53 protein-coding genes and 1 pseudogene (2 of these 54 only partly in view) are annotated in these 56,446 nt (G+C 58.1%); 16 read left to right on the top strand and 38 right to left on the bottom strand.

The genetic code is table 11. From position 1 onward, the window contains the following. The 3 genes from AC07N8_RS05770 to AC07N8_RS05760 form a co-directional block, all read right to left on the bottom strand. Nucleotides 1-677, bottom strand: partial view of a TonB-dependent siderophore receptor gene (locus AC07N8_RS05770; RefSeq protein WP_493141584.1) — the 5' end (the start) only. It extends 1,558 nt beyond the left edge of the window; the window shows 677 of its 2,235 coding nt (coding positions 1-677); it begins with the start codon at nucleotides 675-677; its stop codon lies off the left edge, out of view. 168 nt (nucleotides 678-845) lie between these two features. Further along, on the bottom strand, nucleotides 846-2,582 hold the full coding sequence (locus tag AC07N8_RS05765) for a phosphoethanolamine transferase CptA (protein ID WP_483842080.1): 1,737 nt from the start codon (nucleotides 2,580-2,582) through the stop codon (nucleotides 846-848). Between the two features lie 194 nt (nucleotides 2,583-2,776). Beyond that, nucleotides 2,777-2,959: a DUF6026 family protein gene (locus AC07N8_RS05760; RefSeq protein ID WP_081743948.1), complete on the bottom strand. Its 183-nt coding sequence runs from the start codon at nucleotides 2,957-2,959 to the stop codon at nucleotides 2,777-2,779. Nucleotides 2,960-3,232: 273 nt separating this feature from the next. On the opposite strand from AC07N8_RS05760, the gene gnd reads away from it, so the two are divergent. Genes gnd through AC07N8_RS05745 form a run of 3 tightly spaced genes read left to right on the top strand, consistent with a single transcriptional unit; the run spans nucleotide 3,233 to nucleotide 6,560 of the window. After that, nucleotides 3,233-4,213 carry a phosphogluconate dehydrogenase (NAD(+)-dependent, decarboxylating) gene (gnd, locus tag AC07N8_RS05755; RefSeq protein WP_483842079.1) on the top strand — a complete coding sequence of 327 codons (981 nt, stop codon included), beginning with the start codon at nucleotides 3,233-3,235 and terminating at the stop codon, nucleotides 4,211-4,213. Beyond that, entirely contained in the window at nucleotides 4,210-5,733 is a 1,524-nt protein-coding gene (zwf, locus tag AC07N8_RS05750) for a glucose-6-phosphate dehydrogenase (RefSeq protein WP_483842078.1), read from the top strand. Before gnd ends, zwf begins: the two co-directional genes overlap by 4 nt. Further along, a complete protein-coding gene (locus AC07N8_RS05745; protein WP_483842077.1) occupies nucleotides 5,730-6,560 on the top strand; it encodes an HAD family hydrolase in 831 nt (276 codons plus the stop codon). Before zwf ends, AC07N8_RS05745 begins: the two co-directional genes overlap by 4 nt. Before the next feature lie 108 nt (nucleotides 6,561-6,668). On the opposite strand, the gene nhaB is transcribed toward AC07N8_RS05745, so the two are convergent. The 3 genes from nhaB to AC07N8_RS05730 form a co-directional block, all read right to left on the bottom strand. Continuing rightward, entirely contained in the window at nucleotides 6,669-8,171 is a 1,503-nt protein-coding gene (gene nhaB, locus AC07N8_RS05740) for a sodium/proton antiporter NhaB (RefSeq protein WP_483842076.1), read from the bottom strand. Nucleotides 8,172-8,245: 74 nt separating this feature from the next. After that, nucleotides 8,246-9,535 carry an NHL repeat-containing protein gene (locus AC07N8_RS05735; RefSeq protein ID WP_493141588.1) on the bottom strand — a complete coding sequence of 430 codons (1,290 nt, stop codon included), beginning with the start codon at nucleotides 9,533-9,535 and terminating at the stop codon, nucleotides 8,246-8,248. A 267-nt stretch (nucleotides 9,536-9,802) separates the two neighbouring features. Continuing rightward, nucleotides 9,803-10,069 (bottom strand): hypothetical protein, encoded by a 267-nt coding sequence (locus tag AC07N8_RS05730; protein WP_483842074.1) that lies wholly within the window; start codon nucleotides 10,067-10,069, stop codon nucleotides 9,803-9,805. Between the two features lie 343 nt (nucleotides 10,070-10,412). On the opposite strand from AC07N8_RS05730, the gene AC07N8_RS05725 reads away from it, so the two are divergent. Next, nucleotides 10,413-11,738: a sigma-54 dependent transcriptional regulator gene (locus tag AC07N8_RS05725; RefSeq protein ID WP_483842073.1), complete on the top strand. Its 1,326-nt coding sequence runs from the start codon at nucleotides 10,413-10,415 to the stop codon at nucleotides 11,736-11,738. A 67-nt stretch (nucleotides 11,739-11,805) separates the two neighbouring features. Here the strand turns inward: AC07N8_RS05725 and fapF are convergent, their stop codons facing one another. From fapF to AC07N8_RS05680, 9 genes are all read right to left on the bottom strand, one after another. After that, a complete protein-coding gene (gene fapF / locus AC07N8_RS05720) occupies nucleotides 11,806-13,119 on the bottom strand; it encodes a fibril amyloid transporter FapF (RefSeq protein ID WP_483842072.1) in 1,314 nt (437 codons plus the stop codon). 45 nt (nucleotides 13,120-13,164) lie between these two features. After that, entirely contained in the window at nucleotides 13,165-13,908 is a 744-nt protein-coding gene (fapE, locus tag AC07N8_RS05715) for a fibril amyloid subunit FapE (protein WP_493141591.1), read from the bottom strand. A gap of 44 nt (nucleotides 13,909-13,952) precedes the next feature. Continuing rightward, entirely contained in the window at nucleotides 13,953-14,633 is a 681-nt protein-coding gene (gene fapD, locus AC07N8_RS05710) for a fibril amyloid maturation endopeptidase FapD (RefSeq protein WP_483842070.1), read from the bottom strand. Between the two features lie 64 nt (nucleotides 14,634-14,697). Continuing rightward, nucleotides 14,698-15,720: an amyloid-like fimbrin subunit FapC gene (gene fapC, locus AC07N8_RS05705; protein ID WP_493141593.1), complete on the bottom strand. Its 1,023-nt coding sequence runs from the start codon at nucleotides 15,718-15,720 to the stop codon at nucleotides 14,698-14,700. 63 nt (nucleotides 15,721-15,783) lie between these two features. Then, nucleotides 15,784-16,362 carry a fibril amyloid subunit FapB gene (gene fapB, locus AC07N8_RS05700; protein ID WP_483842068.1) on the bottom strand — a complete coding sequence of 193 codons (579 nt, stop codon included), beginning with the start codon at nucleotides 16,360-16,362 and terminating at the stop codon, nucleotides 15,784-15,786. A gap of 1 nt (nucleotide 16,363) precedes the next feature. Further along, nucleotides 16,364-16,819 (bottom strand): functional amyloid chaperone FapA, encoded by a 456-nt coding sequence (gene fapA / locus AC07N8_RS05695; RefSeq protein ID WP_493141595.1) that lies wholly within the window; start codon nucleotides 16,817-16,819, stop codon nucleotides 16,364-16,366. A gap of 356 nt (nucleotides 16,820-17,175) precedes the next feature. After that, nucleotides 17,176-17,700, bottom strand: a complete 525-nt coding sequence (locus AC07N8_RS05690; RefSeq protein WP_493141987.1) for an AAA family ATPase — start codon at nucleotides 17,698-17,700, stop codon at nucleotides 17,176-17,178. Further along, nucleotides 17,697-18,260: a nicotinamide riboside transporter PnuC gene (gene pnuC / locus AC07N8_RS05685; RefSeq protein WP_483842066.1), complete on the bottom strand. Its 564-nt coding sequence runs from the start codon at nucleotides 18,258-18,260 to the stop codon at nucleotides 17,697-17,699. Before pnuC ends, AC07N8_RS05690 begins: the two co-directional genes overlap by 4 nt. A gap of 247 nt (nucleotides 18,261-18,507) precedes the next feature. Then, nucleotides 18,508-20,142 carry a methyl-accepting chemotaxis protein gene (locus tag AC07N8_RS05680; RefSeq protein WP_483842065.1) on the bottom strand — a complete coding sequence of 545 codons (1,635 nt, stop codon included), beginning with the start codon at nucleotides 20,140-20,142 and terminating at the stop codon, nucleotides 18,508-18,510. A gap of 292 nt (nucleotides 20,143-20,434) precedes the next feature. Here AC07N8_RS05680 and AC07N8_RS05675 point away from each other — a divergent pair, with 292 nt between their 5' ends. Then, nucleotides 20,435-21,265, top strand: a complete 831-nt coding sequence (locus tag AC07N8_RS05675) for an undecaprenyl-diphosphate phosphatase (protein WP_027923530.1) — start codon at nucleotides 20,435-20,437, stop codon at nucleotides 21,263-21,265. Continuing rightward, nucleotides 21,262-21,693, top strand: a complete 432-nt coding sequence (locus AC07N8_RS05670) for a DUF1294 domain-containing protein (RefSeq protein WP_483842064.1) — start codon at nucleotides 21,262-21,264, stop codon at nucleotides 21,691-21,693. Before AC07N8_RS05675 ends, AC07N8_RS05670 begins: the two co-directional genes overlap by 4 nt. Here the strand turns inward: AC07N8_RS05670 and AC07N8_RS05665 are convergent. Beyond that, nucleotides 21,690-22,049: an MmcQ/YjbR family DNA-binding protein gene (locus tag AC07N8_RS05665; RefSeq protein WP_483842063.1), complete on the bottom strand. Its 360-nt coding sequence runs from the start codon at nucleotides 22,047-22,049 to the stop codon at nucleotides 21,690-21,692. The two genes, AC07N8_RS05670 and AC07N8_RS05665, sit on opposite strands and share 4 nt — an antisense overlap. Continuing rightward, a complete protein-coding gene (locus AC07N8_RS05660; RefSeq protein ID WP_483842062.1) occupies nucleotides 22,046-22,954 on the bottom strand; it encodes a LysR substrate-binding domain-containing protein in 909 nt (302 codons plus the stop codon). Before AC07N8_RS05660 ends, AC07N8_RS05665 begins: the two co-directional genes overlap by 4 nt. 129 nt (nucleotides 22,955-23,083) lie before the next feature. Between AC07N8_RS05660 and AC07N8_RS05655 the strand changes: the two genes are divergently transcribed. After that, nucleotides 23,084-23,695, top strand: a complete 612-nt coding sequence (locus AC07N8_RS05655) for an FMN-dependent NADH-azoreductase (protein WP_007949372.1) — start codon at nucleotides 23,084-23,086, stop codon at nucleotides 23,693-23,695. A 249-nt stretch (nucleotides 23,696-23,944) separates the two neighbouring features. Then, nucleotides 23,945-24,982: an alpha/beta hydrolase family protein gene (locus AC07N8_RS05650; RefSeq protein WP_483842061.1), complete on the top strand. Its 1,038-nt coding sequence runs from the start codon at nucleotides 23,945-23,947 to the stop codon at nucleotides 24,980-24,982. 30 nt (nucleotides 24,983-25,012) lie between these two features. On the opposite strand, the gene AC07N8_RS05645 is transcribed toward AC07N8_RS05650, so the two are convergent. Together AC07N8_RS05645 and AC07N8_RS05640 are read right to left on the bottom strand one after the other, a co-directional pair. Beyond that, nucleotides 25,013-26,200, bottom strand: a complete 1,188-nt coding sequence (locus AC07N8_RS05645) for an MFS transporter (protein ID WP_123431526.1) — start codon at nucleotides 26,198-26,200, stop codon at nucleotides 25,013-25,015. Nucleotides 26,201-26,436: 236 nt separating this feature from the next. After that, entirely contained in the window at nucleotides 26,437-28,026 is a 1,590-nt protein-coding gene (locus AC07N8_RS05640; protein WP_008149954.1) for an ABC-F family ATPase, read from the bottom strand. A gap of 494 nt (nucleotides 28,027-28,520) precedes the next feature. Here AC07N8_RS05640 and lpxO point away from each other — a divergent pair, with 494 nt between their 5' ends. After that, on the top strand, nucleotides 28,521-29,420 hold the full coding sequence (gene lpxO, locus AC07N8_RS05635) for a lipid A hydroxylase LpxO (protein WP_493141600.1): 900 nt from the start codon (nucleotides 28,521-28,523) through the stop codon (nucleotides 29,418-29,420). 120 nt (nucleotides 29,421-29,540) lie between these two features. Here the strand turns inward: lpxO and ku are convergent, their stop codons facing one another. Continuing rightward, nucleotides 29,541-30,389: a non-homologous end joining protein Ku gene (gene ku / locus AC07N8_RS05630; RefSeq protein WP_493141602.1), complete on the bottom strand. Its 849-nt coding sequence runs from the start codon at nucleotides 30,387-30,389 to the stop codon at nucleotides 29,541-29,543. A 189-nt stretch (nucleotides 30,390-30,578) separates the two neighbouring features. On the opposite strand from ku, the gene AC07N8_RS05625 reads away from it, so the two are divergent. Together AC07N8_RS05625 and AC07N8_RS05620 are read left to right on the top strand one after the other, a co-directional pair. Then, the gene (locus AC07N8_RS05625) at nucleotides 30,579-30,929 is read left to right on the top strand and encodes a hypothetical protein (protein ID WP_493141604.1); all 351 of its coding nucleotides are present in this window, start codon (nucleotides 30,579-30,581) and stop codon (nucleotides 30,927-30,929) included. Between the two features lie 25 nt (nucleotides 30,930-30,954). Beyond that, nucleotides 30,955-32,106, top strand: coding sequence for a PQQ-dependent sugar dehydrogenase (locus AC07N8_RS05620; protein ID WP_483842057.1), 1,152 nt, complete (start codon nucleotides 30,955-30,957; stop codon nucleotides 32,104-32,106). Between the two features lie 54 nt (nucleotides 32,107-32,160). On the opposite strand, the gene rimI is transcribed toward AC07N8_RS05620, so the two are convergent. Beyond that, on the bottom strand, nucleotides 32,161-33,261 hold the full coding sequence (gene rimI / locus AC07N8_RS05615; protein WP_483842056.1) for a ribosomal protein S18-alanine N-acetyltransferase: 1,101 nt from the start codon (nucleotides 33,259-33,261) through the stop codon (nucleotides 32,161-32,163). Between the two features lie 92 nt (nucleotides 33,262-33,353). On the opposite strand from rimI, the gene AC07N8_RS05610 reads away from it, so the two are divergent. The 3 genes and pseudogenes from AC07N8_RS05610 to ilvA form a co-directional block, all read left to right on the top strand. Beyond that, entirely contained in the window at nucleotides 33,354-34,928 is a 1,575-nt protein-coding gene (locus AC07N8_RS05610; RefSeq protein ID WP_483842055.1) for a RimK family ATP-grasp domain-containing protein, read from the top strand. 7 nt (nucleotides 34,929-34,935) lie between these two features. Then, on the top strand, nucleotides 34,936-35,859 hold the full coding sequence (locus AC07N8_RS05605; protein WP_123431533.1) for a magnesium transporter CorA family protein: 924 nt from the start codon (nucleotides 34,936-34,938) through the stop codon (nucleotides 35,857-35,859). A gap of 367 nt (nucleotides 35,860-36,226) precedes the next feature. Then, nucleotides 36,227-37,222: pseudogene (gene ilvA, locus AC07N8_RS05600) on the top strand (threonine ammonia-lyase, biosynthetic); the annotation flags it as partial. 30 nt (nucleotides 37,223-37,252) lie between these two features. On the opposite strand, the gene eco reads toward ilvA, so the two are convergent. Continuing rightward, on the bottom strand, nucleotides 37,253-37,735 hold the full coding sequence (gene eco, locus AC07N8_RS05595) for a serine protease inhibitor ecotin (protein ID WP_483842054.1): 483 nt from the start codon (nucleotides 37,733-37,735) through the stop codon (nucleotides 37,253-37,255). A 284-nt stretch (nucleotides 37,736-38,019) separates the two neighbouring features. Between eco and AC07N8_RS05590 the strand changes: the two genes are divergently transcribed. Further along, nucleotides 38,020-38,280: a DUF1652 domain-containing protein gene (locus AC07N8_RS05590; protein WP_483842053.1), complete on the top strand. Its 261-nt coding sequence runs from the start codon at nucleotides 38,020-38,022 to the stop codon at nucleotides 38,278-38,280. Here AC07N8_RS05590 and AC07N8_RS05585 read toward each other — a convergent pair. Beyond that, nucleotides 38,277-38,672, bottom strand: coding sequence for a hypothetical protein (locus AC07N8_RS05585; protein ID WP_483842052.1), 396 nt, complete (start codon nucleotides 38,670-38,672; stop codon nucleotides 38,277-38,279). The two genes, AC07N8_RS05590 and AC07N8_RS05585, sit on opposite strands and share 4 nt — an antisense overlap. Nucleotides 38,673-38,762: 90 nt before the next feature. Further along, nucleotides 38,763-39,023 carry a DUF2790 domain-containing protein gene (locus AC07N8_RS05580; RefSeq protein WP_483842051.1) on the bottom strand — a complete coding sequence of 87 codons (261 nt, stop codon included), beginning with the start codon at nucleotides 39,021-39,023 and terminating at the stop codon, nucleotides 38,763-38,765. Between the two features lie 503 nt (nucleotides 39,024-39,526). Between AC07N8_RS05580 and AC07N8_RS05575 the strand changes: the two genes are divergently transcribed. Then, nucleotides 39,527-39,823 carry a hypothetical protein gene (locus tag AC07N8_RS05575; RefSeq protein WP_027923548.1) on the top strand — a complete coding sequence of 99 codons (297 nt, stop codon included), beginning with the start codon at nucleotides 39,527-39,529 and terminating at the stop codon, nucleotides 39,821-39,823. A gap of 61 nt (nucleotides 39,824-39,884) precedes the next feature. On the opposite strand, the gene AC07N8_RS05570 is transcribed toward AC07N8_RS05575, so the two are convergent. From AC07N8_RS05570 to AC07N8_RS05505, 14 genes are all read right to left on the bottom strand, one after another. After that, a complete protein-coding gene (locus AC07N8_RS05570) occupies nucleotides 39,885-40,535 on the bottom strand; it encodes a DUF2931 family protein (protein WP_493141609.1) in 651 nt (216 codons plus the stop codon). Nucleotides 40,536-40,553: 18 nt separating this feature from the next. Next, nucleotides 40,554-41,207 carry a DUF2931 family protein gene (locus tag AC07N8_RS05565; RefSeq protein WP_493141611.1) on the bottom strand — a complete coding sequence of 218 codons (654 nt, stop codon included), beginning with the start codon at nucleotides 41,205-41,207 and terminating at the stop codon, nucleotides 40,554-40,556. 18 nt (nucleotides 41,208-41,225) lie between these two features. Then, a complete protein-coding gene (locus AC07N8_RS05560; protein ID WP_493141613.1) occupies nucleotides 41,226-41,879 on the bottom strand; it encodes a DUF2931 family protein in 654 nt (217 codons plus the stop codon). A gap of 21 nt (nucleotides 41,880-41,900) precedes the next feature. Continuing rightward, nucleotides 41,901-42,551 carry a DUF2931 family protein gene (locus tag AC07N8_RS05555; RefSeq protein WP_483842046.1) on the bottom strand — a complete coding sequence of 217 codons (651 nt, stop codon included), beginning with the start codon at nucleotides 42,549-42,551 and terminating at the stop codon, nucleotides 41,901-41,903. Beyond that, nucleotides 42,544-46,038 (bottom strand): type VI secretion system tip protein TssI/VgrG, encoded by a 3,495-nt coding sequence (gene tssI, locus AC07N8_RS05550; RefSeq protein WP_493141615.1) that lies wholly within the window; start codon nucleotides 46,036-46,038, stop codon nucleotides 42,544-42,546. The genes AC07N8_RS05555 and tssI overlap by 8 nt, the downstream gene beginning before the upstream one ends. A gap of 293 nt (nucleotides 46,039-46,331) precedes the next feature. Continuing rightward, the gene (locus AC07N8_RS05545; protein ID WP_493141616.1) at nucleotides 46,332-47,282 is read right to left on the bottom strand and encodes a carbohydrate kinase family protein; all 951 of its coding nucleotides are present in this window, start codon (nucleotides 47,280-47,282) and stop codon (nucleotides 46,332-46,334) included. 13 nt (nucleotides 47,283-47,295) lie between these two features. Further along, the gene (xylB, locus tag AC07N8_RS05540; RefSeq protein ID WP_493141618.1) at nucleotides 47,296-48,792 is read right to left on the bottom strand and encodes a xylulokinase; all 1,497 of its coding nucleotides are present in this window, start codon (nucleotides 48,790-48,792) and stop codon (nucleotides 47,296-47,298) included. 159 nt (nucleotides 48,793-48,951) lie between these two features. Continuing rightward, entirely contained in the window at nucleotides 48,952-50,424 is a 1,473-nt protein-coding gene (locus AC07N8_RS05535) for a mannitol dehydrogenase family protein (RefSeq protein WP_493141620.1), read from the bottom strand. A gap of 15 nt (nucleotides 50,425-50,439) precedes the next feature. Next, on the bottom strand, nucleotides 50,440-51,543 hold the full coding sequence (locus AC07N8_RS05530; RefSeq protein ID WP_483842041.1) for an ABC transporter ATP-binding protein: 1,104 nt from the start codon (nucleotides 51,541-51,543) through the stop codon (nucleotides 50,440-50,442). A gap of 33 nt (nucleotides 51,544-51,576) precedes the next feature. After that, entirely contained in the window at nucleotides 51,577-52,407 is an 831-nt protein-coding gene (locus tag AC07N8_RS05525; RefSeq protein ID WP_493141623.1) for a carbohydrate ABC transporter permease, read from the bottom strand. 10 nt (nucleotides 52,408-52,417) lie between these two features. Then, a complete protein-coding gene (locus AC07N8_RS05520; protein ID WP_483842040.1) occupies nucleotides 52,418-53,344 on the bottom strand; it encodes a carbohydrate ABC transporter permease in 927 nt (308 codons plus the stop codon). 179 nt (nucleotides 53,345-53,523) lie between these two features. Continuing rightward, nucleotides 53,524-54,834, bottom strand: a complete 1,311-nt coding sequence (locus AC07N8_RS05515) for an ABC transporter substrate-binding protein (protein ID WP_483842039.1) — start codon at nucleotides 54,832-54,834, stop codon at nucleotides 53,524-53,526. Between the two features lie 341 nt (nucleotides 54,835-55,175). Further along, entirely contained in the window at nucleotides 55,176-56,081 is a 906-nt protein-coding gene (locus tag AC07N8_RS05510) for a helix-turn-helix domain-containing protein (protein WP_493141626.1), read from the bottom strand. A gap of 79 nt (nucleotides 56,082-56,160) precedes the next feature. Further along, a protein-coding gene (locus tag AC07N8_RS05505; protein WP_493141628.1) for a phosphatidylinositol-specific phospholipase C domain-containing protein crosses the window boundary here: on the bottom strand, nucleotides 56,161-56,446 show its final stretch. The gene runs 596 nt beyond the window's last position; 286 of the gene's 882 nt are visible here — the last part of the coding sequence; its start codon lies beyond the right edge, outside the window — the gene reads right to left on this strand; it ends in the stop codon at nucleotides 56,161-56,163.

Here is a 56,446-nt window from a genome sequence, read left to right as displayed (position 1 = left end):
TGGCTGTCGCGATACGCCAGCACGCCGCGCCCGCGCAAGCGGCCATCGAAGGCCAGCGGTCCGCCGACGTCCACGTAACTGTAGTAATCGTCATAGCTGCCAGCGCTGACCCCGCTCTGCGCTTCCCATTGCGCGGTCGGTCGTTTGCGCACCATGTTGATCGTCGCCGACGGATCACCGGCACCCGTGGTCAGGCCGGTCGCGCCGCGAACCACTTCGATGCGATCGTAGATGATGGTGTCCGAATCCGACTTCATGTAGCTGAAGGTATTGAGCATCCCGTCGATCTGGAAATTTGTGATCGGATAACCACGGGACGAATAGCTGACCCGATCCGAATCATTGTGCTGGACCACGATGCCGGTGGTCTGGCTCATGGCTTCGGACAGCGTGTCGAGTTTGAAATCGTTCATTTGCTGGCGGGTGACCACGGACACCGATTGCGGGGTGTCCTTGATCGACAGGTTCAGGCGCGTCGCAGTGCTCATGGCGCCGGTGGTGTAGGACTCGGTGTTTTCGGTGGTGCTGCCCAGGCTGTCGGCGGACACGCTGGTGGCGGCCAGTTCAAGGGTGGCAGGCTGTTTGTCGGGATCAGTCTCGGCTAGCACATCGGGGCTGAGTGCGGCACTGCACAGGCCGAAGGTCAAAGTCATGGAACGGGTGATAGGCGCGAACATCGCAGCCGACTCCTTGTCGTCAATGGAAAATTTCCGTTTGTTCAAAGACGAAGAGAGGAGAGGGGATTTAGCGACAAACGAGAATTGATCTCGTTTTAAGATGTTTCCGAGAGGAGATGTCTTGCGCAGGGCACAACAAAAGGGGCCGGAATCGGCCCCTGAATGGATCTACTGTTGAACGACTTTCGGATCAACTTTCGGCTTCATCAGGCTGAAGTCGATCAGTGGGCGCACCTGGCGCTCATAAGGGTTGCCGATCAGCAATGGGCGCGGCTTGAAGCTTGGGCTGACCAGACTCTTGCTGCGGTCCAGTTCATCAAAGCTCAAACCGGCGAGGTCAGCCCAGGTGTGAATCAGCTGCGAGCTGCTGTAAGGCCGGCTCAGGTCCGCGGCGAAGCTCCAGTCATGGTTTTCACGCCATTTTGGCGAAGCCCAGGCCATGAACGGGATGGTGTACATCGGCGCGGTCGGCTTGTTCTCGTTACGGCCGAGGGTGGTGTGGCCGACGGAGTCGAACACGTCTTCGCCGTGGTCGGAGAGGTACAGCAGGAAGCCGTTCGGATCGGACTTGGCGTAGTCCTTGATCAGGCTCGATACCACGAAGTCGTTGTACAGGACTGCGTTGTCATAGCTGTTGTACGTCGGCACCTGGTCGTCGCGCACGCCGTCCGGCACGCCTTTACGGTCAGTGAACTTGTCGAATGTCGGCGGGTAGCGGTACTGGTAGCTCATGTGTGTGCCGAGCAAATGCACAACGATCAACTTGCGCGGCGCGGCATCGGCCAGTGCCTTGTTGAACGGCTCGATCACGTCGCCATCGTACTGGGCGGCGTTCTGGTTACGGTTGTTGTTCAGGTACACCTGCTCGTCGGCCTGTTCGGAGAAGGTCGTCAGCATGGTGTTGCGCTTGGTCATGGTCTGCTGGTTGGTGATCCAGAACGTCTTGTAGCCCGCCTGTTTCATCATGCTGACCAGCGACGGCGTGGACAGGTAAAGGTCCGGGTTTTCTTCGTCCGCGAAGGTCAGCACCTGTTGCAACGCCTCGATGGTGTAAGGGCGCGGGGTGATGACGTTGTCGAAGACCGTCAGTTGATCCTTGAGCTTGTCCAGTTCCGGCGTGGTTTCACGCGGGTAGCCGTAGAGGCTCATGCGCTGACGGTTGGTGGACTCGCCGATCACCAGCACCAGGGTCGCCGGCTGGTTGGCCATGGTGTCCGTCAGGTTTTTCAGCGGTGGAATCTTGCTCGCGCTGTGCAGCATGTCCTGCATGCCCGCCAGGGTTTCCAGATAGCGGTGATAAGCCACGGCCATCTGCCAAGGCACGGCAGGCTCGATGCGGGTTTCGAATTTCTCGAAACCTTCAGCGAAACTGCCGGTGCGCGCGGTCTGTTTGACCAGCGGGTAACCGACCACGGCGACGACAATGGCGGTCGCGGCGACCAGCGCCTGCCAGCGCGGCAATACGACCGGGCGCAAGCGAGTCCACAGGAAATAGGCGAACAGCGTGTGGGCGAGGAACGCCGCGACCATCCACCAGGCGAAATACTGGGTCATGTACTCGCCAGCTTCAGAGATGTTCGACTCGAACATGATGAAGATGACGCTCTGGGAAAACTCCTGCTGGTAGATAAAGAAGTAACCCAGGCTGGCCATCGAGCAGGCCCACAGCACGACGCCGATCACCGCCGCCATCACGCGCGTCTGTTTAGGGAACAACAGCATCGGCGCAAGCCAGATGGCGCTCATCACAAACGCCTGGCGGAACCCGGTAAAACCCGAGGTTCCCGTCAGTTGAATGAGTAATTGGGTAATGCCGGAGAAATACCAGAAGAACAGGAATAACCAGAGAAATCCTGCCCAATCGAAACCTTTCGCAGACGTAGTGCTGCGTTTAAGCAATGCCATTCAACGCTCCAGCCAAAATCACTTCGACCGTCGTGCCATCCCTTGCCGACGAACGGAAACCACACGAGAACCGGGCGGCCATAATGAACGGAATTATCAGTCAGTATTTGTGAAAAATTTGTGAAACGGCGGAGATCGCGGGGGCAAAACGAGGTCGGAAACAGCGCCAGGCTGTCTCCGATTCACCTGAAAGATCAGGCGTGAGGTGCGCGTTGGGTAACGGGCAAGGAGGGCGATTGAGTGCCTTGAGTCAGTTGGCGCAGTTGCGCGAGTTCCTGCTTCAAGAGGTCGCGCTCTTCTTTCAATTGACGCAATTCATCCCGACGAATCGTAACGTAAAGGGTCTGTGCTGGCCGTGCTGCGTGTACTGTGCCCATTGCTCACCTCGCAAATGGTTGACTCAACTGTAGATCCGCCCCTTGCAAGCGGGTGCTCATCTACTATCGGCGCTGATTTTGATTTCTTTTGCCTCACAAGGGAACTTTTTTATTTTTCATGGTCGCTGTGTCTTCGGCGCGATTACCGACGTTATCAATCAGGATCGGGCACAATGCCCGGAAACTATGTGCCAACGCTCTGGACTAAACCCCATGACTCACGTTGGGCTATAACCTTTGACACACATTATTTGTAGTAGGGAGCATCAGCACATGCAACTCGGGATCATTGGACTGGGCCGCATGGGCGGCAATATTGCGCGGCGCCTGATGCTCAATGGGCATACCACTGTCGTTTACGACCGCAATACCGCCTTCATCGATACCCTGTCTGCCGAGGGCGCCACGGGCGTCGCAGACTTGCCGGCCCTGGTCGCCGGCCTGGCCAAACCGCGAGCGGTCTGGGTCATGCTGCCGGCCGGCGCACCGACCGAAGACACCATCGAGACCCTGAGCACCTTGCTCGAAGCCGGCGATACCATCATCGACGGCGGCAACACCTTCTATAAGGACGACATTCGCCGGGCCAAGACCTTGTCGGAAAAAGGCCTGCACTACATCGACGTCGGCACCTCCGGCGGCGTGTGGGGCCTGGAGCGCGGCTATTGCATGATGATTGGCGGCGATGCCGAAGAAGTTCAACGCCTTGACCCGCTGTTCGCCAGCCTGGCACCAGGCATGGGTGACATCCCGCGCACCAAGGACCGCAAGTCCGATGACGATCGCGCCGAACGTGGCTACATCCACGCCGGCCCTGCAGGTTCGGGTCATTTTGTGAAGATGATTCACAACGGCATCGAATACGGAATGATGCAGGCCTTCGCCGAAGGTTTCGACATCCTCAAGACCAAGGCCAGCACTAACCTGCCGGAAGACCAGCGCTTTGACCTGAACGTCGCCGACATCGCCGAAGTCTGGCGTCGTGGCAGCGTCGTCTCGTCCTGGCTGCTCGACCTGACCGCCGACGCACTGGCCAGTGATCCGAAACTCGACGGCTATTCCGGCTCGGTGGCTGACAGCGGTGAAGGTCGCTGGACCATCGAAGCCGCCATGGAGCAATCGGTGCCGGTACCGGTACTGTCGAACTCGCTGTTCTCGCGCTACCGTTCGCGCGGTCAAGGCACCTTTGGCGACAAGATTCTCTCTGCCCAGCGCTTCGGCTTCGGCGGCCACGTGGAGACTTCGAAAAAATGACCCGTCTGATCCGCAATAAATCCAAGGCAGAACCCGCACCACCGACCACGCTGTTCCTGTTCGGTGCCCACGGTGACCTGGTCAAGCGCCTGCTGATGCCGGCACTGTACAACCTGAGTCGCGACGGTTTGCTGGGGGATGGATTGCGGATCATCGGCGTTGACCACAACGCCATCACTGACGATGCCTTTGCCCGCAAGCTCGAAGACTTCATTCGAACCGAAGTGGCCGCCAAGGTCGGCAAGGGCGATCAAGCCCTTGATCCGCAGGTGTGGGCCAAACTGGCCCAAGGCATCAGCTACGTCCAGGGCGACTTCCTGGACGACAGCACTTATCAAGCGCTGGCGGCAAAAATCGCCGACAGCGGCACGGGCAACGCGGTCTTCTACCTGGCGACCGCGCCACGTTTCTTCAGCGAAGTGGTGCGTCGGCTCGGCGCGGCGGGTTTGCTGCAAGAAACGCCTGAATCGTTCCGAAGGGTGGTCATCGAGAAACCGTTCGGCTCCGACCTGCAAACCGCCGAAGCCTTGAATGCGTGTTTGCTCAAGGTGATGACGGAAAACCAGATCTACCGGATCGATCACTACCTGGGCAAGGAGACCGTGCAAAACATTTTGATCAGCCGGTTTTCCAACAGTCTGTTCGAAGCCTTCTGGAACAACCATTACATCGACCACGTGCAGATTACCGCCGCCGAAACCGTCGGCGTCGAAACCCGTGGCAGTTTTTATGAACACACCGGCGCCCTGCGGGACATGGTGCCCAATCACCTGTTCCAGTTGCTGGCGATGGTGGCAATGGAGCCGCCGGCCGCGTTTGGCGCCGATGCGGTGCGTGGCGAGAAGGCTAAGGTGGTGGGGGCCATTCGCCCCTGGTCCACCGAAGAGGCTCGGGCCAACTCGGTCCGCGGGCAATATGCCGCCGGCGAAGTCGACGGCAACCCGCTGCCCGGTTATCGCCAGGAAAACAACGTGGCACCCGACAGCACGACCGAAACCTACGTGGCGCTCAAAGTCATGATCGACAACTGGCGTTGGGTCGGCGTGCCGTTTTACTTGCGCACCGGCAAACGCATGAGCGTGCGCGATACCGAGATTGTGATCTGCTTCAAACCGGCGCCGTATGCGCAGTTCCGCGACACCGAGGTCGACGAGTTGCAACCGACCTACCTGCGGATCCAGATCCAGCCCAACGAAGGCATGTGGTTCGACCTGTTGGCCAAACGGCCCGGCCCGGCGTTGAAGATGGCCAATATCGAGCTGGGTTTTGCCTACAAGGATTTCTTTGAAATGCAGCCGTCCACCGGCTACGAAACGCTGATCTATGACTGCCTGACCGGCGACCAGACGCTGTTCCAGCGCGCCGACAACATCGAGAACGGCTGGCGCGCCGTCCAGCCGTTCCTCGACGCCTGGCAGCAGGACGCAACGGTTCAGCCTTACGCGGCAGGCGAGGACGGCCCGGTCGATGCTGATGAACTGCTGACCCGTGACGGTCGCGTCTGGCACGGCCTCGGATGACCGGCGCAACGCAACAACCCATCCGTTTTCTGCTCAGTGACATGGACGGCACGTTGCTGCTGCCTGATCACACCCTCAGCCAGCGCACCGTTGCCGCGGTCCGTTCGTTGCGCGAGGCGGGCGTGTTGTTCAGCCTGGCCACGGGGCGCCCGCCCAAAGCGATGTTGCAGCAGATCGAAGCGTTAGGCGTCGATGTGCCGACGGCGGCGTTCAATGGCGGCACGATCGTCAACCCGGACGGCAGTTTGCTGGTGGCTCATTACTTGCCAGCGACTGCTGCGCTCACCACTCTGACGCAGTTCGCCGATCTGCCGGACATTGAAGTCTGGGTGTTCAGCGGGGGCGACTGGCTGTTGAAGGACGCCGAGGGTCCGATGGTTCCCCGGGAGCAGCATGGCCTGGGGTATCCGCCGGTGGTGGTGGAGAGTTTCGAACCGTACCTGGAACGCATCGACAAGATCGTCGCGGCCAGCAATAACACCGGGTTGCTGATCGAGCTGGAAGCGCAATTGCTGCCCAAGGTCGAAGGCCAGGCCCAAGTCTCGCGTTCACAGCCGGTGTACCTGGACGTGACAGCGATGCAGGCGAACAAGGGCGCGGCGTTGGCGACACTGGCCGAGTACCTCGGGGTTGCGCTGGAGCAGACCGCCGCGTTGGGCGATGGCGGCAATGACCCGGCGATGTTTCATCGCGCCGGGCTGTCGATTGCCATGGGGCAGGCGGAAGAGGCCGTAAAGCGTCAGGCCGACCTGGTGACCGGGCCAAACACCGAAGATGGCGCGGCCCAGGCGATCGAGCGCTACATCCTCCCTCGCCAACCCACCTAGATCCCCCTGTGGGAGCGAGCCTGCTCGCGAAGGGGCCGTGTCAGTCAATATTAATTCTGAATGACACACCGCTTTCGCGAGCAGGCTCGCTCCCACCTTTGATCCGGGTTACAGCCAGAAACTCACGGCGTACCACCCAAGCACACCCATCACCACCGTATACGGCAACGCCATCCACACCATCCGCCCATACGACAGCCGAATCAGCGGTGCAATCGCCGAGGTCAGCAGAAACAGAAACGCAGCCTGGCCGTTGGGAGTCGCCACGCTGGGCAGGTTCGTCCCGGTGTTGATCGCAATGGCCAGCGTCTCGAAGTGCTCGCGGGACATATGACCGGCAACGAACGCCCGTTTCACTTCGGTGATGTAAATGGTCGCGACAAACACGTTGTCGCTGATGGCCGACAGCAAGCCGTTGGCGATATACAACATGCCCGGTTGCTGCTCGGCCGGCAGCGCCAGGACCCATTGGATCAGCGGGGTGAACAGTTGCTGATCATGTATCACCGCCACCACCGCAAAAAACACCACCAGCAATGCGGTGAACGGCATGGCGTCCTTGAACGCGTTGCCGATCCGGTGCTCGTCAGTGATGCCGGTGAACGCGGTGATCAAGATGATCACCATCAGCCCGATCAGGCCGACTTCCGCAATGTGAAACGCCAGCCCTGCAATCAGGATCAACGCGGCAGCACCTTGCACCAACAGGGCGGCGCGCTGGCGTGCGGTGCGTTCGGCGTTGTCTTCGTCGGCATAGTTGGCCAGCACGGCGCGCACGTTATCCGGCAAAAGGGTGCCGTACCCGAACCAGCGCAATTTCTCCAGCAGCACGCAGGTCACCAGGCCAGCGACCAGCACTGGCAGCGAAACCGGGGCAACTTTCAAAAAGAATTCGGCGAAGTGCCAGCCCATTTCATGGCCGATCAGCAGGTTCTGCGGCTCACCCACCAGCGTGCACACACCGCCCAATGCCGTGCCCACGGCGCCGTGCATCAACAGGCTGCGCAGGAAGGCGCGGAACTGCTCGAGGTCTTCATGGTGGAGTTGCGGCAAGTGCTGGTCATCGCTGAACTCGCTGTCCTGGCGTGGATCATTGCCCGAGGCGACGCGGTGGTACACCGAATAAAACCCCACGGCCGCACTGATGATCACCGCAGTCACGGTCAAGGCATCGAGGAATGCCGACAGGAACGCCGAGAGGAAGCAGAACATCAACGCCAACAGCGCCTTGGAGCGAACCCCGAGCAGCAAGCGCGAAAACAGGAACAGCAGCAGGTCTTTCATGAAATAGATGCCGGCCACCATGAACATCAGCAGCAGGATCACCGGAAAGTTGTGCACCAGTTCGTCATACAGTGCCTGCGGCGTGGTCATTTTCAGCAGCAGGGCTTCGATCAGCAGCAGCCCGCCGGGCATCAGCGGATAACACTTGAGCGCCATGGCCAGGGTGAAGATGAACTCCAGCACCAGCAACCAACCGGCCACGACCGGACCTACGGTCCACAGCACCAGTGCGTTGAGAATCAGGAAACCGAGAATGCTCGCCTTGTACCAGCGAGGTGAGTGGCCGAGAAAGTTATGCGCGAACGCCTGGGCCATTGAACCGGACATCGGCTACTCCTTGTATTAAGAAGCGCGCAACTTGCCGTAACAGGATGGGAATATCAAGTGCGGGGCATGCAGGCCTAACCGAGGTATCGCACGACAACGGCCTTATAGTTTCCATCCAGTGAATAACCGCCGACGACGATTCTTCCGTCTGCCTGAGCGGCCACCGACGTGGCCGTGTCAAGGCTGCGGCCCAGACGCGTACGAACCCAGCAGCTGCCTTCGGCAAACCCCGGGTCCAGCTGACCGCCGGGTAAATAGCGGGCCAACAGGAAATCGGCTTCGATGCCGCCAATCGTCGCGCCAACCGCCATCACACGACCGTCACCCAGACGCCGGGCGGCTGTCCATTGGCAACCGCTGCGGCCGATTTTCAATAGTTGAGGGTGGCCGCTGTTGCAATGGGCGTCCGGGCGGCCGTTGCTGTGTAGTTTGAAAGCGAGGCAATGCATCGGGTTGCGGCTGCTGCCAAAACACTGCAAGTCGCCATTGTCCTGTTCGATGATCTGGCTGACCTGAGCGCCGCGTTCCTCGGCCCTGAACGTCATGAAACCATCCACGGCGAACGTGTCATCCAGGCGGCCATCGGGGTGGTAACGGGCGAGCAGGGCTTCTTCAGGGAAATTGATCGAACCCCCCACCATGATCCGGCCGTCGTGTTGCACCATCAGGCAGCTGAGCCAGGAGTTCATCAGTAAATGCCGGACGATGACAAAACCTCGGCCGTTGAAGGACGTGTCCAGTTCTCCCTGGCGGGTCAGGCGTATCAGCAGGCCGACGTGATCAGCCAACTCAAAATGGTGGTTGGCCAGCAGCAGGATCCGGCCGTCTGCCTGGACCTGGACGTCGCAGGCTTCGGCCCCCGGAACACCCGGAGGCAGCCAGAGGTCGCGCATGCCCAGGGACAGGTTTCCTGGCAGGCGGACGACACACCGCCCGTTGTCACCGAAATGTTCGACCGGGTGACCTTGCGAATCGAACAACGCCAGCGCTGGCAGCGTTCGGTGAGCGTTTTCATAGTGCAGGCCGGCCACCAGCAGGTGTCCGTTGGCGAGCACGTGGACTTTGCCCGCCATGGCCTCGTGACCGCGCTGGAACTGCCCGATAACGCTGCCGTTAAGGCCGAATGCGAGGTCTGCCGAGCCGTCTTCCAGCAACCGGGCCAGGCCAAAGCAATTGCCATCGCGCATGCCGACGGTGGCCGCCACCAGCACACGACCATTCGAGTCTATTTCCACGCTGTTGGCGATGCTTGACGTACTGCCCGCGAAATACACTTGGGTTTTACCATTGGCGGCAAAACGTTTATCGAGGTCGCCAGCGATGTGCCGCGATTCGGGTTGGGCAAAAGCAGTCTGGTGTGGCATGCGCGCATCTCCTTGCGAGCTGACCGAAACCCGGGTGCGGGAGGGCAACTGCCTGCGAAACATTCAATCCCTGAATGAGCGATCGCACAACTGTCATAACTAACAGGCGGAGGGTCACTGTGTGCCAGAACAGTGTCTTTTCGAACCACTGACAAGGCAGCCAAGTAATACGAGGCGGGGAAGTTGGAGTATCGAATGCGCTGTTAATGTCGCAAACAGCCAGGCAAAGAGGGGGGCGGATTACCTTGAAGTAATCCGCAAACACCCTTAATGCGGCATGGACCACGATTGCAGTTTATAACCTTCCTGGCTCAACTCGGCTCGGGCCTGCTGCAACAGGTGTTCGAGTTGTGCGGGGTCGGAGTAGGCGCTGCTTGGGATTTGGGTCCGGCCGATATGGGTATTGGTGCGGTCGATGACGGTGATGCAGAGCTCACCATTGCCGTCTTGTTGAGCCCAGGCGACGCACTCGAAAGGTTGGAACGCGCTGTCGGCAATCAAAAGAGCTTCGTTGAAACGGAGCGGGGCGGTCATGGGGTCTTCTCTCTGTATGCCCAATCAAGTCACGTGCCGTCGGTTGGGCTTACCGTTCGGCTGGTTACTTGTACTGATGCCCCCAATAGGGGGTCAGGTCACACACAAACAAAAGAATTTTCAACTTTCTTTCATATACTCAATAGCAGGAACTTCTTTTGAAAGCTGAATGAAAGGTTCAACTCGTTAGGTAACTAACCAAGTCGCGCTTATAACTTATTAAGTGGCTGCTCTATAGTCAATCGATACAAGGCCGTGTCAAATTCTTGCTAATGTTACAGCCAGGTCCGCCAAATGACTGTTTTTACTAATATTTCCTATAATTTGGCGCCAAGGAACAGTCATGATCGAAGCGCCCGCGTTACGACGTCTGTTAGTAGTAGATCCCTGTGACGACTGCCATCGCCTGTTACCGGGTTTACGCTCTGTGGGTTGGGATGTTGATAGCTGTTCTCTGGAAAACGCCGCCGATAGAACCTGCGACGTTGGCCTGTTGCGATTGCAACCTTTCCACCTGGAACGCCCGGAAGCCGTCAAAGAGCTGATCAGCCGCAGCGGCACCGAGTGGATTGCCGTACTCAATCAGGAAGTCCTGCGCTTGCAGAATGTCGGGGACTTCGTTTGCGAATGGTTTTTCGACTTTCACACTTTGCCGTTTGACGTCTCCCGGGTTCAGGTCACGCTGGGGCGGGCGTTCGGCATGGCGCGCCTGCGTGGGCAAGGCACGATCCACATCGACCAGCCCGAACACGAACTACTGGGCGACAGCAAGCCGATTCGCGAACTGCGCAAGTTGTTGAGCAAACTGGCGCCCACCGAATCCCCGGTCTTGATCCGCGGCGAAAGCGGCACCGGTAAAGAGCTGGTTGCCCGCACCCTGCACCGACAATCCCAGCGCCACAACAAACCTTTTGTGGCGATCAATTGCGGCGCGATCCCTGAACACCTGATCCAGTCCGAGTTGTTTGGCCATGAGAAGGGCGCGTTCACCGGCGCTCATCAACGCAAGGTCGGGCGGATCGAGGCGGCCAATGGCGGTACGTTGTTCCTCGATGAAATCGGCGATTTGCCGCTGGAACTGCAAGCCAATCTGTTGCGCTTCCTACAGGAAAAACACATTGAACGCGTAGGCGGCAGTCAGCCGATTCCGGTGGACGTGCGGGTGCTGGCGGCAACACACGTCGACCTTGAGGCCGCCATCGAAAAGAAACGCTTTCGCGAAGATTTGTACTACCGCCTGAACGTCCTTCAGGTGGTGACCGCCCCGCTGCGTGAACGCCACGGCGATCTGTCGATGCTGGCCAACCACTTTTCCCACTTCTACAGCCACGAAACCGGGCGCCGTCCACGCAGTTTCAGTGAGGACGCGCTGATTGCCATGGGCAAGCATGACTGGCCGGGCAATGTTCGCGAGTTGGCCAACCGGGTACGGCGTGGTCTGGTGTTGGCCGAAGGGCGGCAAATCGAAGCGCGGGACCTTGGGCTGATCAGCCAGCAAGCCTTCGCCACGCCCATGGGCACGCTGGAGGACTACAAGACGCGCGCCGAACGCCAGGCGCTGTGCGACGTGCTGAACCGGCACAGCGACAACCTCAGTGTCGCCGCCAGAGTGCTGGGAGTTTCACGCCCGACGTTTTATCGATTGCTGCACAAGCACCAGATCCGCTAGGGCGGTGTAACGAAAAGGCCCGCTGCGACATGCATCGCAGCGGGCCTTTTCCATTCCTCGTCAGGAGTTAGAAGTAGTAAGGGAATTTCAGACTGAACTGGAAGTCCGGGGCGTCGTCCGTCATGCCGATGGACAAGTTGGGAACGATAGTGAGGTTGTCGGTGGCCGCAATGGTCATGCCGATGTTGAAGTAACCGGCGTTTGCATCGCTGGCGACCACGGATTCCCAGTCTCCGCCATCCTGTTTCAGCTTGCTTCTGCGTTGCACCAGGTCAGACACCGAGAACGACATACTCATCTTTTCGTTCAACGCAAACGCAATACCTGCGCCGATCTGGAAGCTGTCGCCGATCTCCACCTTGCCTGGGGTTTTCTGGTTGACCGTTGCGCTGATGTCGTCGAAGGATTCTTCGAAGTTGTGGGTGTAGGACAAGCTGCCGAACAGTACCGCCGGGTCAAAGGTTTTGACCAGCGAGATACCTGGGGTGACGGACCATACGCCGTTACCGGTCGGCAGGGTGTCAGGCACGAACAGGTTGGAGTTGGCATCGGTCTGACGCAGTTTGATCCCGAACGGATCCTTGCCCGTAGGTGCCTTGACCCGCAAGGTGACCACGGCATCCGGGGTGTTCACCGATTCGTCGAGGAATTTGTAGGCAATCCCGAAGTTGACGTCGCCAATGGTCGGGTCTCGGGTGACGGTTTCCTCTGTCGTGACGTTGGCCGCGCCCTGATTGCCACCACCCGACTGATAAGTCGACTCGCGGTAAATCACCGGCACGTTCAGGTCGAATTGCCAGCGGTTGTTGAAGTTGTAGCGACCGGTGAGGTCGAGCGTCCAGGTATCAGCCTTGATCCGATCGAGGTTGATGTTGCCAAGGAAGATCGAATCCAGTGCGAGAAAGCCGTTGAGGATCAGCTGGCGGGTGTCGTATCGGGAGTAAGTGATCCCGGTTTCGACGCTGAATTTGCCGCCGCCGAAGAACCCGCTGGCTTCGTCGTACAGGTTGGAAACGCTTTGTGCCGGTTGTGAGTCGTCTGCCAGCGATTGGCCGTAAGAACTGCCGCTGCCCCCTGCGGCTCCCCCCGATGCTGCTGCGGCGCCAGTCCCTGTGGCTACCGCGGTCCCCGCGTTCCCCTTCATGTCTGCTGGCGACTTGGCCAGGCGTTTTGGTGGGGGAGCTGCGGGTTGGTCCTCTACCTGGCGGACCCGTTGTTCGAGTACCGCCAAGGCTTTTTGTTGTACTTCGTATCGTTGCTTTAGCTCCAGAAGTTCCTGTTTCAGGGCCTCTACATCGGCGTTGGGTGCTGCTTGCAACATCGCCGCCGGAAATAGAGTGCTCAAACAAACTACTGCACGCAGTGATACTGATCGATACATGAATAAGCCGTCCCTTAAAGCCCAATGATCGAGAGTCAGCGTAGTTCAATATCCTAAGGTGCGCAGGGCGTTAAGTTGGGTCAGGTTACAGTCCAATGCGCCAGCACTCGGGCCATTATTATTGAGCACCACGTTGAGTTGGGTGAGGTTATTGACCATGTTGCTGTTGCCCAGCAATCGGGTGTTCTGCAGCAATCCGCCCTGGGCGACTTGTTGCAGTGCAGTGCCTTGGTTGCCGTTAGCCTGAATAGCCATTTGTACGCCACCCCCGGTGGCTGACACGGCGACGCTGCCGGCGGCATTGGAGCCGGTGATGGTTTGCCCGGCCATCAGGGCTTGTCCCTGACCCGGCACAAGCGCCGGAGCCTGGTTGGCTTCTTTCACGTCGATCGCGACGTTGTTGTAGGCGGTGTTGCCGTCCCCGGCCGCTCGAACGCTTTGGGTAACGCCCTGGCTGGTCGCCAGGCCTGCTCCACCAATCACACTGCCGGCGCCTTGGTCAGGCGTAGTGCCATTGCCGTCGATCTTGATGGTTGATACATAGAATTCGGGTTTGATCGTTGCTGCCTGGATTTGCATGGACGAAGCCGCCCCGATGACGTCACCGCTGGCATTGCGCCAGGTACTGCTCATGACCACGCCGAAGCTGATAATCCGGCCAGGCATTACATAACGGCCGCGCAACTGGGCGAGTTCCTGATCCTTGATTTCGATGGGTTTGAATCCATTGGCATAGCCTGATGCGCTCGCTGCCAGACAGGCAACGGCCAGCCAGTATGAAGTTTTCATCTGCTGCTCCCGGAGCATCCTGCCCCAATATCATCTTTTGGCGATTAAAAGAAGTCGCTCTGTATGAAACCAAAATCCATCAATTCAGCGTCTCTGACAGGGTTGAAGGTATCCAGCTTGTTCTTGGCCGTCAGCGGTACCGGTGGACTGCGCAATGCATTGGTTTTGTCGTAACCGGGACCTACGATAGCGAAGACGATGCCGTTCCAACCTTTGACAAAGTCATCATGGGAGTAGCGTTTGTGTCCAAGTACCGGGTCGCCGATATAGACCCATTGCTTGTCCGCACGCTGCAACACCACGAAATGCTTGTAGCCGCGAATTTCCATCAGTACCACCACCGGAATCGTCACAGCATCCAGCTTTTCAGGTGGGATCTTGTAGCCCCTGGCGCGCATGCCGATGCTTTCTATGTAGCGCTTCATGTCCAGCATGGAGAAACCTTGAGTACGAACAAGGTTCTGGTCAGCGTTGACCAGCATGCCTTTGATGATGTGCTCCTCATCGACGTCGAGCCAATAAGCCTGGCGTAACACCGTCGCCAGTGCGGCGGCGCCGCAACTGAAGTCGGTTTTCTGTTCGACGATGTCGGAAAACTTGCGCTCACGCAGACTCTGCACATGCTTATAGACCAGCACGCCGCCAGGCAGGGCGGCAACCGGCATCTGAGCGGCCTGAGTCAGGCCAGACAGGCAGAGGAGGGCGAAAAGGGCAGTCTTGCGCATGATCGATGACGCCTTTGCGGACTGTGGAAAAGCCCCGTTGCCGGGGCTTTCATTTCGATCGCGATTACAGGCAGGCTTTGCAACCTGCGGCGATGGACAGCGAGTTGCTTTGTTGGTTGCCTACACCAGACGATACGTTGGCTCCGCCGTTGCCGGAGAAGTTGTTCATCGAGTTTTGCATTACAGCAGTGTTGGTGACAGGGTTTTTCCAGCCATCTGGAGTCAGGTATTGCTGAGTGGTTACACCAGCCAGACCGAAGACGCCCACTGCGACGAAGTCGGAATTGACTTTGCCATCATCATGGCCGCCGCCATGACCGCCACCTTTGTTGTCGTTGCCATAGCCACCGTGGCCATGATCATCGTCAGCAGGTGTAGACACCGCTTTACCCGCTGCTACAAATGCGCCAGCAGCAGTGAAGGTGCCTCTGAGGGTGTCGGTTTTGTAGGTCTGAGTGCCGTTGTTGGCCACTTGCAGACCACTGGAGCTTTGGTCAGCTGATGCAGCGGCTGCGGCTACACGGCCACCCGACACAGCAATCGCCAGGTTGTTTTTCTGTTGGTTGAAGTTGCCAGCGGTCACGTTCATCCCAATGTTGCCGGAACCATTGTTGCCTGCGTTGGTGAGCGTAGCAGTGTTGGTATTAGAGTAGTTGGCAACGGCGTTGTTGGTGTTGTTTTGTGTGGCGCTGGAAGCTGCCACTGCGGAACCGAAAATGAAGCTTTCGTCAGCAGTAGCCAGTGCCGCGGCGTTGTCTTGTTGGTTGCCGTCGCCGGCTGCCACGTTGGCGCCCATGTTGCCGTTGGAACCATTGAGCGAGTTGTCGATCGCAGCACCATTTTTGGTGCCTTGGTTCAGCACGGTATTGCCACTGCTGTCCTGTTCATCCAGCACAGTAGCGCCGGCGCCGGCAGTAATTGAAAGAATTTGATCCAGGGTTGGGCCTTTTGGCTGATGACTGCCATGCCCATTGCCGTGACCATTGCCATGACCGTGATCATCATCACGACCGCCTGCTTGTGCTGCGATTGCCATCACTGCTGCCAGAGCGAAAACCAGTGGTTTTAAAGCCATTGTAGGTTTCATGGTGTTTCTCCGTGCTTATTAGTTGGTTAAGTGTTGGTACTTTCTAATCGCACTGCGTTTGGGTCAGTCAGCGACCCGGATGCTCAGGGTGTTAGCCATTCGGTTCCCCACCCCGGCACTCTGGTTCACCTGGATAATCCCTCGGCTGCCGGTGAAGGCCTGGTCGCTGGTAACGACCTGGCGACTGCCGGTTTGGGACCCAGTTGCTCCTGAGTTTGGTAGCAACGCCACGTTCTGTTGAGAAAGGGCGCTATCGTCGACGCTCTGCGGTCCAGCACTGATGCTGATCCGTGCAGCGTTGGCCATCTGGTTGTTGGCCCCGGCGCTCTGGTTCACGCCCAGTACACCGTTGCCATTGCTGAAAGAGGTGCCGCCGATGGTGGCCGTCGCGTTCATTGACGGATTGGCGGGGGTATTGATTTTTTGCTGGACGCTGGTGGTGGCCGAAGCATTGGTGCCGATAGCGATGGCGCGAACGTTGGTTTGTTGTTGCTGATCGCCAGCCGCCTGGTTGACGTTCAAGTTGCCTTTGTACTGGACGCCGGCATCCTGGATGTTGGCGTTGTTCACGGTTGAAACACCGGAGTCAGCCATGGCGCTGGCACTGGCGAACACCGCGAGAAAGATCAGGCTGCGATTCATGTCATTGACCTCCGGCCATTCTGGTCAGTGGAGCCATGCCGGAACTCATGGCCCGATTGATGGTTCCGGAAATCGCGGCACCACTGCCGCCGCCGTGGCCGGCGCTCATGCCTGGCATGCCGTTTGGATTGGTCACGACGTTGAGGCCTGGCATGCTGCCACCGTTGGTGTTCGGGTTGATGTTGCCGGTGATGGTCGAGCCGCTGGCAATGTTGGCGAAATCACCGTCAGTCAACTCGGTGTTGCTCATGGTCGAGGCGATGCGCGCCGATGGGTTGGCATTGACGGTGGTCGGGTAGGGGTCTTTGCCGCCGGTGCGGCCGATAGGGATGGGCTGGACGTCGCGTGTAAGAACGATGACGCCATTGCCATCAGCCTTCGCACTAAGGCTGAGTACCGAAGTGGCGGCACATCCGATCAGCAGTAGGCAGGTCATGCCTTTATTGAAAGTCCCCACGGCAGCAATTCCTTCTTTTGTGGGCTGGCCCTAGTCAGCGTTGGGAAGGAGAGAGCGAAAGCTGTGCCGCTTTTGAATTATTGTTTTAATTCAAAAGGTTAGCCTTTTGTGAGAAGTGGACGATACGTCAGCTGTTTCATCACTGAGACAGCCCCGGCAAGGTTTTGCTGAACAATCGCGACGCAAAGCTCTAGATCAAGGGTTTGCGCTGATGTGTTTCAAGCGCTTAACAAGAGCCATGACAAGATGATGAAGGGCGCTGAAACGGCCTGTTTGCGGGTAGATGAGTGTTTCACGGATGGACACTGTTGCCCCAAAACAGGGGGAATCACTGGGGAAATCGACCCAAAACCGGCTCAGGAAACCAGCAGGCGGGTGACCGCTTCAAAGGCCTGCCCCCGGCGGTTTTCCCAGCTTCCCTGCAATACCTGAAACGGTTGGCGGTGCTGTTCAAGCCAGGTGTGGGTCGCCTGGAAAAATGCCAGGCGTTCACTCAATTCGGGCTGACAGCGCTGGCCATCATCCGTCCAGTCGACATGCTCCGGTGACAACAGCAGGTGCAAGTCGTAATCGCGAGCCAATAATGCCGGTTCAAGCCATTCAGGGCAGTCGCCAAACAAGGTCTGGCTCCAGAGGATATTGCTCAGCAAGTGAGTGTCGAGAATCAACAGACGGGGCTGTCGGGCGCGGGCTTCATCTTCCCATTGCAACTGGCCACGGGCGATCTCGGTAATATCACCCAGGCACGTGTCGCGAGGGTTTTGTTCGATGAACCAACGCACGTACTCATCGACCCGCACACCGCCGAAATGCCCCTGCAACTCGGCCGCTAGCCAGCTCTTGCCACTGGATTCGGGGCCCGTGAGCACCAGCACCTTCATGCGCGCAATGCCGGATCGGCACGCCATTCACGCCAGCCTTGCACGGCCAGCAGCAGGAACAGTGCATAGAGAGCAGAGGTGAGGTACATGCCTTTGTAAATGAACAGCCCGACAAAAATCACATCAACGGCGATCCACAGCGGCCAGCATTGCACGCGTTTTTGCGCCATCCACATCTGCGCAACCAGGCTGAACCCCGTGAGCGCGGCGTCGAGCCACGGCTGGGCGGCATCGGTCCAGTGCGCCATGGCCGCGCCCAACAGCACACTGCCCAGCGCGCCGACCGCCAGGCCCAGCGCCACTGACCTGCTGTCGAGACGGCTGACCTGCCGGCCGGTATTCGCTTCGCCTGCGCGGGTCCATTGCCACCAGCCATAGAGTTGCAGCGCGGCGTAGATCACTTGCAGGAGCATGTCCGAATACAGCTTTACCTCAAAAAAGATCCAGCTATACAGCAGCACCATGACCAGGCCGATTGGCCAGCACCAGGGGTTCTGTTTGACCGTCAACCAGACGGCAATCACACCGAGGGCGGCGGCAAACAGTTCAAGCCCGGACATGGAGGTTCCTTGGGGAAAGCGAAGTGGGGGCGAGATTGTACCTAGACAGCAGGAAAGGGCGATAGCGACACGGGACTGAAATCAGAAACACAACTGTGGCGAGGGAGCTTGCTCCCGCTGGGCTGCGTAGCAGCCCCGAATACTGCAACCGGATTTCTACAGGAGAAACTCAGTCAGCTGATTTTGCGACTGCTGCGCAGTCGAGCGGGAGCAAGCTCCCTCGCCACAGGGTTTATCGTGTGTGCTGTTAAACGCGAAATTGCTTGAGCAAGCCGTTCAGCTGTTCGCTCAGGTCTTTGAGTCGAACACTGGCCACACTCGATTGCTGCGCCGCCAGTGCAGTGCTGTGGGACAAGCCCGCAGCCTGGGTCACGTTCTGATTGATGTCTTCCACCACATGGGCCTGCTGCAATGTCGCGCTGGCGATCGACGCGTTCAATCCGTTGAGGTTGCGTAACGCCTGGCCAATTGCATTCAGGCTCGCACCGGCCAGGCCGGCCTGTTCGATGGTCAGTTGTGACGCGCGACTGCTGTCGCCGATGACCTTGACCGCGGCTTCCGAATGGCTTTGCAGGCGTTCGATCATCGACTGGATCTCTGCTGTGGACTTCTGCGTGCGCTGGGCCAGCAGGCGCACCTCATCGGCCACCACCGCGAATCCTCGACCCTGTTCACCCGCCCGGGCGGCTTCAATGGCGGCGTTGAGGGCGAGCAGGTTGGTTTGCTCGGCGATGGAGCGGATCACCTCCAGGACGCTGCCGATCTGCGTGCTTTCCGTTGCCAGGGTGCGTATCACCTCTACGGCTTGATCGATGGTGCCGGACAGTTTGTCTATCTGTTGCAAGCTGCCGTCGATGTTTATCTGGCCTTGCTGCGCCTGGGATTCGGCATCGCGCATTTCGCTGGCAGCATGCTCGGCGTTCTTGGCCACATCCTGCACGCCATAGGTCACTTCATTAATGGCCGTGGCCACCAGTTCCATCTGTTGGGACTGTTGCTGGCTGCGTTGTTGGGCCTGGGCGGCGTCATTGCCCAATTCACTGGACGACTGACCCAACGCGCTGGCGGACACCTGCAGCTCGGTGACCACCAGGCGCAGCTTGGTGGTAAACGCGTTGAAGTGCCGAGCCAGTTGCGCCACTTCGTCCTGACCGTGGGTATCGAGGCTGCGGGTCAGGTCACTTTCACCGCTGGCGATGTTGGCCATGGCGTTCACGGTGTCCTGGAGCGGGCGCACAATACTGCGCGCAATCAGGATGACCAACAGCGCCATCACCAGCGCAATCACCACGCCGACGAAAGTGGCCTTCCACACCTGGCCATTGAATTCGGCCTGCATGTCATCGATGTACACGCCCGAGCCGATCACCCAGCCCCAAGGCTCGAAGAGTTTGACGTAAGAAGTCTTTTCGACCGGGGCACTGGCGCCCGGTTTCGGCCAGCGGTAGTTGACCATGCCGGCGCCCTTGGCCTTGGCCACGGCGACCATTTCGTTAAACACTGCAAAACCGTCCGGGTCGCGGATGGCCGACAAGTTCTGGCCGTCCAGCTTGGGGTTGGCCGGGTGCATGATCATCACCGGCGTCAGATCGTTGATCCAGAAATAGTCGTTCTGGTCATAGCGCAGTCCACGGACCGCGGTCAGTGCCTGCTTCTGCGCGGCATCGCGGGTGAGGGTGCCGGCCGTCTCCAGGTCATGGTAGTAATTCAGAATACCGCTGGCGGTCTGCACGACGTGCTGGGTTTTCTGCGCCTTGGCCTGATAAAGGTCGTCGTGAATCTGCTTGAGCATCAACACGCCCAACGTCAGCAACATCACCACCGACACGATCAAGATGAGCCACAAGCGTCGGCTGATCGACACACTGCGCAAGCTGTTCATAACGCTGTTACTCCGATTTTCTTTTTATTGTCATAAACCATTGCCAGCATCCAACCACGCTTTGCCGGTCGGGCATATGCGACCCAAGTCCTATTCCGCGGCAGCGTTTTAGAGGCTTGTCTGATAGGATTTCGGCCCCGCGCGGAAAAACCTGAATCACGCTCGATTTTCACGGAATTTTTACGGTTTCGTCTGGTTCCTGTGCGCGCGGAACTTCAACTACGCTCAGCGCAATGAACGTTTAAACAAAACTGACGGGGCATGCCTGGGGGCATTGCTTCTTGGGGGATTGATGGATCTTTGGACCGCCTTTCAGGCATTGATACTTGGGGTAGTAGAAGGGCTGACGGAGTTTCTGCCGATTTCCAGTACCGGGCACCAGATCATCGTCGCCGACTTGCTCAACTTCGGTGGGGAGCGGGCAATCGCGTTCAATATCATTATCCAGTTGGGTGCAATCCTGGCGGTGGTGTGGGAGTTTCGTCGCAAGATTCTCGATGTGGTTACCGGTTTGCCGACGCAACCGAGCGCGCGTCGTTTCACCGCCAACCTGCTGATCGCCTTCATGCCGGCGGTGGTGCTGGGGGTGATTTTCTCCGACCTGATTCACCATTACCTGTTCAACCCGATTACCGTTGCGACGGCGTTGGTGGTGGGCGGTGTGATTATGTTGTGGGCCGAGAAACGCCAACATCAGGTGCATGCCGAAACTGTCGACGAGATTACCTGGCAAGACGCGCTGAAAGTCGGTTTCGCCCAGTGCCTGGCCATGATTCCAGGAACATCGCGTTCCGGGTCGACCATCATTGGCGGGTTGCTGTTCGGCCTGTCGCGCAAGACCGCTACCGAGTTCTCGTTCTTCCTGGCGATGCCGACCATGGTCGCGGCGGCGGTGTATTCGGGTTTCAAATACCGCCACCTGTTCGTGCCGGCGGATTTTCCGGTGTTCGCGATCGGTTTCGTGACGGCCTTCATCTTCGCGATGATCGCGGTTCGCGGCCTGCTCAAGTTCATTGCCAGCCACAGCTACGCGGCGTTTGCCTGGTATCGGATCGTGTTTGGCCTGGTCATTCTGGCCACCTGGCAGTTCGGCTGGGTTGACTGGTCTGCGGCCAAGCCATGAGTGACGCCGGCAGGCGCCACGACCCCGGTCGCAGGTCCGGGGGAGAGCGCATCCAGCATCCACGGTTGAAACTGCTGGTTTTTGCCGCGCTGTGTGCGCTGCCGCTGTTTGGGTCGGTGTCGCTCTGGCTGCGCGGGGTGTCACTGATTCCGCTGGCGGCGTACGGGATCGTCAGTGTGCTGGCGTTTTTCCTGTACTGGAGCGACAAGCGCAAGGCCCGCGCCGACGCCTGGCGCACGCCGGAAAATGTCTTGCACGCGGTCGAACTGGCCGGTGGCTGGCCTGGCGCCTTGTTGGCCCAGCAAGTGTTTCGGCACAAGACCCGCAAAGTCTCCTATCAGTTGCTGTTCTGGCTGATTGTGTTGCTGCACCAGGTGTTCTGGATCGACCAGATGTTTCTCGGCGCGAACCTGCTGGCCTTGTTTTAAAGCAGCAGTCCCACCTGGGTGCGCTTGGGCAGCTTGCTCACCACCAGTTGGTGGGATCGTTGCAACAAGGCTTGTAGTTCTACGGCGCCCAGCGGGTAGGGCGTTTGCATGATGATCCACTGGGCTCTCGCCAGATAGGGAGCCGGGTGGATGCCCGGCCGGTCGCAATGTCCCAGGAACAGGTCCTTGTCGACCTTGAAGGCAAGGGAGTCGCCGCGCAGGTTCTGCAGCGCGAACATTTTGTTTCCGGCAATCGAAAACACCCGCACACCGCCCCATTTATAGTCTTCCCGCGCACCCGGCAGCGCGAGACAGAACTGCGCGACATCCTCTTCGCTCATCCGTCCAGCCTTCATATCAATCGGTCCCCACACGCATTGAATGTTTCGATCAAATGGTCGAGCCAAGCGCGAACCGCTGGCATCACCCCCCGCCGGTGAGGGTAGACCGCTTGCAACCAGCCGCCAGGCAATGACCACTCGGGCAGCAGTTGCACCAGCGAGCCGTCTTCCAGCTCCGGCTCGCAATACATCATTGGCAACAGGGTAAAACCCTGGCCGGCCAGAGTGCAGGCCTTGCGCACGATGAAGTCATCAATGCCCAGCCGCGCCTCCATGCTGAGATCGACACTTTTGCCCTGTTGATCCAGCAGGCGGATATGCACCATGCGATCGGCTTCAAGGGCGCCGAGCACGGGCAAGGTTTTCAGGTCTTCGGGGTGATTGATTTCACGCCCGTGCAAAAACGCCGGGGTGGCGACCATGGCCATTTGTGCCTGGCGCAGGCGTCGGGTCACCAGTAGCGGATCTTCGTCGCCCAGCTCACGCACGCGCAAGGCGACATCAACGCCTTCAGTCACCAGGTCGACCCGGCGGTTGAGCAGCATCACTTCCAGTTGCACCTGCGGGTATTTTTCAAGAAATCGGGCGATGACCGTGGGCAACATCTCGTGCGCGAGGCCGACGGGGCAGGACACCCGCAAGCGCCCACGCGGTTCGCTGGACATGCTGGCCACCGCTTCATCGGCCATTTCCGCTTCCAATAGCATCGCCTGACAGTGCCGCAGGTAGCGCTCGCCGACGGCGGTCAGCTTGAGTTGGCGGGTGGTGCGTTGCAGCAGACGTGCACCGAGGCGCTCTTCCAGCTCGGCGATACGCCGTGACAGGCGCGACTTGGGAATCCCGAGCAAACGCCCGGCGGCCGCAAAACCGCCAGCTTCCACCACCTTGGCGAAATAGTAGAGATCATTGAGGTCTTGCATGACGGCAGTCCGATTGTTCTATCAGTGGGACGAACTATCGCATTGTTGCGGTCTAATCAGCCATTGGTTTCGTCTGTAGGATTCACTCCATCAGATCGCCCCGTGGCGGTCCTCACCTGGAGATCCCACATGAAACTGTTGCATATCGATTCGAGCATTCTTGGTGACAACTCGGCTTCCCGTCTGCTGAGCAGCGAAGTCGTCAAAGCCTGGCAAACCGCAGAGCCGAACGCCGTGGTCACTTACCGCGACCTGGCCGCCGACGCCATCAGCCATTTCTCCGCCACGACGCTGGTTGCTGCTGGCACTACCGCTGAACTGCGCAACGCCGCCCAACAGCACGAAGCCGAGCTGAGCGCCACTACCCTGGCTGAATTCCTCGCCGCCGATGCCGTGGTGATTGCCGCACCGATGTACAACTTCACCATCCCGACCCAACTCAAGGCCTGGATCGATCGCATCGCCGTTGCCGGTCAGACCTTCCGTTACACTGAAGCCGGCCCTGAAGGCCTGTGCGGTGGCAAGAAAGTCGTGATCGTTTCGACTTCCGGTGGCCTGCACGCCGGTCAAGCCACAGGTGTGGCTCACGAAGAGTACTTGAAAGTGCTGTTCGGCTTCATCGGCATCACCGACATCGAGTTCGTCCGTGCCCATGGCCTGGCCTACGGTGATGAAGTGCGCACCAAAGCCATGAGCGACGCTCAAGCGCAAATCAGCGAGCAGTTGTTCGCCGCCGCGTAAGGCTTGCGTAAAAACGCAAAACTGCTCAGGCAACACCCCAAAAAACTCTGTATTCTGGTCACGCAAGTGCCAGATACGGAGTTTTTTGTTTCTGGCCGTTTCAGGTTGTGGCCCAGGTTATGCAACAGGGGGTTAACGCTCCCGTTCTGCAACGACCTTGGTGGCCGCGATTGCTGGTACAAGGCCGCTGCCTCGATCATCCGAGGAGAACGGGCTTTCCGGTCAAGTAACAACTGGTGGGGCATCCTTATGGTGCGTCTTTGTGCAACGTTACTGTTTTGCCTGCTCAGCAGCCTGAATTCAGTGCACGCCGCCCCTGCGCCGCATCCTCACTGGAGCGTCGGCTTCCATGAGATGAGTTTTCTCGACCCGCTCGATCTGCAACCGATGCACGCCATCGCGTTCTATCCCTCCAGTGACCGCGAACACACCAGTAAAATCGAGGGTTACACGGTCGAGGCCGGTGAAGACATCCCGGTGGCTATCGGCCGTTTCCCGATGCTGATGCTGTCCCATGGCAACACCGGAACCCCGCTGGCCCTGCATGACCTCGCCACCTCGCTGGCGCGCAAAGGTTTTGTGGTGGTGGCGGTGATCCATCCCGGCGACAACTCCAAAGACCACAGCCGCCTCGGTACGTTGAGCAACCTTTACGGCCGTCCCATCCAGATTTCCGAAGCCATTACCGCCACCCTCGGCGATCGCATGCTCGCGCCGTTCGTCAACGCCAATCAGGTCGGGGTGATTGGCTACTCGGCGGGCGGTGAGACGGCGTTGATCCTGTCCGGCGCCACGCCTGACCTGGATCGTCTGCGTCGGTATTGCGAGGAGCGCCCGGACGACCGCGATGCCTGCAACACCAAGGGTGAATTGATTGTGGATCGTGACGACCTGCAACCCGTGGCTGACCCGCGTGTACGCGCGTTGCTGTTGATGGCGCCGTTGAGTTTGAAGTTCGGCCGTCACACCTTGGCCGATGTGCATGTGCCGGTGCTGCTGTACAGCGGCGACGGCGACAAACTGGTGGCCTTCGACAAGAACGCGGCTGCACTCGCGCGTAAATTGCCGATTGCCCCGGATTTCAAATTGCTGGCGGGGGCAGGGCACTTCGTGTTCATGGCGCCGTGCAACGAAGAGCAGATCGCAGCCATGCCGGCGTTGTGTACCGACGCCGACGGTGTCGACCGCGAAGGCATCCATCGCGACATGATTTCCGAGGCCGGGCGTTTCTTCTCTCGCACCCTGGGCATCGCAACCCGCGCAGGCCTGCAAACCGCGGATCAGTGACTCGCCGGATCCCACTGTAGGAGTGGCGTGTCAGGCCATTGCGCGGCGCTTGAGTAGCAGTGTCAATGCCAATCCGGTCACCGACAACAACGCCGCGCTAAAGAAAATCCACGTATACCCCAGGTTCAACGCCACCGCGCCCATCAATGGCCCGGCGATGGCCAGTGCCAGATCAAAAAACACCGCATAAGCACTCAAACCCGCGCCGCGACTGGAGTTGGGCACCTGTTTGATCGCTTCAACCCCCAGCGCCGGATAGACCAGCGACAAGCCAAAACCGGTCAGGCCCGCGCCGATCAGCGCATAACCCGTCGAAGGTGCCAGCCACAGCAGCACCAGGCCCACGGTTTCAATGCTCATGCAGGCAATGGCCGAGGTGAATCCGCCGAAACGGCTGATGCTGGAGATGAACAACAGCCGCGCCAAAATAAAGCAGACACCGAACACGGTGAGGCAATACGCGGCACCGGCCCAACCACGGCTGACGTAATACAGGGTAATAAAGGTGGTCAGCGTGCCATAACCGATGGACGCCAGACTCAGGCTCGCCCCAAACGGTGCGATGCGCCCGAACACCGCCCAAAAGGGCAGCCGCTCGCCACGAATCACCGGCACCGACGGTTTGTTGCGGATCAGCAGCAGCGCGGCAAGCGCCAACAGCGACAGCGCGATCCCCAAACTGGCGAAACCATACTCGGCGACCATCACCACCCCCAACGGTGCGCCTATGGCGATTGCACCGTAAGAGGCGATGCCGTTCCAGGAGATGGAGCGGGCGGTGTGCTCCGCCCCGACCTGGCCCATGCACCAACTGATGGTGCCGACGCCGATCAAGCCTTGGGCGATACCGAGCAGCAAGCGACCGGCGATCAGGATCAACAGACTCACCAGCGGCATGCTCTGCAGCAACGTCGAAATCAGCGTCAATACGCCGCTCAGCACAATCCCCGACAACCCATAGACAATCGCCCGCTTGGTGCCAATGCTGTCCGACATGCGCCCGGCCATCGGCCGGCTGAGCAGGGTGGCCAGGTACTGCGAGCCAATGGTCAGCCCCGCGATGATCGCGCTGAAACCCAGTTGCTCATGGACATAACCCGGCAACACCGCTATCGGCAGGCCGATGCAGAGGAAGGCAATAAAGGTATAAAAAACGATGGAGACGATCTGCAGGGTGATCGCCAGGGAGCTTTGCGGGGGTTGTTGCTGCGCAGACATGTGGGCTCGTTCGCGGGCGGCGGTGGGAGAGCTGCATCATGGCGTGGGCTGCGAATAAAAGGAAGCAGGCTAACTATATTCGTTGTGTCTGATGGCCCCTTCGCGAGCACAGGGGAATGCGGTCAACTGTGGGAGCCTGCTCGCGAAGGTCTCAGCACCACCAAAATCCTCGAACCTGAAATGCAAAAAGCCCCGTCACAAGGACAGGGCTTTCAGTTGCAGCTTGAAACCAATATTTAGAACACTACACCCTGGCTACGCAGGTAATCATCATAAGTACCGCTGAAGTCGATCACGCCACTAGGGCTCAACTCGATGATGCGGGTCGCCAACGACGATACAAACTCACGGTCGTGGCTGACGAAGATCAGCGTGCCCGGGTAGTTCTCCAGCGCCAGGTTCAGCGCCTCGATGGATTCCATGTCCAAGTGGTTGGTCGGTTCGTCCATGATCAGCACGTTCGGCTTTTGCAGGATCAGCTTGCCGAACAGCATGCGACCTTGCTCACCACCGGAGATGACCTTGACCGACTTGAGGATCTCGTCGTTGGAGAACAGCATGCGACCGAGGGTGCCGCGAACGATTTGCTCTCCGCCCTGAGTCCACTGGCCCATCCAGTCGAACAGGTTGCAGTCGTCTTCGAAGTCGTGCGCGTGGTCCTGGGCGTAGTAGCCCAGTTCCGCGGCGTCGGTCCACTTCACAGTACCGGCATCCGGGGTCAGTTCATTGACCAGGGTGCGCAGCAGGGTGGTTTTACCGATACCGTTCGGGCCGATGATCGCCACGCGCTCGCCAGCTTCAACCTGGAAGCTGAAGTCCTTGAACAGGGTCTTGCCGTCGAAGCCTTTGGCCATGCGCTCGACGATGACCGCCTGACGGTGCAGCTTCTTGGTTTGTTCGAAACGGATGAACGGGCTCACACGGCTCGAAGGCTTGACCTCGGCCAGCTGGATCTTGTCGATCGCCTTGGCGCGAGACGTGGCCTGCTTGGCTTTCGAGGCGTTGGCCGAGAAGCGGCTGACGAACGATTGCAGTTCCGAGATCTGCGCCTTCTTCTTGGCGTTGTCCGACAGCAGCTGCTCGCGGGACTGGGTCGCCACGGTCATGTACTCGTCGTAGTTGCCCGGGAACAGACGCAGTTCGCCGTAATCCAGGTCAGCCATGTGGGTGCACACGCTGTTCAGGAAGTGACGGTCGTGAGAGATGATGATCATCAGGCTGGAGCGCTGGGTCAGAATGTTTTCCAGCCAGCGAATGGTGTTGATGTCCAGGTGGTTGGTTGGTTCGTCGAGCAACAGCACTTCAGGATCGGAGAACAGTGCCTGCGCCAGCAATACGCGCAGTTTCCAACCTGGGGAAACTTCGCTCATCGGGCCAAAGTGTTGCTCGATGCCGATACCCAGGCCCAGCAACAGCTCGCCGGCACGGGATTCGGCAGTGTAGCCGTCCATTTCGGCGAACTCGGTTTCCAGCTCGGCCACGGCCATGCCGTCTTCTTCGGTCATTTCCGGCAGCGAGTAGATGCGATCGCGCTCGGCCTTGACCTTCCACAGCTCTTCGTGACCCATGATCACGGTATCGATCACGGTGAATTCTTCGTAGGCGAACTGGTCCTGGCGCAATTTACCCAGACGCACGTTCGGCTCGAGCATGACCTGGCCGCCGGACGGCTCGAGGTCGTCGCCGAGGATTTTCATGAAAGTCGACTTGCCGCAACCGTTGGCGCCGATCAGGCCGTAGCGGTTGCCCGCGGCGAATTTGACCGAAACGTTTTCGAATAGCGGCTTGGCGCCGAACTGCATCGTGATGTTAGCTGTAGAGATCAAAGGTTTTTCCTGCGAAGCATTCAGAGTAGCTAGGGTTGCGGCAGTACCGATTCAGTACCCGTTTCCGGTATTCAAACCACGGGAAATGCATCCCGGTCAGAAGCGGAAGGTCCATCTGGCAATAAGTGGACAGCAGCATATGGAGCGCTTGGCCCGAGTCGAAGTGCGCTGAGACGGGGTTCATTCCCGTCATCAACCAAGGGGGGCGCGTAATGTTTGGCGGCGATTGTACTGGTCTGGCTCTCTAAACGATAGGGCGTTGAGGCCGCTCGGGCGCATTGACAGTACCAGCGGACAGATTTTCACATTTGTAAGCTAACTATTTGTTACAGAGAGTGGCTAAAATGCGATTTTCCACCCGATGCCGACCATCGGCACAGGCTCAAGGACGCGCTATCGGGTTCGCTGTTTCGTTTTCAGACGCTGCTCAAGACCCTTGGCCAATGGGTTGGCCGGGAAGGCAGTTTGTTCACTTATGACGTGTGACGATTTCTGTGAAACTGACCATTGCCCTTGTTTACATAGCCTCCATTGCGTACGTCCACCTGCGCGGTCGCGTGCGCCACAAGCTCGGCCGCCAGTTGAGTGATCACTCTTCGTTTCTGGCGCCGCTCAATTGCTTCCTTTATCTGTTCTCGAAAAACCCGAACAAGCCTTATCTCAATCCTGCGGATTTCCCTGATCTGAGCCCGTTGCAGGTGCATTGGCAAGAAATCCGTGCTGAAGGCCAGAACCTGCTGAAGGCTGGGGAGATCAAGCGCTCGGATCAATACAACGATGTCGGTTTCAACTCGTTCTTCAAGACCGGGTGGAAGCGCTTTTACCTGAAGTGGTACGGCGACAGCCATCCTTCGGCAATGAAACTCTGCCCGCGTACTACAGAACTGGTCCAGGGCATCGGCTCGATCAAGGCCGCGATGTTCGCCGAGTTGCCGCCGGGCTCGAAATTGGTTCGTCACCGTGATCCTTATGCTGGTTCCTACCGTTATCACTTGGGTCTGGAAACGCCGAATGATGCCGGTTGCTACATCAATGTCGACGGCGAGAACTACCACTGGCGTGACGGCGAAGCGGTGATGTTCGACGAAACGTTCATTCACTACGCCGAGAACACCACGCAACAGAACCGGATCATTCTGTTCTGTGACGTCGAGCGTCCGATGAAGTACCGCTGGGCGGCGGCGTTTAATGGGTGGTTCAGCCGTTACGTGATGTCGGCGGCCGGTGCGCCGAATGACGAAGGTGACAGGACGGGGGGGATTAACCGTTTGTTCACCAAGGTCTACAAGATTCGTTTGCGGGCTAAAGCGCTGAAGAAGCGTAATCGCAAGCTCTACTATGCTCAGAAGTGGGCGATTTTCGGCGGGTTGCTGGCGGTGTTTGTGTTGATCTGAATGATATGTTGTGGCGGATTGAGCCTTCGCGAGCAGGCTCGCTCCCACAGTTAACCGCGATCACCTGTGGGAGCGAGCCTGCTCGCGAAGAGGCCCTGGCATCCACCGCAAAACCCTCAATCAGCCCCGCGAAGTCTTCGTGGCTTTTTTCTGCGCCGCCGGCTTGGCCTTCCCGGCACCTTTACTTCCCAAACTACGCTTAAGCAACTCAGTCAAATCAATCACATCCGCCGTTTTGCGTTCTTCTTCACCCGTCGCCGTCTCGACATCCTCGATCTTGCCCTCATTGGCCTTTTTCTCCACCAGCGCCATGATCTTGTCTTCGAAACTGTCGCGGTAGTCTTCAGGTTTCCAGTCGGCACTCATGTCCTGTACCAGCCGCTTGGCCATATCAAGTTCACCCTTGGCCAGTTCGGGTTTGGTCACTTCGCTGCCCAGTTCAAGGGTATCGAGGCTGCACACTTCCGCCGGCCAACGCAACATCACCAGCACCATCGCCGACTCCAGCGGCATCAACGCCGCCAAGTGCTGGCGTGTGTGCAACACCACATGGGCAAGCGCGACTTTATTGGTTTTGCTCAACGTTTCGCGTAACAACGCGTACACCTTGCCGCCGCGTTTATCCGGGGCGAGGTAGTAGGGCGTGTCGATGTTTTGCAGCGGAATCTGTTCACTGTCGACAAAGGAAAAGATGTCGATGGTTTGCGTGGACAGCGGGTGCGCCGATTTGATTTCTTCTTCGCTGAGGACCACGTACCGTCCCTTTTCGTACTGCACACCTTTGACGATGTGCTCCTTGGTGACTTCCTTGCCGGTGACCTTGTTCACGCGTTTATACCCGACCGGCTCCATGCTGCGGCTGTCGAGCCAGTCGAAATCCACCCCTTGGGAAGACGTCGCCGAGACCAGCGCCACAGGGATATGCACCAGCCCGAAACTGATAGCGCCTTTCCAGATTGCCCGTGCCATGGTCGTCTTCTCCCGAGTGATGTTCAGGTGACCCGTGGCCTGAGGCAAAAGTTTCAGCTGGTTGTGGGCCCCGGGCGGGCGGGGTGGTCGTCTCGTGTTACATCTTGTGAAGGAGGTTTTAGTTAACAAATCCGAACCTCGGGCGTAGCGTGCTATCGAAGACCCTATCCACGTCGAGAGGCTCGCCCCATGAACAGATATGTACTCGGCTGCTGCACCGTGCTGGCGCTGAGCGGCTTGCTGAGCAGCATGGCCCAGGCTTCGCCGCCCTCATCATTGCTGCTGGCCCAAAGCCCGACCGGGGTTTCGAGCAATCCATACAACAGCCCGATTCGCCGCGCCAATCCGAACAGCATGCAAGGTTCACAATCCAGCGCCCCGGCCATTCGCGGGCCCAACACCATGCCGGTGCCGCGCCCACCGACGCTGGACAACGGCGGCATCGGCAACCGCTATCCGCAAAGCCAACCGGCTCCTGCCAGCCCACCTAAATTCATTCCCAATCCCCCTCAGCGAGATGCAGGCACCAGCAACCGTTGAGCCGGAACGACAAAAGGAATCGTGCATGTTGCGTAAAACCCTCCTGGCCACCCTGTGTGCCAGCGCATTGATCACCGCTGCCGCGCCCGTCTTCGCAGCATCGACTCAGGAACTGGAAAGCGAGCAGGGCACCCTCGAAGTCACCACGATCACCAAGGGGCTAGAACATCCCTGGTCGGTCGCGTTCCTGCCGGATCGCAAGGGCATGCTGGTTACCGAACGGCCCGGCAACCTGCGCGTCGTCAGCGTCGACGGCAAACTCTCTGGCCCGATCGATGGGGTGCCGAAGGTCTGGGCCAAGGGACAGGGCGGCTTGCTGGATGTAGTGCTGTCCCCCGACTTTCGGCAGGACCGCACGGTTTATCTGTCGTATGCCGAAGGCGGTGGCGCGGGTGACAAGGCCGGCACGGCGGTCGGTCGAGGGCAATTGTCCGAAGACCTGAAAACCCTCAAGGACTTCAAAGTGATCTTCCGCCAGGAGCCGAAGCTCTCTGTCGGCAACCATTTCGGTTCGCGTCTGGTGTTCGATCGTGACGGCTATCTGTTCATCACCCTCGGCGAAAACAATGTCCGGCCCACCGCCCAGGACCTCGACAAGCTGCAAGGCAAAGTCGTGCGGATCTACCCGGACGGCAAGGTGCCGGACGACAACCCCTTTGTCGGTCAATCCGGCGTGCGCCCGGAAATCTGGTCCTATGGCCAGCGCAACCCGCAAGGCGCGGCGCTCAATCCATGGACGGGTGTTCTGTGGGAGAACGAACACGGGCCACAAGGCGGCGACGAGTTGAACATCATCGAACGCGGCAAGAATTACGGCTGGCCGCTGGCAACCCACGGCATCAACTATTCGGGCAATCCGATCCCGGAAGCCAAGGGCAAGACCGCAGAAGGCACCGTGGCGCCGCACCATGTCTGGGAAAAATCCCCCGGTCTGAGCGGGATGGCGTTCTACGACGGGGATCGCTTCAAGCCTTGGCAGCACAATGTGTTTATCGGTGCGCTGGTGAGCCAGGAGTTGATTCGCTTGCAGTTCGATGGCGACAAAGTGGTTCACGAAGAGCGCTTGCTGGGTGAGCTCAAGGCGCGAATTCGCGATGTGCGGCAAGGCCCGGATGGGTATTTGTATGTATTGACCGATGAAGACGACGGCGCGTTGTACAAGGTTGGCCTGAAGTAACCCTTACTTGTGGCGAGGGGGCAAACCCTCTCGCCACAGTGTCGGTAGCGCGGCTTAGTTATCTCGCTGGGAGAGAATCACCGCCGCCCGCAATTTGCCCCGGCCAAAACTGCTCATTTTCTCGAACTCCCCGTGGCTCACCGGCAGATGCTGGCAGTCCATGGGCTGGCGATGCTGACTGTGGTCGACATCCGGATCATGCAGGTAAACAAACTCCTCATCGCAATCGGTGACAATGACCCAATGCGGTGATTTGGAGCGGGTCAGTCGATAGCTGCTGATCAACACCAGCGGCTGGCCGCCGTCATTGAGCAAGCGTGGCAAGTCCAGCGGGCCGCCGATGACCTGCTCGACATCGGTGGCCTGCAACTGCGCAGTGAATTCTTCGTGCACCAGGCGCATGACGTCTTTTTTATGCTCATCACGCACCCCGTCGAGAAACAACGGCCCCGTCATGCTCAGTTGCAGACGCACGCCAAATCCGCGATTCCATGCGGCCAACGCCAGGCCTTGCGGGCTGCAACCGCCGTGACCAGAGGTCATGAACACGGTCGTCGCCTCGCGCCAGAGTTGCAGCTCTTCGCGGCGTTCCAGCTTGCGGTCATTCTGCAGCGCGCCCATGGCCATCAGCAGGCAGGCCGGGCCGCAGGTGAAATCGGTGGTCTGCGGGTAGTACGGCACTTTGATGTTTCTTGAATCACGGTGCTGGAGAATGCGTTTCTCCAGGCGCAACGCATCGGCGTGGTCTTGGTAATAGTCATGAATCAGCGCGAAACGCCGGTAACCGTTGCGCTCGTAAAGGGCAATCGCCGCCGGATTGTCCGTGCGCACTTCCAGCCGCACGTAGGCACAGTCGTGTTCCAGCGCACAGGCCTCGATACGTTGCAGCAACTGCTTGCCCAGTCCGCTGCCACGCGCTTGGGCGGCAATCGCAATCGAATAGAGACGGGCCAGCGACGTGCCCCGATGAAACAACACCACCGCGTACCCGACCAACTGCTCGTCGCGCGAAGCCACCAGCAACTGTCCGTGAGCCCGTGTGATCATCCATTGAAAGCTGCGACTGGTGAGCCGGTCCGTGGTGAAACATTGCTGTTCAAGTGCCAACAACGCAGATAAGTCTTCAACTACCGCCAAGCGAAAGACAAGATTCATATGACCGCCGTAAAAGTTGCGTAACGAAACGGGACTTTCGAAAAAGTTCGTGCTTAATAGGAAAGGTCTTGTTCTCCAACGGATCAATCACTATGTCAGCGGTACAAGGTCATTGGCGCGAAGTATCCGAGCAAACTTCGCCGGCGGCAACTTTTTTAAATGAAGCAGTCAGCACTTCAAGCCAGTTGATTATCATCGTCGAACGCAAGGAAGACTGGGCCTCCTATTTTCCCAGTGAAGACATCGTCACCGCCCAGGAATACCTCGAAAAGGCCCACGACAACGGGCAAGGCAAACGGGTCCAGGTGATCAACCTGTGCCGCAGCTACAAGTACCTGGGGCACGGTTATTACTGCTCGTTGCTGGCGGAAGCGCGGGGGCACAAGGTCATTCCGTCGGTGCGCACCATCAGTGAACTGACCAAAAAATCTTTGTATGGGCTGTCGCTGGATGATCTGGAAAAGCCTCTGGAAAAAGCCCTCACGCACCATCTTTACAGCGACACTGAAGGCTTTACCCTGACTCTGTATTTCGGCAAAACCAATATCGAACCATTGCAGGATTTGGCGCGACAGTTATTTGAAGTCTTTCCATGCCCGATCTTGTTAGTTGAGTTTCGTCGAACTAACGGTTGGCACATTGAAGGCATAAAGTCCGGCGCGTTGCACAAGTTGCGAGAAGACCAGGAAGATCAATTTGCCCACTCGCTGGACAGTTTCAGTCGCAAGATCTGGCGCATGCCGCGTTCACGGCGTCTGGCACGTTATGACCTGGCCATCCTCCACGATCCCCAAGAAACATTGCCACCGTCCAACCCCAAGGCGCTGGATAATTTCATCCGCGTCGGCAAGACCTTGGGCATCGATGTGGAACTGATCGAGCGCAAGGACTACGCGCGCATTGCCGAATACGACGGCTTGCTGATCCGCGAGACCACCAGCGTCGATAACCATACCTACCGTTTTGCCAAGAAAGCCGAGAGTGAAGGGCTGGTGGTGATGGACGATCCGGCGTCGATCCTGCGCTGTACCAACAAGGTCTACCTGACCGATCTGCTCAAGAGTCATCAACTCGGCATGCCGGCCACGGAAATTCTCTACAAGGAGCGACCCGAAGATTTTGAACGGGTCGGCGAGCGCTTGGGCTTTCCATTGGTGCTGAAGATCCCCGACGGTTGTTTCTCTCGTGGCGTGATCAAGGTTGAAAGCCAACAGGCGCTGCTGGAAGCCACCGCCGAACTGTTCGAACACTCGGTGCTGTTGCTGGCGCAGGAATTCTTCTACACCGAGTACGACTGGCGCATCGGCGTACTGAATCGCAAACCGATCTTTGCCTGCCAATACTTCATGTCCAAGGGGCACTGGCAAATCTACAACCACAAGGCCAAGGGGCAGGACATCAACGGCGAATGCCGCACGCTGGCGGTCCACGAGGCCCCGCGCGCCGTGGTGGAACTGGCGGTAAAAACCGCGAACCTGATTGGCGATGGGCTGTATGGCGTCGACCTCAAACAGTCCGGCGACAAGGTGGTGGTGATCGAGGTCAACGACAACCCGAACATGGACGCCGGCATCGAAGACGCCTACCTGCAGGACGATTTGTATTCGTTGGTGCTGGAAGAGTTCGTGCGCCGGCTGGAGCTCAAGCGTCGCGGCCAGGCCTGGTGATCGCCCGATGATCAAGAGCTTTCAACTGACCCACGGCGCCCTGCAATCAGTCGAACGGCTGGACGCCGAAGTGATGCTGTTCAGTAACCCCGATGCCGCCGAGCGCGATCTGTTGCACAGCCACTTCAAGCTCGATGAGCACGCGTTAGCGTCGGCGCTGGACCCGGACGAGGTGTCGCGCATCGAGTTTCATCCCGACAATCTGTTCCTGATCTGGAAACGCCCGGAAAACTATTCCGGCGCCGACAGCCTGGCGTTTGAGGTGTCGTCCTGTGGCTTGTTGTTTTGCGAGCACCGGTTGTTGGTGATCGCCACCGACGATTCCCCGCTGCACGGGCTCGGCACCCGGCAGCGGTTGAACACGCCGCTGGATGTCTTGCTCGACCTGCTGTTCAACAACATCCATCACTATTTGGGTCACCTGAAGGTGATCAAACTGGTTGCTCGGGAGTTGCAGCAAAAATTCAACGCCTCGATGCAGAACCAGCACCTGATCCAGATGTTCAACCTCAGCGAGAGCCTGATCTATTACATCAACGCGATTCACAGCAACGGTGCGGTCCTGACGCGGCTGCGCAATCACGCGGCGAAGGAGCACTTCAGCGCCGAAGCGATCAGCCTGATCGACGACCTGATCATCGAAAACAACCAGTGTTACAAACAGGCGGAAATCTACTCCACGGTGTTCTCCGGGCTGATCGACGCCCGGGGCAACCTGATGAACAACAGCATGAACAACCTGCTACGCAAACTGACGCTGATCAACGTGGTGTTCCTGCCCTTGAACCTGATTGCCAGCATTGGCGGCATGTCCGAGTTCAGCATGATGACCGCCGGCACGCCGTGGTGGGTGTCGTATCCGTTGTTTCTGAGCGCGATGATGTTGGGGGCGGGGGTGATGGTGTTGGGGCTCAGGCGGTTGGCGAAATGAATGGCTGGCAGGTCCGGCCCCTTCGCGAGCAGGCTCGCTCCCACAGGTTTTGTGGCCACTGGAGATCCACTGTGGGAGCGCGCCTGCTCGCGAAGGCAATCTCAAGAACTCAACTTACGGTCCGGCAAACCACAGACCATAAGGTTCATCAGCCCCCAACTGAAGCCAACGAAAATTGACCATTGACTTGCCATCCGTCCACGGCTAATTTCCAGCCATGACTTCCACCGTATTGCGCTGCCAGCCAAGCATTATTACCGCCATTCCTTATCTGGCGGGCTAGCTCACGACTGCAGCACCCAACCCGCCCTAGAGGCGGGTTTTTACTTTCTGACTCCAGGGCCCCGAACACAGCCAGGAGACGACCATGACCAGCACGCTCGCCCAGCAGACCTTGCTTGAGCATTACGTAAAAAAGATCCTCGCCGCGCCCGTATATGAACTGGCGGTGCGCACGCCGTTGCAAGCGGCACCGGCGCTTTCCGAGGCGTTGGGCAATCAGGTGCTGCTCAAGCGCGAGGACTTGCAACCGACCTTTTCCTTCAAGATTCGCGGTGCCTATAACAAGTTGGTGCAACTTACTGATGAGCAAAAGGCCCGCGGCGTGATCACGGCGTCAGCGGGCAATCATGCCCAAGGCGTGGCGTTGGCAGCGAAAACCTTGGGCATTGTCGCGACCATCGTCATGCCGCTGACCACGCCGGAACTGAAAGTGCTCGGGGTTCGAAGTCGCGGGGCGGAGGCGGTGCTGCACGGTGAGAGTTTTCCGTTCGCCCTCGACTATGCGTTGAACCTGGCTGAACAAACCGGTCGCACCTTTGTGTCGCCCTTCGACGACCCGGACGTGATTGCCGGGCAGGGCACTGTGGCGATGGAGATCCTGCGTCAGCATCAAGGCCCGCTCGATGCGATCTTTGTGCCGGTGGGCGGTGGAGGTTTGATCGCCGGCATCGCCGCGTACGTGAAATACCTGCGACCTGAAGTGCGCATCATCGGCGTCGAGTCGGAACATTCAGCGTGTCTGGCGGCAGCGCTACAGGCGCACGAACGGGTTGTCCTGCCGAGCGTTGGCACGTTCGCCGATGGCGTGGCGGTGGCGCAGATCGGCGCTTATGGCTTCGAAGTCTGCCGGTTTTGCGTCGATGAGGTGTTGACGGTCAGTAATGACGAACTGTGTGCTGCGATCAAGAACATCTATGACGATACCCGCTCGATCACCGAGCCCTCGGGGGCGCTGGCCGTGGCCGGAATCAAGAAGTACGTCGCGCAAACCGGTGCCTCTGGTCAGACGTTTGTGGCGATCGATTCAGGGGCCAATATCAACTTTGACAGTCTGCGCCACGTGGCCGAGCGCGCCGCTATCAGCGGCGTCCCGGCGTGAGGCAGGAAGCTGTTATTCCTGAACGGCTTTCTCGACCTTGCTCGATGCAGACCAGATCCGATAGCGGACTTCGATGTCTTTAGGCACGTAAAGCACGATCGGCAGCTTGCTGTTGTAACGCAGCAAGAAGCCGTCGCCGACCACCGGTACGAAGTCTTTTTTGCTCTTGCCATCCGGACAGGCCATCAGCGTACTCATCGGGCCAATGACTTTATCCAGTCGGTAGAACGGGTAGCCCCAACCCTCGAGGTTTTTTTCCTCAAGCATCCCCCCTAGACGTTGGCGATTGCAGTCCACGGTCAGGGTTTTGCCGGCGAGGATTTCGACCTGGAAGTCGTCTTCTTTCGTTTGCGGGGCAAGATGAATGACCTGGCGGGTAAAACCGCTTTCAGGCTTGGGGAAGGGGGCGATGGTTTCGAGTGTTGCGGCGTGAGCGATGGTCGACAGCCCGGTAACCATTAGTCCGACAGTCGTGGTAAAGGTCAAAGAACCCATGATGCCTCCTTGCGTGTATTCAATTCGTGGCGCCATTCTTACTGCGCTCAGGCCCCAATGCAAACCCGGTGCTGTCAGACGGTAATTTGCAACGCCTTCCAGGGTCCTTCATGCAAATTGCACGGTAGTTTCATTAAGTCTTGCGGCTAAATCATTGATTTGCCGATGAACTGCACGGCGAAATTCAAGGCATGTTTTATGCTTCAGTTGTTCTTAATCTGGCCGGGACTGCACATGAGCCAGCGTTGATTGTTAATTGGCTGTCTCACAAAGGAGGGGTCGCCATGTTTCTTTCTGCCTTGGAACTTCGCAACATCATCGAAAACAGCTTTTTGCCCAAGCGTTGCCAATGCTCGCTGTCCCCGGATTTATTGATGACGATAAAAGTGTACGCGGACGACAAGACCGATCTGCTGGATCTGCACGTGACCGGGATTGATGCCAAAGGGCTGAATGGCTGTCGGGAAATCAACGAATTGATCGCCGGTCTGCGCACCAGAAAACATTCTGAGCTCTTTTCTCCGCATCGGGCGAGGGCGCTTTAACCTGCTGTTTCGAATTCCACCGACAGGCGCCGGGTCTGAAGAAATCCCAGGCCTAGCGCCAGCTCCACCAATACCGCCAGCAAAATGCCCGGCCCGGTATGGCCGTTGAGCCATTCGCCGAAACCCAGTGCCGCCAGACCGAAACAACCAACCATAAAACCGCTGCTTAATGCGCTGCGGATGACGGAGGGTGGTTCGTTTCGAACCCAATAAAAGATCAACCCCAACGCCGCGAACACCACCGCGATGCGCCGCGAAACAACGCCTGTCGCCGAGGAATATTCGATGCCCCAAATCGCCAGCAGCCAGTCGGGCATCAAACCCCAGACCAGCGCCAATACCAGACACAGGGCGGCGGTGAACATCGATAACGTACGAAACGACAACTGCATAGCGAATCCTTGCGGCAGTGAGGGAGGCGCTAAAGCATAACGCCAGAACCCTCACAGTAAAACCGCCAGGTTTCGAATCAGACCTTTCCGTCAGTTTTGATAACTGCAGACGTCAGAAAGCTTCTGGTAGCTGATTTCTTCAGGCTTGCCGGACGTATCGATGTACTTCATGTCGGCGGTAATCACTTTGCATTCATTGGTCGTCGGCTCTGTCAGCGCCACGACTTTGCCGATATTGAGCGGCATGCCGTAGTGATAGGGCGTGGCTTTGGACGTGTCATTGGCCTGGGCAAGCCCGGCAAACGCGGTGCAGGCGAGGGCGGAGGCAAGGAGCAGCATGCGAGTGTTCATGTGACGATCTCCAGTGCAGACGGAAGTCAGTTCGACGATCAACGTCAAACCTGCCGCACTGGGCATCAGAGGAGTCTGAGGGCGTGCGGTCCAGTAGAGTTTTGGACCGCGGCGTTAAGCGATGGTTAACCCACCTGAACGCCGCCTGTCGCGAAGGGCGGTGTCTGACGGATGTTTCGTTAGGAAAGGGGGTACGGAGTCTTCGGCCTGGTCCTACAGAGCTAGACGCCTTATCGACTTTCGCCTGATGGGGGGAGCGATTACTGTTTGGGCTCGCTGCAAAATCAGCGATCGGGTTTGGTCACCTGAAACAACGCACTTAAGTGTGCCATTATTCGCCCCGCGGACTTCTACGTCCTCATGTCGAGTAGTTATGGCGGCTGTGTGCCGGACGCTTTCGAGCGAGCCGATGGTTGTTTCGGTTGACCAAGCCTGTACACAGTCCGCCTCCCACCGTTTGGTCACGGTGTTAGCGGTTTTTTACAAACAACCGAGTAATTACTATGCCAACGTTCAAACCGTTTCCAGATCGCTATCGTCCACTCAACAGCGGCGTTACCGATTCAAGTCCTTTGCTGATCGACACCGAAGCCAACCCCCAAGACATATTCGAAGCCGGGTTACAGCGCGTACGAGCCTCTACCCAGCTGCTTGAAACGCTTCATTGCCTATGTTTCAAACACAGCGATGTTCAAGATATTCCGCACATTACTCACGCGCTCTACTTGCTGACCCAGGACGGGTTTGACCTGTTAGCGGTTGCGCAGCAGCGGATGATGGGGTGGAAGGCGCCGGTCTGACGACTGATCTTTAAAAAAATCCAGCGCTGCTAGGCGCTGGATTTTTGTATTGCGTCATGAATTACCAAGAGCCATACGGCACACCAAACTTTTCGACGTACGCTTTGGAAACGGCGGAAAGGGGGCGGTAGTGATCTCCAGACTTACCTTCGTATGGGCCACGCGGATCAATTACGGCTTTTACCGTAGTCACTTCGATCGGTGGCAGACAGGAACCGCCCACCCAGACTTTAGCAATGCCTCCGGGGACCAGCCTTATACCGATTGACTGACGATAGCCAGTGATCCATTTTCCATCGGCCGCGCAGAAAACCTTTTCACCCTTACGCATGATCTCCCGAGTAGCCTCAGGGATTTTAATCACCATCAGGTAGGTTTGAGGTTCGACCAGCGATTGCCAACGAACATAGATCTGTTTGGGCAAGTCGGCCCCTGTTACGTGCTTACCGCTGCCAATGGCAACTCTTTTCGGCCAGCCTCGGGGATCGCCGGAATTGTTGGGAGGCTTTAGCATGGAGGCGACTCCACTCATCGCACGTGGGTATACGTGATCCTGAATATCGACCACGTCGGCGGTTTCGATCCAAACTTCCATGTAAGCGGGGGCCGAGAACCCCAAGTACCAGGATTTGTAAGGCATTGGCTCGCTGTTGGCGTATGTGCAACCACTGAGCAAAAATGCGCAAATCGTAGTTCGCGAGAAATTACCCATCAGGCTGCTTTGGTTCTGTTACTTCCAAGAATCATAGGGCACACCAAACTTTTCGATGTACGCTTTGGACTGGTCGGATAGCTTGTCGTACTTGCCGCCAGACTTACCTTCATAAGGTCCTCTTGGGTCAATTTCGGCTTTTACCTTAGCCACTTCTATCGCTGGCAGGCACGATCCCATTACCCACACTTTAGCCATCCCTCCAGGTGCCAGATTTATTACCAATAACTCGCGGTAGCCGGTTATCCATTTTCCATCAGCAGTACAAAAGGCTTTTTCACCCTTGCGCATAAGTTCCCTGGTCGACTCGGGTATCTCGATAACCATTTTATAAGTTTGAGGTTCAACCAATGATTGCCATCGGACGTAGATTTTTTTGGGTAAGTCTGCTCCAGTTACATTCTTACCTTTGCCCGGCCCCGGCTTTTCCGGCCAGCCTCTAGGGTCGCCCGTGTTATTGGGAGGACTCTGTATCGCAGCTATGCCACTCATGGCACGTCTGTATACTTGGCCTTTTACATCAATCACATCAGCTGTTTCGATCCATACTTCCATATAGTTAGGCGCTGAAAAACCCAAACGCCAAGCTTTGTAAGGCATTGACTCGCCATTGGCGAATGCGCAGCCACTGAGCAATAACGCGCAGAAGGTAGGTCGTAAATAACTAATCATTAGAGTGTCACGGCTCTGTCACTTCCAAGAATCATAGGGCACACCAAATTTTTCTACGTAGGCTTTGGATTGGTCGGACAGCTTGTCGTACTTGCCGCCAGACTTTCCTTCATATGGGCCGCGTGGATCAATAACGGCTTTTACCTTGATCACTTCTATCGCTGGCAGGCACGACCCCATCACCCACATTTTGGCTATCCCGCCTGGCGCCAAATTGATAACCAACGCGTTGCGGTAGTCTGTAATCCACTTACCATCAAATGCGCAAAAAGCTTTTTCTTCCTTGCGCATTATCGCCGTTGTCGTCTCGGGGACGTCGATCACCATTTGGTAAATTTGCGGTTCGACAAGAGACTGCCAGCGTACGTAAATCTTTTTCGGCAAGTCCGCCCCAGTTACATTCTTACCTTTGCCGATTCCTGGCTTTTCGGGCCACCCTCTAGGGTCGCCTGTGTTGTTAGGAGGCGTCTGTATGGCAGCAGTGCCACTCATCGCTCGCGGGTAAACCTGCTCTTTGATATCGACTACGTCAGCCGATTCAATCCACACTTCCATGTAATTCGGCGCTGAAAAGCCCAGGCGCCAGGATTTGTAAGGCATTGACTGGCTGTTGGCGTATGTGCAACCAATGAGCAAAAATGCGCAAATTGTAGTTCTCAAATAGCTATTCATTGGACCGCTCTGGATCTATTGCTACCAAGAACCAAATGGAACACCAAATTTTTCAACATAAGCTTGTGATACCGCTGATAGAGGGCGGTGTTTCCCCCCTGATTCCCCTTCATATGGTCCACGTGGATCAACTTCGGCCTGTACTCTGGTCACTTCAATTGGTGTCAAGCAGGGGCCGAGTACCCAGACTTTGGCGATGCCGCCAGGGGCCAGACCGATCACAATTGCCTTGCGATAACCCGTAATCCATTTTCCATCGGCAGCACAGAACGTCTTTTCACCTTTTTGCATGATCGCTCGGGTTGACTCGGGAATGTCGATCGCCATTTTGTATGTTTGGGGCTCAACCAGTGATTGCCAGCGGACATAGATTTTTTTCGGCAGATCTGCCCCCTTTACGTACTTACCTTTACCCCAGCCGGGCCTTGCGGGCCAACCTTTAGGATTTCCAGAATTATTGGGGGGTGTCTGCATGGCCGCGATGCCACTCATGGCACGTCTATAGACGTTGCCCTGCATATCTATCACATCAGCTGTTTCGATCCAGACCTCCATATAGTTAGGTGCGGAAAAGCCCAGTCGCCACGCGTCATAAGGTAATGGCCCACTATGGGCAGATGTGCAGCCACTCAGTAACAGCGTGATAGCGACGAGGCGTAAAAAATTATTCATTAGGGTGCACCGTGCGCACAGGACCATCGTTGGGGCGGTTGATAAAGACCACGTCTAGATCACTGTTGTTCAGGTTCTTGGCGGCATTCCAATTATCCGACAGATGAACATACCGCTGAAAAAGAAGTTCTTCTTCTTGGGGATTCAGGCCTGTTGTCGGATTCTTTCCCAAAGCGTAAGCCATTAATTTTTCGGAAATCGGGATTAATTCAGCGGGCAGAGCCAGTCTCTTTTCTTGCTCATCAATTTCGACAAAAGGAACGCCATTTTCTACTGCCAGCTTTCGCATAATCCGCAAATATATCAACGACAAATCACTGCGGACTTCACGCTGGCTACTCACCGCCGCATAAACGTGTTTCATATTGGTTGGGGTTTCTTTGCCGGTGGTGCGATACGGCACTTCCCACGTCCGCACTTCCAGAGGAAGGTTATATTGGGCCAGTTGATCCTGAAGCCTTCTCAAGTCTTGCTGCGCAAGCTTATAGCTATTGGTTTCTGTAAAAGCGGTTCTTTCTCCGACACTGCTGCTCCATGGTTTACTCACCAATACTCGTTCTGTCGCTTTCGGCAGATACCCACCGCCGAGGTCGGAATGCACGCCGGGTAAGACAATATCTGCCGCGCCCGCACTGTTCAGAGAGAAGTTATAACGCCGCTCATTTCGGGCAACTAGATGGACAATTTTTTTAGCTGCATCTGGAGTCAAAACAATATTAATGCCGGGGTTGTCGGCGTTATGGCCATTGAAGTCCAGCAATAACGGGTTGGCAACTGCCGCTACGGTGTCGTAGATGCCTATAAAATCTATCGCTATATCTTTTTTGGCATGCCATTTAAAGCCATCGGCTAATACTGGGGAGCCAGCAGGCAGTGCTTTGGCGAGGATACTTTTTTCACCCTTAAGGACTTCATTGGCAAAGTCCCGTGCGGCGGCTGCACCGCGACTGAATCCGAAAATATCAAACTCTATCCGTTCAACACGTTTGTCTGGGTTGCTGTCTTGAAACGCTTGGATAGCCTCAAGAAGAAGTGCAGGTGTTTCTTCAACACGAGCCCTGACTCCCTGAGAGCCCAATCCGGTGCCCTGTGAGTAGAGGGAATCCTCTCCGGTGCTACTGGTACCAATACCCTCCACATATATCGCTAAATTCGCTGTTTTTGCGTCAATTGGTAGAGCTTTGTCTTGATCATCTTTGTAAAGGTCGTACAGCTTTGCCACATTACTGGTGTCATTGCCGTAACTGTTATCCGGCGAACTCCCTTTGCCGTCATAACCATGTGCCGCGCAGAACTGACGAATATCCTCAGCCGATTCCTCCAGATTCACATCCGGCGCAAAGCAGCCAAACACTCGTTCACTATTACTGCGGTTATTCCCCGTACCATCAAAGAACATCCCAATCCGCAACGTAATATCTTCCAGCTCAACCTCTTCTTCCTCTTCCTCCAGCTCTTCCTCCTCAGCCGGACGTGCTGCCTTAGGCTCCGAATCAGCCACCGCATTAAACTTGCCAACCGGCGGAGCACTCAGCATTTTCCCTGCTGCGGCAGCCGCTGCTGCACCCGGAATAATCGGCGGAAGAATCTTAATCCCACTCCCCGAACCCGGCGCCCCACCCGAATTGGTCTTCACCTCAGCCCCACTAATCGTCACACCCCCGGCATCCACCTTGACGAAACTCCCGCCAGCCTTGGCCGTCAGTTCCATCCCGCCTTCAACTACCACCTTGTTGCCAGCGTTGTAGTGAATCTCTTCACCCGCCTCGACAAACTGCGCAGTGCCGACCTTCACATGCTGGGTCGTCGCCACCGTCAGGTGATCATCGGCCCGCGCTTCAGTTTTGCGGTCCAGATGGGTAATGCGGTGTTCTTCAACCTTGAACTCGCTGAAGACATTGGCCTCGACCGTGTCGTGCCGCTCATTGCCGATGCGGATTTTCTGGTCGTGTTCGATGTTTTCATCCCAGTCGCGCTGGGCGTGGAGGTAGATCTGTTCGGCGCCTTTTTTGTCTTCGATGCGAAATTCGTTGTAGCCCTTGCCGCCCGGTGAGCTGAGGGTCTTGAAGGTGCTGCGGGTTTTGTTCGCCGGCAGGTCGTAGGGGACGACGTTTTCCTTGTGGTACAGGCAGCCGGTGACCAGTGGCTGGTCGGGGTCGCCTTCGAGGAAGGTGACGAGGACTTCCATGCCGACGCGCGGGATGGCGATGCCGCCGTAGGCACTGCCGGCCCAGCCAGTGGCGACGCGCAGCCAGCAGCTGGTTTTGTCGTTGGCCTGGCCGTCGCGGTCCCAGAAGAATTGCACTTTGACGCGACCGTACTGGTCGCAATGGATTTCTTCGCCCGGCGGGCCGGTGACGATGGCGGTCTGGCTGCCGAGGACTTGCGGTTTCGGGTGTTCGAGGGCAGGGCGGTAGTGCGCGTCCCACGGCGTGGCGAGGAAGCGGTTGCGGTAGCCCTGGTGGAAATCGTCTTTGTTGTGGGTGACGTCGCTGGTGATGTTCTCGCCGAGCACTTGCGGCTGTTTGCCTTCGTGAACCACTTCCAGCAGCAGCCAGAGGTCGTTCCATTCGGCGCGCGGGTGTTCGCTCAGGGTCATGAAGTGGCCGCTGACCAACGTCGGTTCGTCACCTTTGCCTTCAGCGAGTGTGTAGTCGCTGCGATGACGTTCCAGCGCGCGGGTCGCCAGCTGTTTGCCGCGTTCGCGAGTCAGGAAGAGGCCGGGGTAATCGTAGTCTTCGAGGTCCGGGGCGACTCCGCTCTTGGCGGCGCCTTCGGGCAGGATGCGTGGTTTCTCGAAGTCGTAGTCGCGGCGGCTGACGCGGCTGGTGCGGGTTTCCAGGCGCAGGTTGAAACGCTTGATCACCGGGTTCTCGGCGGCCATGCCGGAGTCTTGCTGGTAGGCCACGGGCGCGAGTTTGCGGAAAACGGTCTGATCATCGCCGAACACCAGCTTGTGGCCGCTGGCGCTGTGCTGGAAGTGGAAGTGAATGCCTTCTTCTTCGCACAGGCGCTGGATGAAATGCAGGTCGGATTCGTCGTACTGCACGCAATAGTCGCGGTCCGGGTAAACCGCACCGAGCTGGAAACTGTACGCATCAGCGAGGATGCCGCGCGCTTCCAGGACCTGCGCGATGATCTTCGGCACGCTTAACTGCTGGAAGATTTGCTGGTCGTGGTTGTGGCGCAGGTAGGCCAGTTGCGGGCACAGGCTGATGCTGTAGCGGGTCAGTTGTTTACCCGAGTCGCCTTGCTCGATGCGATAGACCAGACCGTGGATGATGCCTTTGCCGGTTGCGCCGAAGGTCAGGCAGCCCGGTTTGTGCAGGATCTCTTCGAGTTTCAGGTCGGGGCGGGCGCTGACCAGTTCTATGTCGAAACAGAACGGCTGGTTGAGGGCTTCACGGCCGACGAAACTGAGGACTTGCAGGTCGGCGGAAACGCCTTCCAGCGTGAGGGAAATATGGGTTGCGTTAGCGTCCAGCATGCCTTGAATTCCGTCCTTTGGATAAGCTGGGGCGGATGGTGCAGGATTAAACGGCCTCGTTCAAGGCGCAAATGGCGTAGGTGCGGGGGGCTTGGGGGATCGGGAAAACCCTTAGTGGCACGGTTTGAGCCAGTGAGTACAGGGGTACTACTTAATGTGCCGCTCTTGGAAGTGCTCAATAGCTGGAATTGGCAGTGTGAGTAATATCGCCTTCGCGAGCAGGCTCGCTCCCACACTGGATTTGTGAACGACACAAAACCCGTGTGGGAGCGAGCCTGCTCGCGAAGGGGCCATCAGCTTGAGCGAAGATCCAACTGATGCCGATACGGCAAATCCGGCCCGGTCTTGCTGCACGTCAGCGCCGCCGCCTGCACCGCAAACTTCAACATCCCGTCAATCTGTTCACGGCCGAGCGATTGCACACCTTCCACTGAATCCAACTGCTGCTCGGTCAACCAGGTAATCAACGCCGCCTGAAACGTATCGCCAGCCCCCACTGTGTCGGCAATCTTCACCGAACTGGCCGGCACCGACCACGAACCATGAACCCGGCTGAACACCGTCGCACCTTCGCCACCCCGGGTCAGGAACACCAACTGACAGCGATGCTGCAGCCAGCCTTCAATCACGCGCTGCGGATCCTGCTCGGGATACAACAGGCTCAAATCTTCATCGCTGACTTTGATCAAGTCCGCATATTCGACCAGCGTCGCGATCCGCGAACGCCACAGGTCGATATTCGGCTCAGGATTGAGCCGCACATTCGGGTCGAGGCTGATCAGTCGTTTACCGCTTTCGCGTTGCACCAGCGCCAGCAACGTGTCGGCAATCGGTTGCACCACCAACGAGAACGAACCGACGTGCAAACCGCGCACTTCAGGCCCCAATTCCGGCAGGTGTTCCGGTTTCAGCTGACGATCCGCGCAGCCTTCACCGCGAAAGATGTAATGCGGCGAGCCGTTGGCGCCCACCGCAACCATCGCCAATGTCGTTGGGGCGGCGAAGTCCACGAGGAAGTCCGGGCGCACGCCTTCGTCCTTTAACACTTGCTGCAAGCGCTGGCCGAGGTAGTCGGTAGACAGTCCGGCAAACAGCGCCGAGTCCACCCCCAAACGCCGCAAACCGACTGCGACATTAAACGGCGAGCCGCCGGCAATCGCCTTGAAATTCACTTTTGAAGCCAGGCCGCTGGCATCTTCTTCGCTGAAGAAATCGAACAGCGCTTCGCCACACACCAGATACATAATTGTTCACTCTTTAAAGGGTTGCGACATGCTGTTGATAGCGTTCGTAGGCCTGCTGACAGGCCGCTACGTTCCCTGCGATCGGCAGGGTTTCACTGGCCAGGTCGAGTTTGACGCAACGCTCGCACAAGTCCGCCAGACTGTCTTCCTGTCCGTTTGCCCAAGACCTGCACCACGCCGCCTGAATCGCCGCGCCGAGGGCGGCGGCTTCGCTTTGTTCGGTGCAGATCACGGGCGTATTCATGATGTCGGCGACGATCTGTCGCCACACTGGACTCTTCGAGCCGCCGCCGATCAGGCAGATGCTGCGGCTTTGTAAGCCATTCTGGCGCAGGAGGTCCAGCCCATAACGCAAACCGAAGGTCGTGCCTTCCACCACCGCGCGGCACAGGTTGGCCCGCGAGAGGTTAGTCATCGTCAGTCCCAGCAAGCTGCCAGAGGCATGGGGCAGGGCGGGCACGCGTTCACCGTTGAGGAACGGCAGCATGCAAACGCCATCGGCACCGATGGGGGCGTGCGCGACTAAATCGTTGAACTGCTGGATGTCCAGGTCGAACAACTCGCGAATGACCCCCGTCGCATTGGTCAGGTTCATCGTGCAGATCAGCGGCAGCCAGCCACCGCTGGAGGAGCAAAAAGTCGCGACCGAAGCATCGGCGCTGACTTTCGGTTGATCGGCATAGGCGTACACCGTGCCCGACGAACCGAGGCTCATGGTGATCGCGCCAGGCTTGATGTTGCCGGTGCCGATCGCGCCCATCATGTTGTCGCCGCCGCCGCTTGAAACCAGCGCTTGCGGGTTGATGCCCAAACGTTCGGCGATGCTTGGCAGGATCGTGCCGACGGCTTGATGGGCGTCGATCAACTCCGGCAAGGCGGCCTGCAGGCGTCCGCTGGGGTCGATGTCGCGTAGCAGTTGCAAGTCCCACTGGCGAGTGCGCACGTTGAAATAACCGGTGCCGGAGGCGTCGCCGTACTCGCTGCAACTGCGACCGGTGAGCCAGTAATTCAGGTAGTCGTGGGGCAGCAGGATGCGGGTGATTCGGGAAAAGACCTCGGGGTGCTGTTCTTTGGTCCAGAGCAGTTTTGACACGGTGTAGCCGGGTGCGATGACCACACCGAGGCGTTCAAGCGAGCCCTTTTCACCGCCGAGATGCGCCAGCAGGCGGTCGTTTTCGGGTGTTGATTCAGTGTCGCACCAGAGTTTGGCGGGGCGCAGGACCTGGCCCTGATCGTCGAGCAGAACCAAGCCGTGTTGCTGGCCGGAGACGCCGATGCCGAGGATGTGTTGGCCGTCGACGTTGGCGGCGAGCAGGGCGTTGCGGGTGGCGAGGGTGAAGGCTTCCAGCCACTGATGTGTGTCTTGTTCGCGGCGGCCATTGGCGCCGCTGATCAGGGTGTGGGCGGCGGCGCCCTGGCCCAGCACTTGGCCGCTGACTGCGTCGAGGACGATGGCTTTGGTGCCTTGGGTGCCGCAGTCGATGCCCAGGAATAGGTGTTGGTTTGCCATGTCAGGTCCTTGGTGTGTCAGGTCGATCTCGGTGAAGGCCATTCGCGAGCAAGCCCGCTCCCACATTCGATCGTTGTCGAACACAAACTCTGTATCCACTGAGAATCTAATGTGGGAGCGGGCTTGCTCGCGAAGACGGCGGTCAGTTCACCGCAGTATTTAAGCCAGCACCCGCTCCAACGTCCGCGTCACCCCAACCTCCCGCAAGCTGTTGCAGCACCACTCAAACGCCGCCACAAACTCGGCCGAATGCGGGATAGCGGTGCCAAAAATCTCTTCGACCGCCAGCAACCGCTGGGTAATCAACACATCATCCACCACCAGCCCCTGACAAAACGCCGCCCGTGGGTCCGGAATCGAATAGGTGTCACCGTTCTCATCCACGCCCTTCAAATACAGCGCCCACGCCGCGACCACCAACGCCGCACGCTTGGTCTCGCGACCATCGGCAATCAAGCGGTTGATCGTCGGAATGGTGAACTTGGGAAATTTCGACGAGCCATCCGAACACACCCGCTCCAATTGATCGGCAATCGCCTGATTGGAGAAGCGTTCAACCAGCGTGTCTTTGTAATCGGTCAGGTCAATCCCCGGCACCGGCGACAGTTGTGGCGTGACGTCCAGGTCCATGTAAGCCCGCATGTAGCGCACGAACAGCGGGTCGTTCATGGTTTCGTGAACGAAGCGATACCCCTTCAAGAAACCAAGATACGTTAGCGCCAGATGGCTGCCATTGAGCAGTTTGATCTTCATCTCTTCATAAGGCGTGACGTCGTCGGTGAACTGCACGCCGACCTTTTCCCAGGCCGGGCGACCGTTGACGAATTTGTCTTCCAGCACCCATTGCACAAACGGTTCGCAGACCACGGGCCAGGCATCGTCAACCGCGTGTTTGTCGGCCAGTTGCAGGCGATGTTCGGTGCTGGTCATCGGCGTGATGCGGTCGACCATGGCGTTGGGGAAACTCACGTTGCGATCGATCCAGTCGCACAGATCGGCATCGCGCAACGCGGCGAAGGCCAATAGTGCTTTGCGGGTCACCGCGCCGTTGTGCGGCAGGTTATCGCAGGACATCAAGGTGAACGCCGGGGTACCGGCAGCGCGCCGTTTGGCCAGCGCGGCGCAGAGGAAACCGAACACGGTTTTCGGCTCCTCCGGGTGCGCCAGGTCGTGCTGGATTTGCGGCAAGTGCGCCATGAACTCGCCGTTGCTGTCATCGATGCAGTAACCGCCTTCGGTGATGGTCAGCGAAACGATGCGGATCTCGGGACTGGCGAGTTTGTCGATCAGCGCGGCCGCGCCGTCTTCCGCCAGAAGCATGTCGCGAATCGCACCGATGACCCGGACTTCGGTGTCATCGGTATCGCCGAGTTCGAACAGCGTGAACAGGTAGTCCTGCTCTTTAAGATCGTCCCGGGCGCGGCGGTCTTCGGCGCGCAGGCCGACCCCGCAAATCGCCCAGTCCAGGCCTTCGCCCGTGTTCATCAGCGCGTCGGTGTAATACGCCTGATGGGCGCGGTGAAAGCCACCGACGCCAATGTGCGCGATGCCTTGGCGCGTATCGTTCAGGACGTAGGCGGGCAGGATCACCTCGGACTTGAGGTGGTGGAGATTCTGTTTGTTGAGTTTCATCACATAGTCTCGATATCAGGCCGCAACGCGCAACGGACGGGTCAACGCCACACCATCGGCATCGAATAAATGGCAGTGTTCCGCGTCCAGGTGCAGGCTCAGGGACTCGCCGTAACGGCTGGCGAGGTCGCCACGAACGCGCATGGTCAGGGCCTCGCCGGAGGAGGTCACAACGTGGCAGAAGGTGTCGCTGCCCAGGCGTTCGCTGACATCGGCGGTGACTTGCAGCGTGCAGTCGCCGGGTTGTGCCAGTTCCAAATGCTCGGGACGAATGCCCAAGGTCACCGCGCCACCGACGCTGAGGTTGGCACCGGTCAGCGGCAGGGTAATGCGAGCACCGGCGTCGAGCTGTACTTCGCAGTTTTGGCTGTCGATGCGGGTGACGTTGCCCTTGAGGAAGCCCATTTTCGGCGTGCCCAGGAAGCCCGCGACAAACAGGTTGGCCGGTTGGTGATACAGGTCCAGCGGCGAGCCGACCTGTTCGATTTTGCCGCCATTGAGCACCACCACTTTGTCGGCCATGGTCATGGCTTCGACCTGATCGTGGGTCACGTAAATCATCGTCGCTTGCAGTTCTTTGTGCAGTCGCAGCAGCTCCAGGCGCATCTGCACCCGCAGGGCGGCGTCGAGGTTGGACAGCGGCTCGTCAAACAGGAAGATTTTCGGGTTGCGCACAATCGCCCGGCCGATCGCCACGCGCTGACGCTGGCCGCCAGACAGCTGTTTCGGTTTGCGTTCCAGCATCGGCCCCAGTTCAAGGATGCGCGCCGCTTCGCCGACTTTCTTCTCGACTTCCGCTTTCGGCACGCCCGCCAGATCGAGGGCAAACGACATGTTCTTTTTCACGGTCATGTGCGGGTACAGGGCGTAGGTCTGGAACACCATCGCCAGGTCGCGCTTGGCCGGGCTGACTTCGGTGATGTCGCGGCCATCGAGCTCAATGGTGCCGCCGCTGACTTCTTCCAGGCCGGCGATCAGGCGCAGCAGGGTGGATTTGCCGCAACCCGACGGGCCGACGAACACCACGAATTCCTTGTCGTTCACTTCCAGGTCGATGCCTTTAATGATGGAAAAGCCTTCGAAGCCTTTTTGCAGATTCTTGATTTTCAGGTTGGCCATGGTGGCGCTCCTTTTGTGCTTATTCTTTGAGGGCTATTTCACGGCGCCGAACGACAGGCCGCGGACCAATTGTTTCTGGCTGATCCAGCCGAAGATCAGGATCGGCGCGCAGGCCAGCGTCGAGACTGCCGACAACTTGGCCCAGAACAAGCCTTCAGGGCTTGAGTAGGAGGCAATCAACGCGGTCAGCGGCGCGGCTTTGGACGAGGTCAGGTTCAAGGACCAGAACGCCTCGTTCCAGCACAGGATCAGCGACAGCAAAACGGTAGATGCCAGGCCACCCTTGGCGATCGGCAACAGCACCCGGACCATTTCCTGCCACAGCGTGGCACCGTCGAGGCGCGCGGCTTCGAGGATGTCTTTGGGGATGTCCTTGAAGTAGGTGTAAATCATCCAGACCACAATCGGCAGGTTGATCAGCGTGTAGATCACGATCAGCGCGATGCGCGTGTCGAGCAGGCCGAAGGTCTTGGCCAGCAGGTAGATCGGCATCAACACGCCCACCGGCGGCAGCATTTTGGTGGAGAGCATCCACAGCAGCGTGCCCTTGGTGCGTTGGGTTTCGTATAACGCCATCGAGTAGGCCGCCGGCACCGCGATCAGCAGGCACAACGCCGTGGCGCTGAAAGAAATCACCACCGAGTTCCAGGCGAAGCTGAAGTAATCGCTGCGTTCGTTGATGTGCAGGTAGTTCTCCAGCGTCGGCGTGAAGATGAACTGCGGCGGCGTGGCGAAGGCGTCGATTTCGGTTTTGAAACTGGTCAGCACCATCCAGAAGATCGGGAAGAAAATCAGGATAGCGATGGCCCAGGCCAGCGTGCCGAGCAGCAAGCTTTGCAGGCGACGGGATTGTTGAAGGGTCATGGCGCGGGCCTCAGGCTTTGTCTGTCAGGTTTTTGCCGATCATGCGCACCAGCACGATGGCCGCGATGTTGGCAATCACCACCGCGATCAAGCCGCCGGCGGATGCCATGCCGACGTCGAACTGCACCAGCGCCTGGTTGTAGATCAGGTAGGCGAGGTTGGTCGAGGCGTAGCCGGGGCCGCCGTTGGTGGTGGTGAAGATTTCGGCGAACACCGAGAGCAGGAAGATGGTTTCGATCATCACCACCACCGCAATCGGCCGCGCCAGGTGCGGCAAGGTCAGGTGCCAGAAGATGGCGACCGGCCCGGCGCCGTCGAGGCGTGCGGCTTCTTTCTGTTCCTGGTCGAGGGACTGCATGGCGGTCATCAGGATCAGGATCGCGAAGGGCAGCCATTGCCAGGACACAATGATGATGATCGACAGCAGCGGGTAGTGCGCCAGCCAGTCCACCGGTTGCGCGCCGAACAGTTTCCAGACGTAGGCGAGAATCCCCGACACCGGATGGAAAATCAGGTTCTTCCAGATCAACGCACCGACGGTGGGCATGATGAAGAACGGCGAGATCAACATGACCCGTACGATGCCGCGCCCCATGAATTCACTGGCTTCAAGCAGCGCACTGATCAGCACGCCGAACACCACGCTGATCAGCAGCACGCTGCCCACCAGCAACAAGGTGTTGGTGGCGCCCGGCAGGAAACCGGAGTCCGTCAGGAAGTAAGTGAAGTTCTCCAGCCCGATGAACTCGTTTTCACCTGGATTGAGCAGGTTGTAGCGGATCGTCGAGAAGTAGACGGTCATGCCCAGCGGCACGATCATCCACAGCAGCAACAGTGCCACCGAAGGGCTGACCAGAAACCAGCCGGGGTTGGCCAACCGGCTTTTACGCACCGGTTGGGGAATGTCCATGTGAGCTTTGGCAGTTGAAATATTCATGGCATTAAACCGATTAGGAACAGACAGACGAAGATCGAAATGTGGGAGCGGGCTTGTGTGGCGAGGGAGCTTGCTCCCGCTCGGCTGCGCAGCAGTCGCAAAGCTATTGGGGCCGCTTCGCGACCCAGCGGGAGCAAGCTCCCTCGCCACAAAAGCCCTCCCTGAATCGGATGCGAGAGTTACTTCGGATAACCGGCGCGCTTCATCTCACGTTCGGTGGTTTGCTGAGCCGCAGTCAGCGCTTGATCGACGGTGGTCTGACCTATCAACGCCGCCGAGAAAGACTTGCCCACCTGGGTGCCAATGCCCTGGAACTCAGGAATGGTCACCAACTGAATGCCGATGTAAGGCACAGGCTTGAGCGTCGGCTTGCTTGGGTCCGCCGCTTTGAGCGACTCCAGCGTGACCTTGGCGAACGGCGCGGCATTCATGTAGGCCTCGCTGTAGGTGGAGGCGCGAGTGCCGGGTGGCACGTTGGCGATGCCGTCTTTTTCCGCGACCAGCGCGCCGTATTCCTTGGACGTGGCCCAGGCACTGAACGTTTTGGCGGCGTCTTTGGCCTTGGAGCTGGTCGGAATCGCCAGCGCCCAGGAATAGAGCCACGCCGAACCTTTGTCGGTGGTTTCGTGCGGGGCGTAGGTGAAGCCAACGTGGTCGGCCACCTTGCTTTGTGTTTTGTCGGTGACGAAGGAACCGGCGACGCTGGCATCGACCCAGATCGCGCATTTGCCGCTGTTGAACAGCGCCAGGTTTTCGTTGAAGCCGTTGCTGGAAGCACCCGGAGGACCGGATTGCTTCATGGTATCAACGTAGAAGTTCAGGGCGTTTTTCCACTCTGGACCGGTGAATTCCGGTTGCCACTTTTCATCAAACCAGCGAGCGCCATAGGCATTGGCGACGGTGGTGATCAGTGCCATGTTCTCGCCCCAGCCGGCCTTGCCGCGCAGGCAGATACCGTACTGTTCTTTATCCTTGTTCGTGAGTTTGCTGGCGAATTCGCCGATCTGGGTCCAGGTAGGGCGCTCGGGCATGGTCAGCCCGGCCTCCTTGAACAGGTCGGTGCGGTAATAGGTGATCGAGCTTTCGGCGTAGAACGGCAGGGCGTACAGAGATCCCTTGACCGAAAGGCCTTCACGCACCGATGGGAAAACGTCATCGAGGGCATAAGACGCCGGCAAATCCTTCATCGGCTCCAGCCAGCCCTTGGCACCCCAGAGTGCGGCTTCGTACATGCCGATAGTCAACACGTCGAACTGTCCGCCCTGGGTCGCGATGTCAGTGGTCAGGCGTTGGCGCAGGACGTTTTCTTCCAGTACCACCCAATTGAGCTTGATGTCCGGGTGCTCGGCCTCGAAGGTTTTCGAGAGCTTTTGCATACGGATCATGTCGCTATTGTTGACGGTGGCGATGGTCAGCGTTTGAGCGCCGAGGCTGACGCTGCTGAGGGTCATGCAGGTGAGGGCTAGCAGAGCTTTTACAGAAGGTTGCATCGTGCACTCCTTTTCTGCGACCCAAGGGTTACAGAAGGACAGTTATTGTTTTTGTGTCTTCCGTGGCCGGAAGAATGTGCACTGATTACAGCCCTCTATTGATGATGTTACAAATCATCCATCGCACTTGGATCGATACTATTTTGCACTGGACTTTAAAGCGGTAGACGCAGGGAAGGGCTTTTCAGCGAGGGAGAGGTATCGGATACGTACAGGTTTAAGACCGCAATTCAGCCCTGTGGGAGCGAGCCTGCTCGCGAAGGCGTCGTGCCAATCGACATCAATAGTGACTGATGCAGCGCTTTCGCGAGCAGGCTCGCTCCCACAAGGAATCTTGGGGGTTAGCCGAGATTTTGCTCAGTAAGGCGCTGCACCGCCAGCCGCCGGTAGTGCGACGGCGTCATGCCCTTGAGCTGCTGAAAACGCCGATTGAAGTTGGAAATATTGTTGAAACCCGACTCGAAGCACACGTCGGTCACCGGTTTGTTGCCGTCGGCCAGCAGCTCACAGGATTTGCTGATGCGCAGGCGATTGACGAACTCGATGAAGCAGCGCCCGGTGGCCTGCTTGAAGACGCGACTGAAGTAAGTCGGCTTCATGCCCAGATGCTCGGCGACTTCCTCGAGCGGCAGCTCCCGGGCGTAGTGGGCGAAGATGTAGTCCACGGCGCGGTTGGTGCGATCGATATTGTGTTCGTCGGCCAATTGCGGCGTCGTTGCACCTGACAGCAATTGAAAGTCGTCGGAGGCCGCCAGCAGCTCCAGCAGAATGAAAAAATACCCGAGGCGCGTCACGCCATTCGTGTCGGCGATCCGCTGCATCAGCGTCATGGCCTGGCGGATCGTGCGCTTGCAGCGGAACTCGATGCCGTACTGCGCGCGCTCCAGCAGTGGAGCAAGAGTCTTGAGCTCGGCAAACACTTGATGGCCGCTTTCGAACAGCTCGTCGGTGAAGTTGACCAGCATGTCGCGCTTGGGCACCACTTCGTCTTCCTCGACCTGGCTGATCCAGTTGTGCGGCAGGTTGGGACCCGTCAGGAACAGCGTCTCCGGATAGAAGTTGCCGATGTAGTCGCCAATGAACACTTTGCCGGAGCTGGCGACGATCAGGTGCAGTTCGTATTCCTTATGAAAATGCCAGCGCACCAAAGGGCAGGGGAACCCGTGCTGGCGGTAAATGATGGACAACCCGTTGTGGTCATCCATCAGTTCATAGGAGGGGTCTGTCACGCGGGCTGTTCGGGTCATGTCAGGACGCTTTTATTGTTATCGCTGCCGGATCATGCCCCTTTTGGCACCCGCGATGCCAGCCTGCAACGACTTTCACTTAGGCCCGCTCATGCAACCGGTGTCCGTAAACCGCCTTCATGCTGGTGGCACTCCAGCAATAGCGGACAATATCCGACTCATCAAAGAAATCGGTGCTGATGATGCTGCATCGGGTCACCCAATCGCGGGTGGTGTGGAACCAGTCGTTGATCTGGTCTTTGATGTGTTGCGGGCCTCCCAGCAACGAATAGCAGGTCGCTGGCAACGACCACAGAAAGGTCTCGTAAGGTGCTCCCGCGAGAGTGGTCTCGATGTGTGATTTCAGGTCGTCGGTATCAGTGAAT

It is taken from the genome of Pseudomonas sp. GW821-FHT10C09 (genome assembly GCF_059415465.1).
Note: the sequence above shows the minus strand (reverse complement) of the source record. Positions and strands in the feature narration are given on the sequence as shown.

Excerpts from the sequence above, each read along its gene's own strand:
- AC07N8_RS05560 (WP_493141613.1), bottom strand. The coding sequence starts at position 41,879 with ATGAATAGCTATTTGAGAACTACAATTTGCGCATTTTTGCTCATTGGT.
- AC07N8_RS05515 (WP_483842039.1), bottom strand. The coding sequence starts at position 54,834 with ATGCAACCTTCTGTAAAAGCTCTGCTAGCCCTCACCTGCATGACCCTC.
- AC07N8_RS05765 (WP_483842080.1), bottom strand. The coding sequence starts at position 2,582 with ATGGCATTGCTTAAACGCAGCACTACGTCTGCGAAAGGTTTCGATTGG.
- AC07N8_RS05745 (WP_483842077.1), top strand. The coding sequence starts at position 5,730 with ATGACCGGCGCAACGCAACAACCCATCCGTTTTCTGCTCAGTGACATG.
- AC07N8_RS05520 (WP_483842040.1), bottom strand. The coding sequence starts at position 53,344 with ATGAATATTTCAACTGCCAAAGCTCACATGGACATTCCCCAACCGGTG.
- AC07N8_RS05530 (WP_483842041.1), bottom strand. The coding sequence starts at position 51,543 with ATGGCCAACCTGAAAATCAAGAATCTGCAAAAAGGCTTCGAAGGCTTT.
- AC07N8_RS05725 (WP_483842073.1), top strand. The coding sequence starts at position 10,413 with ATGATCGAAGCGCCCGCGTTACGACGTCTGTTAGTAGTAGATCCCTGT.
- AC07N8_RS05655 (WP_007949372.1), top strand. The coding sequence starts at position 23,084 with ATGAAACTGTTGCATATCGATTCGAGCATTCTTGGTGACAACTCGGCT.
- AC07N8_RS05760 (WP_081743948.1), bottom strand. The coding sequence starts at position 2,959 with ATGGGCACAGTACACGCAGCACGGCCAGCACAGACCCTTTACGTTACG.
- fapD (WP_483842070.1), bottom strand. The coding sequence starts at position 14,633 with ATGCGCAAGACTGCCCTTTTCGCCCTCCTCTGCCTGTCTGGCCTGACT.
- AC07N8_RS05575 (WP_027923548.1), top strand. The coding sequence starts at position 39,527 with ATGCCAACGTTCAAACCGTTTCCAGATCGCTATCGTCCACTCAACAGC.
- AC07N8_RS05545 (WP_493141616.1), bottom strand. The coding sequence starts at position 47,282 with ATGTATCTGGTGTGTGGCGAAGCGCTGTTCGATTTCTTCAGCGAAGAA.
- AC07N8_RS05650 (WP_483842061.1), top strand. The coding sequence starts at position 23,945 with ATGGTGCGTCTTTGTGCAACGTTACTGTTTTGCCTGCTCAGCAGCCTG.
- AC07N8_RS05665 (WP_483842063.1), bottom strand. The coding sequence starts at position 22,049 with ATGAAGGCTGGACGGATGAGCGAAGAGGATGTCGCGCAGTTCTGTCTC.
- AC07N8_RS05670 (WP_483842064.1), top strand. The coding sequence starts at position 21,262 with ATGAGTGACGCCGGCAGGCGCCACGACCCCGGTCGCAGGTCCGGGGGA.
- fapF (WP_483842072.1), bottom strand. The coding sequence starts at position 13,119 with ATGTATCGATCAGTATCACTGCGTGCAGTAGTTTGTTTGAGCACTCTA.
- AC07N8_RS05620 (WP_483842057.1), top strand. The coding sequence starts at position 30,955 with ATGTTGCGTAAAACCCTCCTGGCCACCCTGTGTGCCAGCGCATTGATC.
- rimI (WP_483842056.1), bottom strand. The coding sequence starts at position 33,261 with ATGAATCTTGTCTTTCGCTTGGCGGTAGTTGAAGACTTATCTGCGTTG.
- nhaB (WP_483842076.1), bottom strand. The coding sequence starts at position 8,171 with ATGTCCGGTTCAATGGCCCAGGCGTTCGCGCATAACTTTCTCGGCCAC.
- AC07N8_RS05645 (WP_123431526.1), bottom strand. The coding sequence starts at position 26,200 with ATGTCTGCGCAGCAACAACCCCCGCAAAGCTCCCTGGCGATCACCCTG.
- AC07N8_RS05535 (WP_493141620.1), bottom strand. The coding sequence starts at position 50,424 with ATGAAACTCAACAAACAGAATCTCCACCACCTCAAGTCCGAGGTGATC.
- ku (WP_493141602.1), bottom strand. The coding sequence starts at position 30,389 with ATGGCACGGGCAATCTGGAAAGGCGCTATCAGTTTCGGGCTGGTGCAT.
- AC07N8_RS05565 (WP_493141611.1), bottom strand. The coding sequence starts at position 41,207 with ATGATTAGTTATTTACGACCTACCTTCTGCGCGTTATTGCTCAGTGGC.
- xylB (WP_493141618.1), bottom strand. The coding sequence starts at position 48,792 with ATGGCAAACCAACACCTATTCCTGGGCATCGACTGCGGCACCCAAGGC.
- zwf (WP_483842078.1), top strand. The coding sequence starts at position 4,210 with ATGACCCGTCTGATCCGCAATAAATCCAAGGCAGAACCCGCACCACCG.
- AC07N8_RS05660 (WP_483842062.1), bottom strand. The coding sequence starts at position 22,954 with ATGCAAGACCTCAATGATCTCTACTATTTCGCCAAGGTGGTGGAAGCT.
- tssI (WP_493141615.1), bottom strand. The coding sequence starts at position 46,038 with ATGCTGGACGCTAACGCAACCCATATTTCCCTCACGCTGGAAGGCGTT.
- AC07N8_RS05690 (WP_493141987.1), bottom strand. The coding sequence starts at position 17,700 with ATGAAGGTGCTGGTGCTCACGGGCCCCGAATCCAGTGGCAAGAGCTGG.
- AC07N8_RS05525 (WP_493141623.1), bottom strand. The coding sequence starts at position 52,407 with ATGACCCTTCAACAATCCCGTCGCCTGCAAAGCTTGCTGCTCGGCACG.
- fapE (WP_493141591.1), bottom strand. The coding sequence starts at position 13,908 with ATGAAAACTTCATACTGGCTGGCCGTTGCCTGTCTGGCAGCGAGCGCA.
- AC07N8_RS05730 (WP_483842074.1), bottom strand. The coding sequence starts at position 10,069 with ATGACCGCCCCGCTCCGTTTCAACGAAGCTCTTTTGATTGCCGACAGC.
- AC07N8_RS05675 (WP_027923530.1), top strand. The coding sequence starts at position 20,435 with ATGGATCTTTGGACCGCCTTTCAGGCATTGATACTTGGGGTAGTAGAA.
- eco (WP_483842054.1), bottom strand. The coding sequence starts at position 37,735 with ATGGGTTCTTTGACCTTTACCACGACTGTCGGACTAATGGTTACCGGG.
- AC07N8_RS05555 (WP_483842046.1), bottom strand. The coding sequence starts at position 42,551 with ATGAATAATTTTTTACGCCTCGTCGCTATCACGCTGTTACTGAGTGGC.
- AC07N8_RS05510 (WP_493141626.1), bottom strand. The coding sequence starts at position 56,081 with ATGACCCGAACAGCCCGCGTGACAGACCCCTCCTATGAACTGATGGAT.
- AC07N8_RS05605 (WP_123431533.1), top strand. The coding sequence starts at position 34,936 with ATGATCAAGAGCTTTCAACTGACCCACGGCGCCCTGCAATCAGTCGAA.
- AC07N8_RS05735 (WP_493141588.1), bottom strand. The coding sequence starts at position 9,535 with ATGCCACACCAGACTGCTTTTGCCCAACCCGAATCGCGGCACATCGCT.
- gnd (WP_483842079.1), top strand. The coding sequence starts at position 3,233 with ATGCAACTCGGGATCATTGGACTGGGCCGCATGGGCGGCAATATTGCG.
- AC07N8_RS05585 (WP_483842052.1), bottom strand. The coding sequence starts at position 38,672 with ATGCAGTTGTCGTTTCGTACGTTATCGATGTTCACCGCCGCCCTGTGT.
- AC07N8_RS05580 (WP_483842051.1), bottom strand. The coding sequence starts at position 39,023 with ATGAACACTCGCATGCTGCTCCTTGCCTCCGCCCTCGCCTGCACCGCG.
- AC07N8_RS05590 (WP_483842053.1), top strand. The coding sequence starts at position 38,020 with ATGTTTCTTTCTGCCTTGGAACTTCGCAACATCATCGAAAACAGCTTT.
- pnuC (WP_483842066.1), bottom strand. The coding sequence starts at position 18,260 with ATGTCCGGGCTTGAACTGTTTGCCGCCGCCCTCGGTGTGATTGCCGTC.
- fapB (WP_483842068.1), bottom strand. The coding sequence starts at position 16,362 with ATGAATCGCAGCCTGATCTTTCTCGCGGTGTTCGCCAGTGCCAGCGCC.
- AC07N8_RS05625 (WP_493141604.1), top strand. The coding sequence starts at position 30,579 with ATGAACAGATATGTACTCGGCTGCTGCACCGTGCTGGCGCTGAGCGGC.
- AC07N8_RS05570 (WP_493141609.1), bottom strand. The coding sequence starts at position 40,535 with ATGGGTAATTTCTCGCGAACTACGATTTGCGCATTTTTGCTCAGTGGT.
- AC07N8_RS05610 (WP_483842055.1), top strand. The coding sequence starts at position 33,354 with ATGTCAGCGGTACAAGGTCATTGGCGCGAAGTATCCGAGCAAACTTCG.
- AC07N8_RS05680 (WP_483842065.1), bottom strand. The coding sequence starts at position 20,142 with ATGAACAGCTTGCGCAGTGTGTCGATCAGCCGACGCTTGTGGCTCATC.
- fapC (WP_493141593.1), bottom strand. The coding sequence starts at position 15,720 with ATGAAACCTACAATGGCTTTAAAACCACTGGTTTTCGCTCTGGCAGCA.